The 57671-nt window shown below is 68.3% G+C and carries 47 protein-coding genes and 1 tRNA gene (2 of these 48 running past the window's edge); 27 read left to right on the top strand and 21 right to left on the bottom strand.

The features are described 5' to 3' along the window. Nucleotides 1-160, bottom strand: the 5' end (the start) of a protein-coding gene (locus tag KCG34_RS14070; protein ID WP_211936278.1) for a hypothetical protein. It extends 194 nt beyond the left edge of the window; the window shows 160 of its 354 coding nt (coding positions 1-160); it begins with the start codon at nucleotides 158-160; its stop codon lies off the left edge, out of view. Nucleotides 161-392: 232 nt separating this feature from the next. On the opposite strand from KCG34_RS14070, the gene KCG34_RS14075 reads away from it, so the two are divergent. Together KCG34_RS14075 and serA are read left to right on the top strand one after the other, a co-directional pair. Next, nucleotides 393-1565, top strand: a complete 1173-nt coding sequence (locus KCG34_RS14075; RefSeq protein ID WP_211936279.1) for a phosphoserine transaminase — start codon at nucleotides 393-395, stop codon at nucleotides 1563-1565. Between the two features lie 180 nt (nucleotides 1566-1745). Further along, nucleotides 1746-3323 (top strand): phosphoglycerate dehydrogenase, encoded by a 1578-nt coding sequence (gene serA, locus KCG34_RS14080; protein WP_211936280.1) that lies wholly within the window; start codon nucleotides 1746-1748, stop codon nucleotides 3321-3323. Between the two features lie 25 nt (nucleotides 3324-3348). On the opposite strand, the gene KCG34_RS14085 is transcribed toward serA, so the two are convergent. Then, the gene (locus KCG34_RS14085) at nucleotides 3349-4440 is read right to left on the bottom strand and encodes a citrate synthase/methylcitrate synthase (protein ID WP_211936281.1); all 1092 of its coding nucleotides are present in this window, start codon (nucleotides 4438-4440) and stop codon (nucleotides 3349-3351) included. An 88-nt stretch (nucleotides 4441-4528) separates the two neighbouring features. On the opposite strand from KCG34_RS14085, the gene KCG34_RS14090 reads away from it, so the two are divergent. After that, nucleotides 4529-5674, top strand: a complete 1146-nt coding sequence (locus KCG34_RS14090) for a citrate synthase family protein (protein ID WP_211940826.1) — start codon at nucleotides 4529-4531, stop codon at nucleotides 5672-5674. 12 nt (nucleotides 5675-5686) lie between these two features. On the opposite strand, the gene KCG34_RS14095 is transcribed toward KCG34_RS14090, so the two are convergent. Beyond that, nucleotides 5687-8284 carry an AIDA repeat-containing protein gene (locus KCG34_RS14095; RefSeq protein ID WP_211936282.1) on the bottom strand — a complete coding sequence of 866 codons (2598 nt, stop codon included), beginning with the start codon at nucleotides 8282-8284 and terminating at the stop codon, nucleotides 5687-5689. Nucleotides 8285-8843: 559 nt separating this feature from the next. Here KCG34_RS14095 and KCG34_RS14100 point away from each other — a divergent pair. Next, complete coding sequence (locus KCG34_RS14100; protein WP_211936283.1) at nucleotides 8844-9665, top strand: undecaprenyl-diphosphate phosphatase; 822 nt, start codon at nucleotides 8844-8846, stop codon at nucleotides 9663-9665. A 16-nt stretch (nucleotides 9666-9681) separates the two neighbouring features. On the opposite strand, the gene KCG34_RS14105 is transcribed toward KCG34_RS14100, so the two are convergent. Continuing rightward, nucleotides 9682-10650 carry a complex I NDUFA9 subunit family protein gene (locus KCG34_RS14105; RefSeq protein WP_211936284.1) on the bottom strand — a complete coding sequence of 323 codons (969 nt, stop codon included), beginning with the start codon at nucleotides 10648-10650 and terminating at the stop codon, nucleotides 9682-9684. Between the two features lie 173 nt (nucleotides 10651-10823). On the opposite strand from KCG34_RS14105, the gene KCG34_RS14110 reads away from it, so the two are divergent. The 7 genes from KCG34_RS14110 to KCG34_RS14140 all read left to right on the top strand — a co-directional run bounded on the left by KCG34_RS14110 (nucleotide 10824) and on the right by KCG34_RS14140 (nucleotide 21126). Next, a tRNA-Leu gene (locus KCG34_RS14110) sits at nucleotides 10824-10910 on the top strand. An 89-nt stretch (nucleotides 10911-10999) separates the two neighbouring features. Further along, nucleotides 11000-12700 (top strand): site-specific integrase, encoded by a 1701-nt coding sequence (locus KCG34_RS14115; RefSeq protein ID WP_211936285.1) that lies wholly within the window; start codon nucleotides 11000-11002, stop codon nucleotides 12698-12700. 156 nt (nucleotides 12701-12856) lie between these two features. Beyond that, the gene (locus KCG34_RS14120; RefSeq protein ID WP_211936286.1) at nucleotides 12857-15514 is read left to right on the top strand and encodes a type I restriction endonuclease subunit R; all 2658 of its coding nucleotides are present in this window, start codon (nucleotides 12857-12859) and stop codon (nucleotides 15512-15514) included. 98 nt (nucleotides 15515-15612) lie between these two features. Beyond that, entirely contained in the window at nucleotides 15613-16980 is a 1368-nt protein-coding gene (locus tag KCG34_RS14125; protein WP_211936287.1) for a restriction endonuclease subunit S, read from the top strand. Further along, nucleotides 16977-18443, top strand: a complete 1467-nt coding sequence (locus KCG34_RS14130) for a class I SAM-dependent DNA methyltransferase (RefSeq protein WP_211936288.1) — start codon at nucleotides 16977-16979, stop codon at nucleotides 18441-18443. Before KCG34_RS14125 ends, KCG34_RS14130 begins: the two co-directional genes overlap by 4 nt. After that, a complete protein-coding gene (locus tag KCG34_RS14135) occupies nucleotides 18443-19672 on the top strand; it encodes an HNH endonuclease (protein ID WP_211936289.1) in 1230 nt (409 codons plus the stop codon). The genes KCG34_RS14130 and KCG34_RS14135 overlap by 1 nt, the downstream gene beginning before the upstream one ends. Nucleotides 19673-19803: 131 nt before the next feature. After that, nucleotides 19804-21126, top strand: a complete 1323-nt coding sequence (locus tag KCG34_RS14140) for a hypothetical protein (RefSeq protein ID WP_211936290.1) — start codon at nucleotides 19804-19806, stop codon at nucleotides 21124-21126. 109 nt (nucleotides 21127-21235) lie between these two features. Here KCG34_RS14140 and KCG34_RS14145 read toward each other — a convergent pair whose 3' ends face one another. From KCG34_RS14145 to KCG34_RS14160, 4 genes are all read right to left on the bottom strand, one after another. Next, the gene (locus tag KCG34_RS14145) at nucleotides 21236-21820 is read right to left on the bottom strand and encodes a hypothetical protein (protein WP_211936291.1); all 585 of its coding nucleotides are present in this window, start codon (nucleotides 21818-21820) and stop codon (nucleotides 21236-21238) included. A 317-nt stretch (nucleotides 21821-22137) separates the two neighbouring features. Next, complete coding sequence (locus KCG34_RS14150; protein WP_211936292.1) at nucleotides 22138-22695, bottom strand: recombinase family protein; 558 nt, start codon at nucleotides 22693-22695, stop codon at nucleotides 22138-22140. 363 nt (nucleotides 22696-23058) lie between these two features. Further along, nucleotides 23059-23745, bottom strand: a complete 687-nt coding sequence (locus KCG34_RS14155; RefSeq protein ID WP_211936293.1) for a hypothetical protein — start codon at nucleotides 23743-23745, stop codon at nucleotides 23059-23061. After that, nucleotides 23742-23888: a hypothetical protein gene (locus KCG34_RS14160; RefSeq protein ID WP_211936294.1), complete on the bottom strand. Its 147-nt coding sequence runs from the start codon at nucleotides 23886-23888 to the stop codon at nucleotides 23742-23744. The genes KCG34_RS14155 and KCG34_RS14160 overlap by 4 nt, the downstream gene beginning before the upstream one ends. A gap of 491 nt (nucleotides 23889-24379) precedes the next feature. Between KCG34_RS14160 and KCG34_RS14165 the strand changes: the two genes are divergently transcribed. From KCG34_RS14165 to KCG34_RS14215, 11 genes are all read left to right on the top strand, one after another. Next, nucleotides 24380-24934: a hypothetical protein gene (locus tag KCG34_RS14165; RefSeq protein ID WP_211936295.1), complete on the top strand. Its 555-nt coding sequence runs from the start codon at nucleotides 24380-24382 to the stop codon at nucleotides 24932-24934. A 173-nt stretch (nucleotides 24935-25107) separates the two neighbouring features. Continuing rightward, nucleotides 25108-25722, top strand: coding sequence for a ribonuclease D (locus KCG34_RS14170; protein WP_211936296.1), 615 nt, complete (start codon nucleotides 25108-25110; stop codon nucleotides 25720-25722). 10 nt (nucleotides 25723-25732) lie between these two features. Beyond that, nucleotides 25733-26377 (top strand): LPS export ABC transporter periplasmic protein LptC, encoded by a 645-nt coding sequence (lptC, locus tag KCG34_RS14175; RefSeq protein ID WP_211936297.1) that lies wholly within the window; start codon nucleotides 25733-25735, stop codon nucleotides 26375-26377. Between the two features lie 101 nt (nucleotides 26378-26478). Next, a complete protein-coding gene (locus tag KCG34_RS14180) occupies nucleotides 26479-27081 on the top strand; it encodes an LptA/OstA family protein (protein ID WP_211936298.1) in 603 nt (200 codons plus the stop codon). Nucleotides 27082-27095: 14 nt separating this feature from the next. Beyond that, on the top strand, nucleotides 27096-27854 hold the full coding sequence (gene lptB, locus KCG34_RS14185; RefSeq protein ID WP_211936299.1) for an LPS export ABC transporter ATP-binding protein: 759 nt from the start codon (nucleotides 27096-27098) through the stop codon (nucleotides 27852-27854). Nucleotides 27855-27955: 101 nt separating this feature from the next. After that, a complete protein-coding gene (gene rpoN / locus KCG34_RS14190) occupies nucleotides 27956-29491 on the top strand; it encodes an RNA polymerase factor sigma-54 (protein ID WP_211936300.1) in 1536 nt (511 codons plus the stop codon). A gap of 65 nt (nucleotides 29492-29556) precedes the next feature. Then, complete coding sequence (hpf, locus tag KCG34_RS14195) at nucleotides 29557-30174, top strand: ribosome hibernation-promoting factor, HPF/YfiA family (protein ID WP_211936301.1); 618 nt, start codon at nucleotides 29557-29559, stop codon at nucleotides 30172-30174. Nucleotides 30175-30257: 83 nt separating this feature from the next. Then, complete coding sequence (gene ptsN, locus KCG34_RS14200) at nucleotides 30258-30722, top strand: PTS IIA-like nitrogen regulatory protein PtsN (RefSeq protein ID WP_211936302.1); 465 nt, start codon at nucleotides 30258-30260, stop codon at nucleotides 30720-30722. Between the two features lie 312 nt (nucleotides 30723-31034). Continuing rightward, complete coding sequence (locus KCG34_RS14205) at nucleotides 31035-32534, top strand: VanW family protein (protein ID WP_211936303.1); 1500 nt, start codon at nucleotides 31035-31037, stop codon at nucleotides 32532-32534. After that, nucleotides 32531-32806, top strand: coding sequence for an ASCH domain-containing protein (locus tag KCG34_RS14210; protein ID WP_211936304.1), 276 nt, complete (start codon nucleotides 32531-32533; stop codon nucleotides 32804-32806). The genes KCG34_RS14205 and KCG34_RS14210 overlap by 4 nt, the downstream gene beginning before the upstream one ends. Next, nucleotides 32757-33689, top strand: a complete 933-nt coding sequence (locus KCG34_RS14215) for a hypothetical protein (protein WP_211936305.1) — start codon at nucleotides 32757-32759, stop codon at nucleotides 33687-33689. Before KCG34_RS14210 ends, KCG34_RS14215 begins: the two co-directional genes overlap by 50 nt. Before the next feature lie 7 nt (nucleotides 33690-33696). Here the strand turns inward: KCG34_RS14215 and KCG34_RS14220 are convergent, their stop codons facing one another. Both KCG34_RS14220 and KCG34_RS14225 read right to left on the bottom strand, forming a co-directional pair. Then, the gene (locus tag KCG34_RS14220; protein WP_211936306.1) at nucleotides 33697-35874 is read right to left on the bottom strand and encodes a xanthine dehydrogenase family protein molybdopterin-binding subunit; all 2178 of its coding nucleotides are present in this window, start codon (nucleotides 35872-35874) and stop codon (nucleotides 33697-33699) included. A gap of 14 nt (nucleotides 35875-35888) precedes the next feature. Beyond that, nucleotides 35889-36341, bottom strand: coding sequence for a (2Fe-2S)-binding protein (locus tag KCG34_RS14225; protein ID WP_211936307.1), 453 nt, complete (start codon nucleotides 36339-36341; stop codon nucleotides 35889-35891). A gap of 129 nt (nucleotides 36342-36470) precedes the next feature. On the opposite strand from KCG34_RS14225, the gene KCG34_RS14230 reads away from it, so the two are divergent. The 5 genes from KCG34_RS14230 to KCG34_RS14250 all read left to right on the top strand — a co-directional run bounded on the left by KCG34_RS14230 (nucleotide 36471) and on the right by KCG34_RS14250 (nucleotide 40997). Then, nucleotides 36471-37370 (top strand): siroheme synthase domain-containing protein, encoded by a 900-nt coding sequence (locus KCG34_RS14230; protein WP_211936308.1) that lies wholly within the window; start codon nucleotides 36471-36473, stop codon nucleotides 37368-37370. 60 nt (nucleotides 37371-37430) lie between these two features. Continuing rightward, entirely contained in the window at nucleotides 37431-38069 is a 639-nt protein-coding gene (locus tag KCG34_RS14235) for a hypothetical protein (protein WP_211936309.1), read from the top strand. Nucleotides 38070-38154: 85 nt separating this feature from the next. Then, entirely contained in the window at nucleotides 38155-39231 is a 1077-nt protein-coding gene (locus KCG34_RS14240) for a GNAT family N-acetyltransferase (RefSeq protein ID WP_211936310.1), read from the top strand. Between the two features lie 37 nt (nucleotides 39232-39268). After that, nucleotides 39269-40471, top strand: a complete 1203-nt coding sequence (locus tag KCG34_RS14245) for a threonine ammonia-lyase (RefSeq protein WP_211936311.1) — start codon at nucleotides 39269-39271, stop codon at nucleotides 40469-40471. 25 nt (nucleotides 40472-40496) lie between these two features. Then, nucleotides 40497-40997, top strand: coding sequence for an FKBP-type peptidyl-prolyl cis-trans isomerase (locus KCG34_RS14250; RefSeq protein WP_249138028.1), 501 nt, complete (start codon nucleotides 40497-40499; stop codon nucleotides 40995-40997). A gap of 165 nt (nucleotides 40998-41162) precedes the next feature. Here the strand turns inward: KCG34_RS14250 and trxA are convergent, their stop codons facing one another. The 11 genes from trxA to KCG34_RS14305 form a co-directional block, all read right to left on the bottom strand. Continuing rightward, nucleotides 41163-41498 carry a thioredoxin gene (gene trxA, locus KCG34_RS14255; RefSeq protein WP_211936312.1) on the bottom strand — a complete coding sequence of 112 codons (336 nt, stop codon included), beginning with the start codon at nucleotides 41496-41498 and terminating at the stop codon, nucleotides 41163-41165. Nucleotides 41499-41576: 78 nt separating this feature from the next. Then, nucleotides 41577-45011: a double-strand break repair helicase AddA gene (gene addA / locus KCG34_RS14260; RefSeq protein WP_211936313.1), complete on the bottom strand. Its 3435-nt coding sequence runs from the start codon at nucleotides 45009-45011 to the stop codon at nucleotides 41577-41579. Next, nucleotides 45008-48076: a double-strand break repair protein AddB gene (addB, locus tag KCG34_RS14265; RefSeq protein WP_211936314.1), complete on the bottom strand. Its 3069-nt coding sequence runs from the start codon at nucleotides 48074-48076 to the stop codon at nucleotides 45008-45010. The genes addA and addB overlap by 4 nt, the downstream gene beginning before the upstream one ends. Nucleotides 48077-48127: 51 nt before the next feature. Continuing rightward, complete coding sequence (locus KCG34_RS14270; protein ID WP_211936315.1) at nucleotides 48128-48877, bottom strand: nucleotidyltransferase family protein; 750 nt, start codon at nucleotides 48875-48877, stop codon at nucleotides 48128-48130. Then, the gene (gene amgK, locus KCG34_RS14275; protein WP_211936316.1) at nucleotides 48874-49965 is read right to left on the bottom strand and encodes an N-acetylmuramate/N-acetylglucosamine kinase AmgK; all 1092 of its coding nucleotides are present in this window, start codon (nucleotides 49963-49965) and stop codon (nucleotides 48874-48876) included. Before amgK ends, KCG34_RS14270 begins: the two co-directional genes overlap by 4 nt. Next, complete coding sequence (gene tsaE / locus KCG34_RS14280) at nucleotides 49955-50428, bottom strand: tRNA (adenosine(37)-N6)-threonylcarbamoyltransferase complex ATPase subunit type 1 TsaE (protein WP_211936317.1); 474 nt, start codon at nucleotides 50426-50428, stop codon at nucleotides 49955-49957. The genes amgK and tsaE overlap by 11 nt, the downstream gene beginning before the upstream one ends. 70 nt (nucleotides 50429-50498) lie before the next feature. Beyond that, entirely contained in the window at nucleotides 50499-51677 is a 1179-nt protein-coding gene (locus KCG34_RS14285) for a BaiN/RdsA family NAD(P)/FAD-dependent oxidoreductase (protein WP_211936318.1), read from the bottom strand. Nucleotides 51678-51731: 54 nt separating this feature from the next. Next, nucleotides 51732-53135: a serine hydrolase domain-containing protein gene (locus KCG34_RS14290; protein ID WP_211936319.1), complete on the bottom strand. Its 1404-nt coding sequence runs from the start codon at nucleotides 53133-53135 to the stop codon at nucleotides 51732-51734. Between the two features lie 58 nt (nucleotides 53136-53193). After that, nucleotides 53194-54330 (bottom strand): helix-turn-helix domain-containing protein, encoded by a 1137-nt coding sequence (locus KCG34_RS14295; protein WP_211936320.1) that lies wholly within the window; start codon nucleotides 54328-54330, stop codon nucleotides 53194-53196. A 43-nt stretch (nucleotides 54331-54373) separates the two neighbouring features. Then, a complete protein-coding gene (locus KCG34_RS14300) occupies nucleotides 54374-57511 on the bottom strand; it encodes a glycoside hydrolase family 2 TIM barrel-domain containing protein (protein WP_211936321.1) in 3138 nt (1045 codons plus the stop codon). 55 nt (nucleotides 57512-57566) lie between these two features. Next, nucleotides 57567-57671 carry the 3' end of a superoxide dismutase gene (locus tag KCG34_RS14305; RefSeq protein ID WP_211936322.1) on the bottom strand. The gene runs 531 nt beyond the window's last position, so 105 of the gene's 636 nt are visible here — the last part of the coding sequence; its start codon lies off the right edge, out of view; the stop codon is at nucleotides 57567-57569.

Genomic DNA, 57671 nt, shown 5'->3' on the forward strand with positions numbered 1-57671 from the left:
GGCCGCCGCCGGAGGCGTGGTGATGCCGGTGATGGCCGCTGGCCTTGGGCGCCTCGCCCGCAGAGTGCCAATGCTTGTGGTGGTGCATCGGCTCGGCCGCGGCGGGCATGGCGATGGCGAGGGCCCCCGTGGCCGCCAGCGCCAGCAGAATTCGCTTCATGGGTCACTTCCTAGAGAGAGCTTTCGGCCGAATCGCCGGGCCGAAACCGGCCGCCACAGCGCCCGGCCCGCGCATCAAGCCTCGGCTCGCTCGATTTGTCACACCCCATTTTTCGCGGCGTTTGACGGGGCTCGCCAGAATTAACTGGCGCTGCACGAAGTTTCCTGTATTCGACGCGGCGGGCCACACCCTCCCAACGGGGTGCTGCTCATCTGCAAGGATGGGAGACATCATGACGACTACCCCCGCCAAGCCGGCGATGCGTCCGGCTCGTCCCGAGTTTTCGTCCGGACCGTGCGCCAAGCACCCGGGCTGGAACGTGGCCAATCTGCAGGGGGCGGCCGTCGGCCGGTCCCACCGCAGCAAGATCGGCAAGGCTCGCCTGAAAGAGGCGATCGACCGCACCCGCGAAATTCTCGAGGTTCCCGCCGACTACCTGATCGGCATCGTCCCTGCGTCCGACACCGGCGCGGTGGAGATGGCCCTGTGGTCGCTGCTGGGTCCGCGCAAGGTCCAGCTGCTGGCCTGGGAATCCTTCTCCAAAGACTGGGTCACGGACGTCACCAAGCAGCTGAAGCTGGACGCCGAGGCGCTCAATGCGCCCTATGGCCAGCTGCCCGACACCTCGAAGGTTCGCCCCGACTGCGATCTGGTGTTCGCCTGGAATGGCACCACCTCGGGCGTGCGCGTGCCCAATGCCGACTTCATCGCCGCCGACCGCGAGGGCGTGGTGATCTGCGACGCGACCAGCGCCGTGTTCGCGCAGGCGCTCGACTGGGACAAGCTCGATGTGGTCACCTTCTCCTGGCAGAAGGTGCTGGGCGGCGAGGGCGCGCACGGCGTCCTGATCCTGTCGCCCCGCGCGGTGGCCCGGCTGGAAAGCTACCGCCCGCCCTGGCCCATGCCCAAGCTGTTCCGCATGACCAAGAACGGCAAGGTCAATCTCGAGATCTTCGAGGGCTCGACCATCAACACCCCATCCATGCTGTGCGTCGAGGACTATCTCGACGCCCTGAAGTGGGCGGCGCAGGTCGGCGGCCTCCAGGGCCTGCACGCCCGCGCCGACGCCAATTTCGACGCGCTGGACCAGTGGGTGGCCAAGACCCCCTGGATCGACTTCCTGGCCGAGGTTCCGGCCACCCGGTCGAACACCAGCGTCTGCCTCAAGATCGTCGATCCGCGCGTCACCGCCCTTCCTGCCGACGGCCAGGCCGACTTCGCCAAGAAGCTGACCAGCCTCTTGGAAAAGGAAGGCGTGGCCCTGGACGCCGGCGCCTATCGCGATGCGCCTCCCGGCCTTCGCATCTGGTGCGGCGCCACGGTCGACACCGCCGATCTCGAGGCCCTGACGCCCTGGCTCGACTGGGCCTTCGCCACCGTCGCGGCCGAGCTTCTCTCGGCCTGAAACCATCCGCTCATCCCGGCGAATGCCGGGACCCAGATCATAGGGCGCGCGTGGCCGGCCTTGGATCTCCAAGATCCTGATCAAAGGCTACAGCCATACGATCTGGGTCCCGGCATTCGCCGGGATGAGCGGGATTGCTTGCACCCAATTTCCCGAAATTCCGTACAGCGAGACTCCACCATGGCTCCCCGCGTTCTCATCGCCGACAAGCTGTCCCCCGCCGCCATCGAGATCTTCAAGGCCCGCGGCGTCCAGGCGGACGTCAAGACCGGCCTGTCGAAAGACGAACTGCTCCAGATCATCGGCGACTATGACGGCCTGGCCGTCCGCTCCGCCACCAAGGCCGACAAGGATGTCCTGGCCGCCGCCAAGAACATGAAGGTGATCGGCCGCGCCGGCATCGGGGTCGACAATGTCGACATCCCCGCCGCCACCGCCGCCGGCATCGTGGTGATGAACACCCCGTTCGGCAACTCGATCACCACCGCCGAGCACGCCATCGCCATGATGTTCGCCCTGGCCCGCCAGCTGCCCCAGGCGGACCTGTCGACCCAGGCCGGCAAGTGGGAGAAGAACCGCTTCATGGGGGTCGAGCTCTACGCCAAGACCCTGGGCCTGATCGGCGCCGGCAATATCGGCTCCATCGTCGCCGACCGCGCCAACGGCCTGAAGATGAAGGTGATCGCCTACGACCCCTTCCTGTCGCCCGAGCGCGCGGTCGAGATCGGCGTCGAGAAGGTCGAGCTCGACGAGCTTCTGGCCCGGGCCGAGATCATCACCCTGCACACTCCCCTGACCGACAAGACCCGCAACATTCTCAGCCGCGAGAACCTGGCCAAGACCAAGAAGGGCGTCCTGATCATCAACTGCGCCCGCGGCGGCCTGGTCGACGAGCAGGCCCTGCGCGAGGGCCTCGACTCGGGCGCCATCGGCGGGGCGGCCTTCGACGTGTTCGTCGAGGAGCCGGCGAAGCAAAACGTCCTCTTTGGCGCGCCCAACTTCATCGCCACCCCGCACCTCGGCGCCTCGACCAACGAGGCCCAGGAGAACGTGGCCCTGCAGGTGGCCGAGCAGATGAGCGACTATCTCCTGACCGGCGCAGTCACCAACGCCCTCAACAGCCCCTCGGTCACCGCCGACGAGGCGCCCAAGCTGAAGCCGTTCGTGGTGTTGGCCGCCGACCTCGGAGCCTTCGCCGGCCAGATGGTCGATTTTGGCATCAAGTCGATCGACCTCGCCTATGAGGGCGAGGTCGCGGGCCTGAACGTCAAGCCGCTGACCGCCGCGGCTCTGGCGGGCGTGCTCAAGCCCATGCTGGCCACGGTCAATATGGTCTCGGCCCCCGCCATGGCCAAGGAGCGCGGCATCGTGCTCAGCGAGAGCCGCCAGGACAACTCGCCCATCTATGACAGCCTGATCCGCATCACCATCACCACCGAGCTCGGCAAGCGCAGCTTCGCCGGGACCCTGATCGGCGGCGCCCCCCGCGTGGTCGAGGTCAAGGGCATGGAGCTGGAGACCCCGATCATGCCGGCCATGCTCTACGTCAACAACGAGGACAAGCCAGGCTTCATCGGCGCCCTGGGCGTGCTCCTGGCCGAGGCGGGGATCAACATCGCCACCTTCAACCTCGGCCGCGTTTCCGCCGGCGAGGACGCCATCGCCATGGTCGGCGTGGACCAGGCCCCCAGCGAGGCGGTGCTCGCCAAGGTCAAAGCCCTGCCGCATGTGAAGGAAGCCCGCGCCCTGGTGTTCTGAGCGGCCCCGGCCCCGGCGCGCTCGCTCAAGCCGCTATCCGCGGCTCCGGGCCGACATAGCGCGACTGGGGCCGGATCAGGCGGCCGCCGGCCAGCTGCTCGCGGGCGTGGGCGATCCAGCCCGCGACCCGGCCCATGGCGAAGACGCAGGTGAAAGCCTCGGGCGGGAAGGCCAGGGCCTCGAGCAGCAGCGCGGTGTAGAACTCGACATTGGTCTGCAGCGAGCGGTCGGGCTTGCGTTCCTTCAGGATCGCCAGGGCCGCGCTCTCCACCGCCTCGGCGAAGGCCAGCCGGCCCGGCAGGGCGTTGGAGCCCTCGCCCATCACCCTGACCGCCTGCTTCAGCGCATCGGCCCTGGGGTCGCGCACGCGATAGACCCGGTGGCCGAAGCCCATCAGCCGATCGCCGCGGTCCAGCGCCGCCTCGATCCAGGCGCGGGCGTTCTGCGGCTCGCCGATCTGGTCCAGCATCTCGATCACCGGCCCGGGCGCGCCGCCGTGCAGCGGCCCCTTCAGCGCGCTGATCCCGCCCAGCACCGCCGAGGTCAGGCCGGCGCGGGTGGAGGCGATCACCCGGGCGGCGAAGGTCGAGGCATTGAGGCCGTGGTCCGAAACTGTGACCAGATAGGCGTCCAGGCCCGCCGCCTCGGCCGCGCTCGCCGGCCGCCCCTTGACCATGCGCAGGATGTCGGCGGCGTGGCTCAGCGAGGGATCGGGGGCGATGGGCGCCAGGCCCTGTCGGGCGCGAACCACGGCGGGGGTGAACACCGCCGGCGCGGCCACCAGCCGCAAGGCTACAGCCAGGTCGTCGCCATCGTGCAGCCGGGCAGTCAGGGCGCGTACCGCCTCGATCGGGCCGAGCGCCTTAAGCCCCGCGTCAAGGGCGGCGGTTTCGCGGAACACCTCGGCGCGAGCACGGCCCAAAGCCTCGCTCAGGCCCGCCTCGTCGGGCAAGCCGTCGAAGAAGCCGGCGAAAAGCAGCGCCATCACCTCTTCGAACCGGGCCTGGCCCGACAGGTCGTCGAGCGAGCGGCCGCGGATCACCAGACGGCCAGCCTCGCCGTCGACTTCGGACAGGATGGTGTCGGCGGCGATCACGCCTTCAAGGCCATCGGACATGGAACAGCTCCTTGCATATTTCGCAGCTGTTCTCTCGCCAGAACCGTGATACCGTCAATCTTGATCAATATAATCAACGTTGATGATAATGCTTGAATGGTTGACCTCGACGGAAGCTCAGGAGCGTCTCGGCGTGCGCGCCCAGACCCTCTACGCCTATGTCAGCCGTGGCCGCATCGAGGCGCGCACGGACGAGGACGACCCCCGCAAGAGCCTCTACCGGGCCGAGGACATCGACCGCCTGTCCCGCAGCAAGGCCAAGAGCCGCAAGGCCGAGCAGGTCGCTCAGGACGCTATCGCCTGGGGCGAGCCGGTGCTGCCCTCGGCCATCACCACCATCCACCGCGGCCGGCTGTTCTATCGCGGCCGCGACGCCGCCCTCTTGGCTGAGCATGAGACGCTCGAGGCCGTGGCGCGCCTGCTGCGTGGCGGCGACGGCGTGGCGCTGAAACGCCGTCAGGCCGATCCGCCGCCGCCAGGAACCACAGGCACGGCGCGGGCTTTCGCAGCCCTAGCGGCGCGCGCAGGCGCGGACGCTCCGGCGCGCGGCCGCGCGCCCTTGGCCCTGGCGGCCGAGGCGGTCAGCCTGCTGCACCTCTTCGCCGATGCGGTGGCCGGCGAGACCGGCGAAGGCCTGATCCACGAGCGACTCGCCGCAGCCTGGGGGCAGGATACCGCCGGCGCGGACCTGATCCGCCGCGCCCTGGTGCTGCTGGCCGACCACGAACTCAACCCCTCGACCTTCGCCGCGCGGGTGACGGCGTCCACCGGCGCCTCTCTGGCGGCCGCGGCCCTGGCCGGCCTCGCCGCCCTGTCGGGGCCGCTGCATGGCGGCATGGCGCCGAGGGTCCAGGCCTTCCTGCTGGAGGCGGAGCGACTGGGGCCAGGCGCAGCGGTGGCCGGCCGCCTCTCCCTCGGCCAGCCGATCCCGGGCTTCGGCCACCCGCTCTATCCAGCCGGAGACCCAAGGGCGCGCTGCCTGCTCGAAGCCTTCGAGCCCCCGCCCCTGTTCGACGAGGTGCGCCGCACGGCCGAAGCCGCCACCGGCCATCTGGCCAATGTCGACTTTGCCCTGACCGGCCTCGCGGTCACGCGCAAGCTGCCGGCTGACGCCGCCTTCCTGCTCTTCGCCACCGCCCGCTGCGCCGGCTGGCTGGCCCACGCCCTGGAGCAGGTCCAGACCGGCCACCTCATCCGCCCGCGGGCGCGCTATGTGGGGCCGGCGCTGGACTGAGCGGAAGCCGGATCAGACGCTTCCGGACGTGCCCCCGCTGGGGACTAGGGCGCTGGTGACTGCGGCTCCCCAGTTGGAGGTCGTGGAGTTGGTGGGCGCAAAGCCGCCGCCATGCCCGCCCATCGCCGCCGCGTTCTGGGCGAACAGGGTCGTCGTGGCCGCCCCGCCCACCGGCGGATCGTGGATCGCCGTGCCGCCGGCGCCGTCGTTGGCCAGCTTGAAGTTGCTGGTGACGTAGGTCCCGATCAGGGTCAGTTGCTCGACCAGCGCGCCGTCGGTGATCGTCAGCGTTCCGCTGGTCCCGTTCTGGGTCCAGCTCGCCGTCTCGCTGGCGTTGTAGGCGAAGGTGTCCAGATCGATGGTGTCGCCGAGGACGAAGCCGGAGATCTTCGCCGCGAACCCGCCGGTGTTGAAGATCTTGATGTCGCCGCCGGTACCCAAGAAGCCGACCGTCTGGCCCGCGCCGATGATCCCGGAATCGATGACCAGGCCGCCGTTGATGGTCAGGCCGGCGGCGATATTGCCGCCGGACGAGACGGTGACGATGCCGCCGCTGTTGACCGTCGTGCCGCTGGCGACGCCGCCGGAGAACACGTACTGGTGCCCGCCCGAGAGCACCAGGGTATTGACCGCGACTGAGCCGGACTCGACGTTCTCGGCCCCGCCGCTGGAGAGGGTGGTGTTCACCGCCTTGCCGCTGAGCAGCAGGCTGTCATGGCCGCCGCTGAGCACGATCGTCGAACTCGCCACCCCGCCGGAGATCGCATAGAGCACCCCGCCGGACGACACCACATTGGCGATGCCGACCCCGCCGGACAGGCTCTGGAAGCCGCCGCTGGAGATCTGGGTGCCGCTGGCCACCCCCCCACCGCTGATGTGGGTGTGGGCGCCGGCCAGGATGATGGTGCCGTTGGCCGTGGCCCCCGGCCCGACATACTGCACCGCGCCGGCGGTCAGGGTCGTGCCGCTGGCGATGCCGGTCGAGCTGACCACCTCGAAGGCGCCCGTCCCGCTGACGACCGTCCCGAACGCCTTGCCATAGATCGTGTCATGGCCGCCGGCGCTCACCTGAGCGTTGCTGACCACGCCGCCGGACGAGACGTATTCGAAGCCGCCGCTGGAGATGAACGGGTTGTAGGCGATCGCGCCTGAACTGGTGGTCTCGAAACCGCCGGCAGAGATGATCGTATCGGTCGAGGCCCCGCCCGCAAGGACCGAGTCATGGCCGCCATTGCGAATGGTCGCCGAGAGCAGGTCCGCCCCCGAATGGACATAGGCGACGCCGCCGCTGCTGACCACGGCGTTGTAGTCGATACCGCCGGACAGGGTCTGCAGCACCCCGCCGCTCAGCACCGTGGCGCTGACAATGTCGACAATCCCGCCCGCCTTGACCGCGACGCCGCTGACCGTCTTCGCCGCCGTATAGAGGCCGGCCGACAGGGTGACACCCGCCGAGAGTACGGGAATGAGGAGTTCGAGCACGCCGCCGCTGTTGACATTAGCCCCGACGGCGAGGGCGCCAGGATACAAGGCCAGTACGCCGCCGCTCTGGACCGATGTCCCGCTGACCTTGCCGCCAGCATAGACAAACTCGACCCCGCCGCTGCCGACGGTGGCGCTGGTGTCGACGCCGCCGCTCGATACGTAGGTGTAGCCTGCGCCGCTGATCAGGTCGCCGAACGCGGCGCCGCCGCTCTCGATGTACTGATAGGAATAGGCGCCGACGATAGTGTCGAACTGCGCCGACCCGTAGTCGTATTGCGTGCCCGATATCAGGCTGTATTCATCCAGGCCGCCCGCCAGGATCGTCTGCGAGCCCACGCCCGCCACGGTTTGGGAGAAGGTCAGGCCGCCGGATTGGACGGTCTCGACCCCGCCCGAGGCGATGATGTCGTACTCGGCGAGGCCGTAGACGGTCTGAGCGCCGCCGGACGAGATGGTCGAATATTCGTCCTGGCCGCCGAGGTAGACGACTTGGGAGCCCGACGCCAACACGGTCGTGCTGATCGCGAGGCCGCCCTGCTCTACGTTCTGGATGCCCCCGCTGCCGACCGTCGCCGCGGCGGCTTCCCCGCCGACGAGAATGAACTCGACCCCGCCGCTGCCGATGGCGGCGCCGCTGTCCAGCCCCCCGCTCATAACCGAGACGTAGCCCTGGTTGCTGATGGCGTCGCCGAAGGCCACGCCGCCGCTCTCTATATACTGGTAGGCGTAGAAGCCCTCGATCGTGTCGTAGTTGACCGTGCCGTAGTTGGATTGCGTGCCGGAGATGAGGCTGTATTGGTCCAGCCCGCCGGTGAAGATCGTCTGGATCGCGGAAGCCGAGACGGTTTCCGATTCGGACTCGCCCGACGAAAAGACGTACAGATTGCCGCCCGAGCCGACGCTGCCGTAGGCGGTGACGCCGCCGCTCTCGACGAAGTCGACACCGGCGTTCGAGGCGCCGAATTCAAGGCCGTAGTTGTCGACGAACCCGCCCGACGAGACGGTGGCGTAGTCGGCCTCGCCCCCGCTGTAGACGAATTGCTCGCCCCCGCTCAGCACGGTGGTGCTTTGAATGACTTGGCCGGATAGCACGTACTGAATCTGGCCCGAACTGACGATGGTCATCGTGGTGTCCCCAGGAATGTCGGATACGCCAAAAACGCGCACTCGTGCGAGCGCCGCCACCCCGGAGCATCGCAGCGCGAGTTCGCCTTTGGGGACAGCGTGGCTTTACCACGACCTTCTAATACCGCCCCAAGCGTAGCGGAAGACCTGAAATCGAAAAAAGAGAACAACGTTACATCTTTTTAAGCCGGGTAACGCAGGCGCGAACCCAGAGTGACGAAGGTCACTAGTCTCTAATCTGACGAATTAGACCTTGATCGACACGGGCCTTCGGGAGCAGCGCCGATGCGCGACCTGTGCGGCTGCTGCAATCTATTGCGTTTTCCGTCGCACCCCCTCCCCCCAACGCCTCCGTTGGCGAAGCGGCGAGACGCGCTGTGGTATTGCGAAAATCTGACGACAACGCCCTTTGGTTGAATGACGCCCGCACAGCTCGCCTCCGGGCCGTCAGGTCCCGGTCAGCCGAGCGTGGCCATGCTCCCTTGCGACGAATTGTTGAGACCGGCCGAGCCCGCCCGGCTATATGCGAATCGATCACGACCTTGGCCCTGGGGGTTTCATGACGCACGACGGCTTGACCGCAATCCTGCTCGGACTTGTGGAGGGGATCACCGAATTCATCCCTGTCTCGTCGACCGCCCACCTGCTCCTGACCAAGATGCTGATGGGCCTGCCCGACGGCTTCTGGGACACCTTCATCGTGCTGATCCAGATGGGCGCGATCCTGGCGGTGGTGGCGCTCTACTTCAACCGGCTGCTGCACGTGGCCCTGCGGCTGCCCTCCGATCCGGCGGCTCGGCGGTTCGTGGCCAGCCTGGCCATAGCCCTGGTCCCGGCCTTCATCCTGGGCTTCGGCCTGCACGACGTGATCAAGAAGGTGCTGTTCGAGAGCCCCCGGCTGATCTGCTGGTCGCTCTTGATCGGCGGGATCGTGCTGTGGCTGCTGGACCATTTCCGCCCGGCGCCGGTGATCGACAGCTCGGAGAAGATTCCGTTCGTAAAGTCGCTGCTGATCGGCGTCTCCCAGTGCCTGGCCCTGATCCCTGGCGTGTCGCGCTCGGGCGCCACCATCGCCGGCTCGCTGCTCCTGGGCGTCGAGCGGCGCGCGGCGGCCGAGTTCTCGTTCTTCCTGGCCATACCGACCATGGCCGGCGCCTTCGCCCTCGACGCCTGGAAGAGCCGCCACGACATCGACATGAGCCACGCCGGCATCATCGCCATCGGCTTCGTGGTCTCGTTCGCCGCCGGCCTCCTGGCGATCAAGACCTTCATCGACTTCCTGGCGCGGCACGGCTTCGCCGTCTTCGCCATCTGGCGGATTCTGGTCGGCGGCGGCGGCCTGATCTGGCTCTACTTCTTCGCCCACGCGGCGGCGGGATAGGCCGTCGCAGGAGGCCTTACGCCCCGCTGGCCAGGGCCTCGGCGTACTGGCCGCCCTTGCGGTAGCGGAACAGGTAGGCGGGGATCACCACCTCGACCGCGGTCGGGCTGATCCCCAGGTCGCCGAGGCCCAGGGCGCCCTTGGCCACCACATTGTCGACCTTCAGCAGTTCGACCTGGTCGGCGGTCAGCGGCGGCGGGAAGGGCGAGACGGCGGCCACGGCGTCGCCGACCGTCCCGATCAGCTTGGCCAGCGGGAAGGGAATCGGCGCCAGGAACGGATGGCGGCCGATCACCTGCAGCATCAGCTGCATCAGCGCCTTGAAGCTGTAGGTGGCGGGGCCGCCTAGCTCATAGGTTTTGCCCGCGGTCGACGGGTCAGCGACGCAGGCGGCGACCGCCGAGGCCACATCGCCCACGAACACCGGCTGGAACAGGGTCTCGCCGCCGCCGATCAGCGGCAGCACCGGCGACAGGGCGGCCATCTGGCCGAAGCGGTTAAAGAAGTGGTCGCCCGGGCCGAACACGATCGAGGGGCGCAGGATCACCGCCCCTGGGAAGGCCTTGCGCGCCTCGGCCTCGCCCAGCGCCTTGGTGCGGGCATATTTGGCCGGGCTCGACGCATCGGCGCCGATGGCCGAGACCTGCACCAGGCTGGCCACCCCCGCCGCGGCGGCGGCCTCGGCGATGTTGTGCGCGCCCATGGCGTGCAGGCTCTGGAACTTCTGCCGGCCGGCCTCGTACAGGACGCCCACGAGGTTGACGCAAGCCTGGGCGCCCTCGAGGGCGCGCGCCACCGACGCCGGGGCGCGGACATTGGCCTGCACCACCTCGATCTGGCCGACGTCGCCCAGCATGCGCATCTTGTAGGCCAGGCCCGGCCGGCGCACGGCCACCCGCACGCGATAGCCGCGCTTGGCCAGGGCGCGAACCACCTGCGCGCCGATGAAGCCCGAGCCGCCGAAAACCGTCACCAGTCCTTGCATTCGTCCCGCCTCGAAAGTCGCGGCCTGAGCCGTCCGGCAGGGGATAGCGGAGCGGCCCGCCGCACGCAATGCACGGTGTTCGGCCGCATTTGACGAAATGTCGCCGACTTGGCCATTGACTGTCGATTTCTCCCCGTCTATCCGTCGCGCCCTTCGATCGGTCTTGCGATCGGGCCCAGGTGGCGGAATTGGTAGACGCGCTGGCTTCAGGTGCCAGTGGCTTAACGGCCGTGGAGGTTCGAGTCCTCTCCTGGGCACCACCCCTTCTCAAGGGGTTGATGCTGTTGGTTTTCTTCAGGTTTTAGGCGTCCCTGGGACACAAAACCGGGACACACGGACCTGAGGGACCATGAGAAACACACAGTATCTGCACCAGCGGAATGGTCGCTGGTATTGCCGCATCCGCTGGCCAAAAGAGGTCTGGAGCACGCTCGGCAACGGCTCCTTCAAGAAGGCGCTCGGCACCAGTTCGCGGGAAGAGGCGGTAATTCTCCTCACCGCCGCCCAGCAAGAGTTTCACGCGGCCGTCGCCCAGGCGAAGGGCAAACAACTTGAGGGCAAACCCCGACCCCTGGGCGAAGGCGAGATTACCTTGGTGGTCGCCCGGTGGTTCCGCGACGCGCAGGGCGCGTTCAAGGTGGATGCGCGGCCCAAGCAGTTCGACCCACAAGCCATCGCGCAGCGGCGGGACCATCTGGCCCGAGTTGAGCAGAGGCTGGCGGCCCAGCGCGAACGTCTGGGCCTAGGCGACTACACGACGCTCTACCCCATCGTTGAGGGCGTTCTCGAACGCGCCGGCCTCAATGTTGACCGCGACGACCCGAGCTTCGGGCTCCTCTGCCAGACCCTGATGCGCGCCTGGATCGCCATGGAGGAACGCGCGCTGGCCCACATGCGCGGCGAGTTCGGTTTCAAGCCGGCTGATACGGTCCTCGACGATCTGGCGAGCTATGAGCCCCCGACCGGCGGCGCGAAGATCAGGACCCTCGACGAGTTGATCACCGCCAGCACGGCCGATAGGTCCGACAAGCTGTCGCTTTCGACAAAGCAGGCCCAGAAGCCGGTCTACAAGCTCCTGCGCGACTGCATAGGGTCAAACCGCGACGTGCGCTCGGTAGACCGAGAGGAAGCCCGCAAGTTGCTCGACGTGGTCAAGCAGTTGCCGAAGGGGCTCGGCAACGATCCCGAGCTGTCGAAGCTGCCGATACCGGCCGCCATCGCCACGGCGCAGTCTCTGGGTCGGCCGACGATCTCGGCGAAAACCATGAACGACAGCTACATGGCGCACACGAAGGCGCTGTTCGAATGGGCTAAGGACGAGCAGTGGATCACGTCGAACCCGTTCATCGGCCTCCGCGTGGTCGATGACGTCGCGCCGGAGGACAAGCGGGACCCATTCACCGACGACCAACTGGCCCTGATCTTCAATGGCGCGCCTTGGTCGACGCGAGAGACGGCCCCGAACGACAAGCCGTCGCTCTACTGGGGGCCGCTCATTTGCCTTTATCACGGCCTCCGCATCGGCGAGCCATGCGGGCTGCTTACAAGTGAGGTCGAGGAACGTGACGGCGTCCCGGTGATCAACCTCCGGCCCAACAAGCTTCGGCCACTGAAAAACGGGCCTAGCAAGCGCTACCTGCCGATCCACCCTGAACTGATCCAGCTCGGCTTTCTCGACTACGTCGCCGAGCGCAGGGCCAGCGGCGACGAGCAGTTGTTCCCCGAGGCGCAGGCGAACGCGAAGGGCCACTTCGGCGACCATGTTTCCGACTGGTTCGGCCGGCTGCTCGACAAGCGCGGTCTCACGGACAGCAAGCTGACGCTGCACTCCTTCCGACACACCTTCGAAGACGCCCTTCGCGACGCGGAGATCTTCGGCACACTGGAGGGTGCCGTCCTGTCGGGCCGCAAGCGCGGCAATGACGCTTCAGCCGCCGCATACGGCAACGGCTACAAGATGAAGAAGCTGCTGGGGAAGTTGGAACTGGTGCGCTTCGACACGGTGAGAGTGCCCGGCGGCAAGGACGGCGACGGCGCGCGTGCTGCATAGAGCGCGTGCTGGCGGCCAACGGCCTAAGCCGTAGTTGCTCTCAGCCAGGTTCGCAGGCCATAGTTGTTTTCGATGGCCACGCCAGAGGAAAGAGCACGCCAGCTCATTGACGCCCAGCTACAGGCCGCTGGGTGGGTCATACAGGACCGCGCCGAAATGAACATCGGTGCGGGGCTGGGCGTCGCTGTGCGGGAATACCCGCTCTCGACGGGTCCTTGCGACTACCTGCTCATCGTTGACCGCAAAGCCTGCGGCGTCATTGAGGCGAAGCCCGAGGGCACGACCTTGTCCGGCGTGGCGGAGCAGGCGAAGGGCTACCAGCAGCAGCTTCCCGGCCACCTCGCCAACTGGGGCGATCCCCTGCGCTTCGACTACGAGGCCAGCGGCTCGGAAATCCTGTTCAGCGACCGCGCCGATCCCGAGCAGCGGTCACGCAAGGTCTTCAGCTTCCATCGGCCGGAAACGCTGTTGGAGCGCCTTCTGGACGGCTCGTCGCTGCGTCGGCGGCTGACCCACATGCCCGCCCTGGTGACCGAGGGTCTGCGCGACTGCCAGATCGAAGCCATCACCGGCCTGGAGACCTCGCTCGCCCAGGGCAGGCCCAAGGCGCTCATCCAGATGACCATGGGGGCGGGCAAGACCTTCACCGCCGCCACCACCGCCTATCGCCTGCTGGCCCATGCCAACGCCAAGCGCGTCCTGTTCCTGGTGGATCGCAATAACCTGGGCCGACAGACACTCAAGGAGTTCCAGGCCTATCGTCCGCCGGGCACGGGGCGGCTGTTCACCGAACTCTACAACGTCCAGCGGCTCGGGCTGGCGGGGCTCGACCCGGACGCCAAGGTCGTCATCTCCACCATCCAGCGGGTCTATTCGCAACTGGTTGGCTCCGAGCTGTCGGAGGAGGATGAGGAAGCCAGCGCCTTCGAAGCCGATGACCGCGCGCCGGCCCAAGAGGTTGCCTACAGCCAAAACATGCCGCCCGAGACCTTCGACGTGGTGGTGATCGACGAGTGCCACCGCTCGATCTATGGCCGCTGGCGGCAGGTGCTGGATTACTTCGACGCCTTCCAGATCGGCCTGACCGCCACTCCATCGGTCCACACCCTGGGCTACTTCCAGAAGAACCTGGTGGCCGAGTATCCCTACGAGCGCTCGGTGATCGACGGCGTCAACGTGCCGTTCGAGGTGTTCCGCATCCGCACCGAGATCGGCGAGCGCGGCGGCAAGGTGCCGTCTGGCTTCACCGTGCCCAAACGAGATCGCCACACCCGCCGGCAGCGCTATGAGGAACTGGCCGACGATCTGGTCTATTCGCCGACCGAGCTGGACCGGTCGGTGATCGCGCCGAACCAGATCCGCACGGTGCTGGAGACCTACCGCGACACCCTGCCGACCGAGCTGTTCCCCGGCCGCACCGAGGTCCCCAAGACCCTGATCTTCGCCAAGGATGACCATCACGCCGAGGAGATCGTCCACATCGCCCGCGAGGTTTTCGGCAAGGGCAACGAGTTCGCCAAGAAGATCACCTACCGGGTGACCGGCGTGTCGCCTGAGGAGCTGATCGCCGCCTTCCGCAACCAATACAATCCGCGCATCGCCGTGACGGTCGACATGATCGCCACCGGCACCGATATCAAGCCGGTCGAGGTGCTGATCTTCATGCGCGACGTGAAGTCAGCCCTTTATTTCGAGCAGATGAAGGGGCGGGGCGTCCGCACGATCAACACGGCGGACCTGATCAACGTCACCCCCGACGCAAAGGGCAAGGACCGCTTCATCCTGATCGACGCGGTGGGCGTCAGCGAGAGCGCCAAAACCATCTCGCCGCCCCTGGAGCAGAAGCCGAAGGTCAGCTTCGACAAGTTGCTGGAGCATGTCGCCAGTGGCCGCAATGATCCCGAGGTGGTCTCGTCCCTGGCCGTGCGGCTGGCGGCGCTGGCCAGAAAGCTCGCGTCCCAGGACCAGGATCTCGTCGCCGAGCGGGCAGGCGGGCGGAGCCTGACCGAGATCGCTGCCGGGCTGATGGACAGCATGGACAACGACCGCATCACCGAGGCTGCCGAGCGGGAACACGCGCCGCCCATCAGCGACGCCAAGTTCGACGCCACGGCCAAGCGGCTGCGCGACGAGGCCCTGCGCCCGCTCAGCGACAATCCCGCCCTGCGCAAGCTGCTGGTGGAACTGAAGACCCAGAGCGAGGTCGTGATCGACGTCTTCAGCCCGGACGCGGTGGTCTCCACCGGGTTCGACGAGAAGGCGGCGCGCGAGCTGACACTGAAGTTCGAGGCGTTCCTGGAAGAAAACCAGGACGAGCTGGCCGCCTTGTCGATCCTCTATGGCAAGCCCTACGCCCAGAAGCGGCTGACCTATGAGAGCCTGGAGGACCTGCGAAGGGCGCTCGCTCGGCCGCCCTGGCTGCTGGAGCCAATGGGCGTCTGGTCAGCCTACAAGCGGCTGTCCAAGGGGGCGATCAAAAGCGATCCGGCCAGGGTGCTCACCGACATGGTCGCCCTGGTTCGCTTCGCCCTGCATCAACAGGACACGCTCGCGCCGCTGTCGGTGGACATGGTCGCGAGGTTCAATCTCTGGCTCGGCCGCGAGGCCAAGGCGGGGCGAACCTATACCGCTGAGCAGGCGTCCTGGCTGGAAGCGATCCGTGATCACCTCGCCGCCAACATTGACCTTTCCCTCCGCGACCTTCAGGACCAGCCCACGTTTTCCAGCAAGGGCGGCGTCGTCGCGGCCAGGGCCGCGTTCGGGACGCGGTTGCCTGAGCTGATTGAAGATCTGACCGGCGCGCTGGTGGCTTGAGGGGGTAGTGGGTGGCTAGGGGTAAGCGCGCGGTTCAGGCGTCGGCGGAGCCTGTCGAACCCCTGTGGGACATACCCGTGGGATGGCGATGGGAGCGTTTGGGTGATGTCGCCGAGATCAATCCACGAACCGACTTCACCCACCTCGATGCGGACCAGCCAATCACGTTCCTGCCGATGGCGGCCGTTGCGGAGGAAAGCGGCGCAATCCGGCTAACCGAAACGCGCACGGCGTCTGATGTGTCGAAAGGCTTCACTCGGTTCCAGACCGGCGATGTCCTCTTCGCGAAGATCACGCCGTGCATGGAAAACGGCAAGATCGCGATTGTCCCGGCGGTGCCCGGCGGCGTTGCTGCGGGATCAACCGAGTTCCACGTCATTCGACCTGACGTGCTCCGCCCACACTTTGTCTTTTTCTATCTCGTGCGCCGCGCGCTACGTGAGGACGCCCGCAGGAACATGTCGGGGAGCGCCGGTCAGCTTCGCGTTCCAACTGATTATCTCAGAACGCTACCGATCCCCGTTCCGCCGCTGGAGGTGCAGGATCAGTTAGTGGGTCGCGTTGAAGAGCTGTTCGTCGAGATTGATGACGGCGAAGCGGCTCTGGCAGACGCCCGCGCCGGCGTCGAGACCTACCGAAAAGCGCTCCTGAAGTCGGCCGTCACTGGCGAACTGACCGCCGATTGGCGGCGCGAAAACCCACCAACGGAAACCGGCGGAGACCTCCTCCACCGCATCCTAACTGACCGGCGCGCGACGTGGAGTCGCGATCCACAGCGAAGGGGGAAGGCCTACGTTGAGCCGAAACGCCCCACAATTGATCAACCCCCAGACCTTCCTGAAGGTTGGGCGTGGTTAAGCTTGGCTGAGATTGTGTCGACGCAGGAGCGTTCCTTCCAAAGCGGGCCATTCGGAAGCAGCTTGCTGCACTCCGAGTTCCAGGCCTCCGGGAAGCTGGTTATCGGTATCGACAACGTGCGGGACGGTTTCTTTTCGCTTGGGTCAAACCATCGCATTAGTCCAGAAAAATTTGACCAATTGATCAAGTATAAAGCAAGGCCGAGGGATATTGTTATAACAGTAATGGCGACAATTGGCAGGACCTGCGTCATTCCGGATGATATAGAAGACGCAATAATAACGAAACATCTATATAGAATGTCCCCTTCGACGAACGTGGTACTGCCGATGTTCGTTAACTTGTGCCTGCGCGGGCACCCCGTAACGCTCGCCGAAATATTTGGAAACACCCAAGGCCAAACCCGCCCCGGGCTCAACAAGGAAATCCTTGAAGGCATCCCGATACCAGTGCCGCCGCTCCTCGAACAGGAGATGATCATTAGACGGCACCAATTGTCAGCGCAGGACGCTGACGAGGGAACTGCGATCATTGAAAGCCAATCTGCAGCTACAGCTGCGCTTCGCCAATCCATCCTTTCCGCCGCCTTCCGAGGTGAACTCGTATGAACGAAGCCACCCTCATCTCGAAGGTTTGGAACTATGCCCATGTCCTGCGCGACCAGGGCATCAGCTACGGCGACTATGTCGGCCAGATCAGCTTCCTACTGTTCCTGAAGATGGACGAGGAGCGCACCACGCTCCTGGGTGAGCCTTCGATGATCCCGGCGGAATACCAGTGGTCGACCCTGCGCACGCGCTCAGGAGAGGCGCTGGAAGCCCACTACAAGGCCGCCCTGGTCGCGCTTTCGAAGCGCACCGACATCGTCGGCACCCTGTTCCTGAAGGCCGAGAGCAAGATCAACGACCCGGCCAAGCTGCAGCGGCTGGTCAGCCTGATCGACGGCGAGACCTGGATGGGGATCAACGTCGACACCAAGGGGGCCATCTATGAAGGCCTGCTGGAGCGCAACGCGGGCGAGGTGAAGAGCGGGGCCGGCCAGTATTTCACCCCGCGCGTCCTGATCCACGCCATGGTGGAAGTTGTAGATCCCGAGCCCGGCGAGACCGTGTGCGATCCCGCCTGCGGCACGGGCGGGTTCCTGCTGGCGGCCTATGAGCACATGAAGGCCAAGCCCGCCGCCCAGGACCGGCGTGTCTCCCAGAAGATGCGCGACGGGGCCTTCAAGGGCTATGACATCGTCGCCGAGGTCGTGCGGCTGTGCGCCATGAACCTCTATCTGCATGGTATCGGCGGCGCGGCCTCACCTGTCGAGAACCGCGACGCCCTCCTCTCCGACACGGGGGAGCGCTTTGACCTGGTGCTGGCCAATCCGCCGTTCGGCAAACGCCAGTCGTTCCGCATCGTCAACCAGGAAGGGGACATCGAGACCGAGCGGGAGGACTACGTCCGCGAGGACTTCACCGTCACCACCGGCAACAAGCAGCTCAATTTCCTGCAGCACATCATGACCATCCTGAAGCCCGGCGGGACGGCTGCGGTGGTGCTGCCCGACAATGTGCTGTTCGAGGGCGGCGCGGGCGAGGTGTTGCGTCGGCGGCTGCTGCGCGACTTCAACTTCCACACCCTGCTGCGCCTGCCGACAGGGATTTTCTACAAGCAGGGCGTCAAGGCGAACGCGCTGTTCTTCGAAAAGGTGGCCGGTGGAGAGCGGATCGCCACCCAGGCGCTATGGGTCTACGACCTGCGCACCAATCAGCGCTTTACCCTGCGCGAGCGGCCGCTGACGCGCGCCGACCTCGACGACTTCGTCGCCTGCTACCAGCCCCACCACCGCCGCCACCTGCGCGAGGAGACCGAGCGGTTCCGCCGGTTCGCTTACGAGGAGCTGGACGCCCGCGACAAGCTGAACCTGGATATCTTCTGGCTGAAGGACGACGGCCACATCGACCCCGACAGCCTGCCGCCGCCGGACGAGGTCGCGGCCGAGATCGTGGAGAACTTGGAAACGGCGCTGGAGAAGTTCCGCAAGGTGGCGCTGGAGCTGGCCAAGGTGACCGAGGGCGTTTGATGGCGGACACAATCAGACGACGGCCGAGGCAGAACTTCTTCGAGATGGGCCTCAAGCCGGGTGACAGGGTCGTCCTCGAACAACATCCCGACGAGTTGGTAGTCGTCGAGAACGACCGGCAGCTGCGTTGGCGGGGCCGATTGATCTCCCTAACAGCACTTCGTCAGGCGATTGGCCAGCGGCGCGGGCTGACAACGTACAGCGGGCGGATCACGGCGAACGGGATCGACCTCGATCAGCTCTATGACGAAACATATGGTCCCGCGCGCATTGCGGAGGATCTCCCTGAGGAACTTCGTCCGAAGGGGGCTTGGCTGACCTTTGCTGAGGTCGTCGGCTCGCCTGATAATCTGATGGGAGTCAAGGCTGTCTGGGGGAAATCCAGCGCGCCCGTCATGTGCTTCGGGTCCAGAGGCGACCCGTCGGCCAAAGACACGCTTCATTTTTCGCTCGCCCACAACGTAGCCAAGAAGTCGATCTCCCAGCCTTTCATGGTGACGATAGGTGGAGGCGAACAAGTTACAGCGGACCTCAGAGGCCGAGTGCTGGAGTTGGTCCGGGTCTCTGGCGCGTATGGCGAGACGGCGGCGTTCGTGTCCGATCCGGAGCTTTCTGAGCGACTAGCGCAATGGCCGGTCGCGGTCGTGCTCACAGAGGTTTACGCCATAGAGGACGATCCAGACCTCATTGAAGACCTCGGCTTCCCGGACCGGCGCATTTTGGCGAACGCCTACGATGGCGTGAAGCGCAACGACGCGGACATAGATCGACTGTGGGCGGCGTTGAAGGACAGGAGGCTTGCCCTCCGACACGATGTGCCGGCACTTCCAGGGTTTGCCGATCCGGGAAAGGTCGTCCAAGTCAGCACCTTGTTCCCCAAGGTGAAGGCCACTGAAGGTGAACGTCGTTATAAAGCGGCGCTACAAATTGAACGCAGCGGAGACCTAGCTCGCGAGGCCAAGAGGGCGAACCGCGAGCGCAACGGCGGTGTTCTGGTCTGCGAAGCGTGCGATTTTTCAGACGAGAAAAGCGCTCTATTTGATGCCCACCACGTCGAGCCGCTGGCGCTGGGGGTGCGCGAAACAACCATTTCTCACTTGGCGATCCTGTGCCCGACCTGTCATCGCTGGGCTCACCACAAAGCACTGCATGTGACCGCGCCACTCACCGTGAGCGAGGTACGGGCGGCGCGGTTCCTTGAGCCGACCTCTGCCGCAGGCGACCAGTAGATTTCATGGCAGATGATGCACCCAAGCGCCCGGCGGAGGGCGTAGCCGAGGCCTTTCCGGATCGTCCTCACCTTCGCGACAGCCGCCAGCTGAATTGGTGCCGCATCACGCGGTCTCTAGCGGCCGCCAGGGTGATCGACGGGCTTGTCGCCGAGGTCGACGCCCAGGCCACTCGCCAGCGCGCCCGCAAGGCCGACGATCAGCGGCGATTGGCGGAAACGCTCGCGGCCATGGTCCTGGACCTTTTCGTGGCCGCCGAGAGTCCGCGCAGCCCCTGGCTGGCCTATTCCCGCCGCCGTGAGGACTACAGCACGGCCCTGACGCGCTACATGCGCCCTGAGGTGACCTATACGGCTGCCGTCGAGGTGGCCGACTTCCTGGCCGCCAACGGCTACGCCGAGGCCAAGCTGGGCAGCTACTCAAGGTTCAGCGCGGAGGACTGGACAGGGGGCCGGGGATATCGCTCGCGGCTTCGGGCGACTGAAAAGCTTGTCGACCGCTTCCGCCGCGATGGCGTCACCAGGGCGGACATCGAGGACTCTGACACAACCGAACTCATCCGGCTGAAGGGTGCGCCTGAAGGCAACCGAGGCCGAAAGCCGCTGATCCCCTACGAGGACACCAGCGAAACCCGCCGGATGCGCGATGGCCTGCGCGCCTGGGCCAAGCTGGTGAACCAGTTCGAGATCAAGGCGGCCGACTTCGATCCTATGGCCCCTGCAGAAGACGATGACCTGGATAACGAAGAGGCCGGTGAGTACGTCGATCCGACGGAGGCTGCGCTCTATCGGGTCTTCAATGACGGCGAATGGAGCCGAGGCGGCCGGTTTTACGGGGGCTGGTGGCAATCAATGCCCAAGCTCGCGCGCGCGACCATCACCATCGACGGTGAGGCCACGGTCGAGCTGGACTTCAAGTCCTTCCATCCCAGGATGCTCTACCATCTCTGTTCTCGGCCGCTCGATCCTGACAACGACCCCTATCGCCTCGGCGGTCTCTGGCGTGACGTCGACCGTGACGTCGTCAAGGTCGCCTTCAATCAACTGCTCGCCATCAACGGCGACGGCCGGCCGAAGAAGCCCGCGAAGGCCAAGCTGCCGCCAGGGGTCAGCTACAAGTCGCTCGTCGAGGGGCTGGAGACACGCCATCTGGCCATAGCGGGATGGCTCCGTCAGGGCCTCGCGGTTCGGCTGCAGAACATCGACAGCATGATCGCCGAGGCCGTGCTGGAAAGGTTCACCCGGTCCCTGCGACGCCCTGTTTTGCCGGTCCATGACTCGTTTATCGTCGCCTCCCGCGATGAGTTCGACCTGGGCTATGCCATGAGCGTGGCTTATCGCGCGGTGCTCACGAAGCTGACAGGGATCGACGCCTACCCCGTCATTGCCGGGTGGACATCGCCCGAGGTCGAACGCGCGGTACAGGCGGCCCTGGCTGACGACGACGACCTCTGAGGGGTCACTGCTCCCTATCCTCACAGGCCATATCCATGGGGATATAGGACCATAGGAGGAGGGACCTGGTGGCCCACTTGCTGTGCATACTGGGCTTCATAAGAAGGGTTCAGCGCAGAGCCATCAGCGCGTCGTTCAACTCGGCCCGTTCCTCGTCCCTGAGCCGGCGCTCTTCCTCCTCCAGCCGAGCCAGTCGGTGGCCGAGGACGCCGAGGGTTTCGCGTAGCCAGTCGCTCATCACGGTGGCGGCCCTGGGCGGCAGCTCGTGATAGGTGCGCCGGGTTCTGCCCGTCTTGGGATCGATGTAGCTGGTGGAGTTCGCAGCGGCGAGCCCGCGCACCCGCCGGACAAGCTGGACGTCGAAGGCGCGGTCCGACTTGAACCTGTGCGGCTCCGCCGTCAGCATCATGAACATCGCGGAAACGGCCACGACCACGCGCCGGGGATCGACCTCGCCGGCCAGCGTTACGATTTCCCTGGCCGCCTGGACGTTCTGGCGCGGGCTTGCGAAGCCGCCCTCGTAGTTGGCGATCCGACTCCGAGCATCGCGCACGAGCGCCGCCCATCGCGCGTCCATCTTCTCCCAGACCGGGCTGTCTGCGTTCTGGACGATCCGCCGCTCGACCATATCGACGTAGGGCTTCAGGTCGGCCTTGGTGATGCCCCGCTGGTTGGCGTCGCCGTTCCGCCGCATCCGGGAACGATGGTGATTGCAGTGACGGGAATAGGTCGAACTGGTTGGCCGGCCACATCCGGCGACTTGGCAAGTCTGCATCAACACCAATCCTGACGGTCGTCATTTTCGCACCCGTGGGTGCGCGGACGAGCGCGAGAAACAACAGGGCGCTGGACATAGCAGGCAGGCACCGGCCGGCAAGGCCCTGGCAGGCAAACAAGCGCGGCCACGTAGCGGCCTTCAGAGCACCCGAGGGGCGCGGGGCGGGCGCGCTGCACCCACCAGCCGGAAAGCCCTGCATTAGCCTGTGGCGAGTCCCCAAGCGCCGTCCCGAGCTATGCCATAGTGGCGGTTTCGCCGATGGCGCGGTAGACGCTGGCCCGGCCGATCCCCAACCGCTTCGCGATCTCGGTAGGGCTGACACCTTCACCATGGAGAGCCCGGACCGCGTCCACCGGCACGCTCGGCTTGCGGCCCTTGTAAACGCCCTCGGCCTTGGCCTTGGCTATCCCTTCGAGCTGACGCTCCTTACGGATGGCGGTTTCGAACTGAGCGAACACGCCCAGCATCTGCAGGAAGGCCGTCCCGGCCGCTGTGGAGGTGTCGATGGGCTGCTCTGTCGCCCGGAGGCTCGCGCCCTTGGCGGTGATCTCCTGGACGATCTTTTCCAGGTCCATCAGCGAGCGCGCCAACCGGTCGATCCGTGTGACCACCAGGGTGTCGCCGGGGCGCAGGAACTCCAACACCGTGGCCAGCTCGGCCCGCCCCTTGGTGGTTGTGCCGCTCTTCCGCTCCGACCTGATCACATCGCACCCGGCGGCGCGCAGCGTCTCCTCCTGGATGGCGCAGTCCTGGTCTGTGGTGCTGACGCGGGCGTAACCGATGGCCGTCATGGCATGTCCTCAAGTGTCCAATAGGGTCTAGAGGTTAGACGGGTAGTGTCCCAGAAATCAGAAGTCAACCCTATTGGGCGGCCAAGACTGTCTCATGACGGTGTTCCGCTGGCGTATACCCTTGTGGACATGCAGCTTGGCGAGGCGCTGGCCCGCACTCCGGCACACCGAGGCGACCGCTCTCTTCGATCCGAGTGCTGGCCCATCTCTACGGTCAAATTGTTGGCTCGACCCCCTATGGGGGGAGCGTCGAAAACAGCACAGTGCGCCAGGCGCTTCGCGCGGCTGACCCCAAAAACGATCAGTCCATTGACGATGTCGTTAACTGACGAGCGCCGCGTTCAGGACGAAGGCCGCCCATCGTCAAACGAAGTCTTCAGCCTCAAGCGTGCGCCCACGGGTCCCCATGTGAACGTAGGGGTCGAGGTGGGCGATCCGATACCCGTTGGCGACGGCGTATTCATTTTCGGCGCTGGGGATGCGCTCAACGTGAACTAGGCCGGCGACGGCCAGGATGGTCAGCGCCTGCTTGATCCGATTTCGCTCGACCCCGGTCTGCTCAGCGATCTTGTCATAGCTGATGTTAGCCATGTTGGTGTCACGTCCGCGCCCGGCAACGAACAACAGATACAGCTTGAGAGCGTTCAGCTCGGCTGGCCGGCGCAACTTGAAGTCCCGAAACGCAGTGATTGAGTCAGACTGATAAAGGAGTCGCGCTGGAAGTTTTGCCCAGCCGCGCGTGAGGTCGAAGCCGTTGAGTGCATATGTGCTGCGCCCTTCGACGCCGCGCGCGATGACGCGATGATCCTCTAGCACCGACAAACCTGCCGACACTTTGGCCCGGCTAAGTTGGGTGGCGCAGGTGAGGGTGTCGTAGGTCACCATCGAGACGCCGTGTTGCTGATCTGCTCGATGAGCGAGCGCAACTAGGGTCATGAGTGCGGCGGCGTTGTCTGAGCCGAAGCCGCCCGCCCAACGGAACTCGGCGAGTCCGCGGTTTTGGATCCAATCTGTTGGCAGGCGAACCCAGTCCTGCATCCGCGCAGTCATTTGCGAAGCCGCTCCTTCGCAATGGAATGGACGACATGGATCGTGAAGCCGGCGAGTGCGAACGCAGCAAGCGCCAGCCCAACCAACAATCCGTCGGTGGGCATATGAGCCAACACCTCCGCAAAACTCGAAACGTCACGCATCGGCAAACTCCTCAATTCGGCCGGTTAGTCGACAAAAAACCTAGCCGACTTAAAAACCTTTCTCTAGAGACAGTTGCCAGGCGTTTCGAGACCGCGTGTTCATTATCCCCTTATAAAACAAGTAGTTATATGTGACAGTGGCCGTTCATATAAGGTTCTAAAACAGTTCACGAACGGGCCATTCATGAACCAACCGCTTCTGTGGCCACTGAACGGCGGCAGCGTCCGATCTCCGACGAACCTGCATCCGGCCGTTCGATCCACGTTCAGCCGATACAAGCTGCTCACGCCGGCGGTGGTCAATGCCTCAGCAAATTTCCCAGAGTTGAGGCGCTCGGCAGCTTCGGTTTGTATGCTGAGAGTGTCCCTCGTGGGCAGCAGCCCTGGTCACAGATGCAATGACTTCCGCCGAGCGCGTCGCCCTATCTCGGGCCTTGGATCGCCACCCCGACATACGCAAGCACGTCGGTCAGCCGTGGCGGATGAAGCGCATGAGCGTCAAGGAACTGCTCCAGCTCGCGAGAACGCTCGGGATCGACTCGCAGCGCATCCAGGGTGAGGTTCAAAAGCAGCTGACACCCGGCCCAATGGTTGCCATCGCACCCGCACCGGCCAGGACGGCAGAGCCTGAGTTTTCATTCGAGGGCACGCTGAAATTCCCGATGCAGTTTGAGCTGCTTGGGCGGCGCGTCAGTCGGAAGGCGAGGATCCGATGGGAATACACTCCCGAGTGGCGACACCTGAACCGGAAGGGGGAAGTCGTCACCAGGCAGAATGAGTGCTTCGCGTTCAGGCCCGAGCTACTTGCCGAGGTCGATGACGACCGGGAAGTTTGGGAGACTGGCCCCGATGGTGAGGACCAGCTGCGCATGTGGCGCACCAAGTGGATTCCGTTCGATTTCCTGGAGGACGGTTTCCTCACGGAGGAACTGAACGAGCACATCGTGCAGATCATCGACGAGGACGCCCGCAGATTGAACGCCGAGCGTAAGGCCAAGCAGTCCAAGAAGGCCGCCGACGACTCAGACGAAACGGAATCTTGCTGACGGAACCGGCTGCGGTTAGAAGGGCGCACATCCTTGGGACACATCGGGACACACGCCCCGAAAAATCCTGAATAGAATCAATTCCCTGGAGCGCGGACCGCCAATCCTCTCCTGGGCACCACCCCCTCTCTCATTCTAAGAAGGGGGTCCAAGCTGGAGCTTAAGTCAAAGGCGTGACCGTTCATCTGCATGAGGGGGACCTGCCGGACTCGGTCGATTTCGGCGCTTCTGTCGCGGTGGATTCGGAGACCATGGGCCTGCGCCTGGGGCGCGACCCGCTGTGCGTGGTGCAGCTCTCGGCCGGCGACGGCGACGCCCATGTGGTCCAGTTGCGCCGACCCGACTACGACGCGCCCAATCTCAAGCGGGTGCTGACCGACCCGGGCGTGCTGAAGATCTTCCACTTCGGCCGCTTCGACATCGCCATGTTCGCCCTGCACCTGGGCGTGACCACGACGCCGGTCTATTGCACCAAGATCGCCTCCAAGCTGGCCCGCACCTATACCGACCGCCATGGCCTGAAGGACGTGACCCGCGAGCTTCTCAGCGTCGACATGTCCAAGGCGCAGCAGAGCTCGGACTGGGGTTCGGCCAAGCTTTCGCCGGAGCAGCTGGCCTACGCCGCCAGCGACGTCCTGAACCTGCATGCGCTGAAGGCCCGGCTCGACGCGATGCTGGTGCGCGAGGGGCGCATGGAGCTGGCCCAGGCCTGTTTCGAGTTCCTGCCCTGGCGGGCCAAGCTGGACCTGGCCGGCTGGGAAGACGCCGACCTGTTCGCCCACAGCTGAGGCCGGGGCCATGACGGCGCCCGCCACGCACGACTTCGACATGCTGGACCCGGCGCGCTGGGCCGAGCGGCGCAAGCGACAGCTTCGGGCCTGGAAGCGGCGCTCGCAGCTGATCCACCGGATGCGGCGCATCCTGCCGATGACCATCGCCGGGGTCCTGGTTTTCCTGACCGGCTGGGTGCTGGTCAAGGGCTGGCTGACCCGGTTCGGCGAGGCCCACGGCGGGGCGGCGATCCATATGACCAACGCCCATTTCTACGGCCGCGACGGCCAGGGCCGCGCCTTTGTGCTGGGGGCCGCGCAGGCTTCGCGCAACAACAGCGACATTCAGCTGATCACGCTCGACCTGCCGCTGCTGGAATTCAACGCCGACCAGATCAACCCCAGCCGCATCACCGCTCGCCACGGCGCCTATCGCGAGGACACCCACTTCCTCAGCCTGTGGGACCGGGTGGTGCTGGTGGACGGCCAGGGCGACACCTTCAACACCGACCGCGCGGTGGTCGACACCACCCATGCCGTGGTCACCGGCTGGAGCAAGGTGCGCGGCGTCGGGCCTCGCGGGACCATCACCGCCGATTCCTATGGGATTTACGACCGCGGCCAGAGGATTGTCTTCAGCGGCAATGTTCACTCCATCATCAATCCGGACTAGACCGTAAGGCCATAGTCGCGCCAAAGAAGCGCCGTCTGCGTCGTCTAGCCTGACGGCGCAGGTCCGGCCCGCTCTCGAGCCAAGGACGAGGAAGTCGATCGATGAACCGCCTGACGGCCCTTTTCGCGCTCACGGTGCTTGCGGCCCCGCTGGCCGCCGCCGCGCCCAGCGCCGCCTGGGCCCAGCTCGCCGCCGGCAGCAAGGCGCCGGTCGATGTCACCGCCGACCAGCTGGTGGTCGAGCAGCAGCAGTGCCGCGCCAGCTACAAAGGCGCCGCCGAGGCGCTGCAGGACACCAGCCGTCTGCGCGCCGACACCATCGACATCTTCAACAAGATGCAGGCGGCCAAGGGCGGCGGCAGCGGGACCAGCTGCGGCCAGCTGGACCGCATGGAGGCCGACGGCTCGGTCTATTACGTGACCCCCGATCGCGTGGTGAAAGGTGATCACGCCATCTACAACGCCGACTCCAAGACCATCGTGGTCACCGGCCAGGTGGTGGTGGCCCAGGGCAAGAACGTCTCGGCCGGCGCCCGGCTGGTGATCAACACCGACCTCGGCCAGGCGACCATGGAATCCGGCGTCAAGGGCCGCGGCAATCCGGGTCGCGTCCGCACTGTGCTCTATCCCAACGAGGCCCAGGGGACCTCGCCGAGCGGCCTGGCTCCGCCCGTCCCGCCGCCGCCGCGCAAGCACGGCGGCTGAGCGGCGAGCCGCCCATGAGCCAGCCCAACGCCAGCGAGGCGGCGCCGCAGCCCGGCGACGGCCTCTACGCCGAGTCGATCGGCAAGGCCTTTCGCGGACGCAAGGTGGTCGATCAGGTCTCCCTGCGCCTACGCCGCGGGGAGGTGGCGGGCCTTCTAGGCCCCAACGGCGCCGGCAAGACCACCTGCTTCTACATGATCACCGGGCTGATCGCGGTCGACTATGGCCAGATCTGGCTCGACGGCGACGACATCACCGGCCAGCCCATGTACCAGCGAGCGCGCATGGGGGTGGGCTATCTGCCGCAGGAGGCCTCGATCTTCCGCGGCATGAGCGTCGAACAGAACGTGATGGCCGTGGCCGAGATGCGCGAGCCGGACCGTCGCAAGGCCAAGGCGCTGGTGACCGAGCTCCTGGAGGAACTGCGCATCTCGCACCTGCGCGCTTCGCCGGCGGTGTCGCTGTCGGGCGGCGAGCGGCGACGCGTCGAGATCGCCCGCGCCCTGGCCAGCGAGCCCGACTTCATGCTGCTGGACGAGCCCTTCGCCGGCATCGACCCCCTGGCCATCTCGGACATCCGCGAGGTGATCGCCTATCTGAAGAACCGCGGCATCGGCATCCTGATCACCGACCACAATGTGCGCGAGACCCTGGAGATCATCGACCGGGCCTCGATCATCCACGCCGGCCGGGTGCTGTTCGAAGGCCCGCCCGAGGCGATCCTGAGCGATCCGGAAGTGCGGCGCGTCTATCTGGGCGACAGCTTCGGCTGAGCCAAGCGCCAGGGCGGAGAACCAATCTCCGCCGGTGTTAACTAATCAGTGGGACCGATTCCCTAAGCTTCCCAGGCAAGATTCACGCCAGGGGGCGTTTGGTGTCGCTCAGTCCACGCTTGGAGATCCGGCAGGGCCAAGGCCTTGTCATCACGCCGCAACTGCAACAGGCCATCAAGCTGTTGCAGCTGTCGAGCGTCGAGCTGGAGGCCTATGTCGAGGGCGAACTCGAGCGCAATCCGCTGCTGCAACGCGACGAGGGCGAGCACGGCGGCGAAACCGAAGCGCCAGAGCGCCAGGCCGAGACCGGCGAGGTCGCCCTGGACCGCATGACCACCGAGCGTGGCGCCGCCGACATGGACGCCGCCTCCGCCGATAGCTACGAGGCCAGCCCGGGCGAGCGCGATTGCGGAGACCGGCCCGTAGCCGAGGCCTCGGAGGCCGCGGGCGACGGCTACCAGACCGGCGGGGCGATCGACTGGTCCGGCGCCAACAAGGGCGGCTCGTTCGACCGCGACGACAACGGCCTGGAAGGCGCGTTGCAGAGCGCCGACACCCTGGCCGAGCACCTGGAGAAACAGGCCTCCCTGGCCGGCTTCTCCACCACCGAGCGCGCCATAGCCCAGGTCCTGATCGACGGGGTGGACGAGGCCGGCTACCTGCGCGCCGACCTGGACGATGTGGCCGAGCGCCTGGGCTGCGGCCTGGAGCTGGTCGAGGCCGTGCTGGCCCGCCTGCAGGGCTTCGAGCCCACCGGGGTGTTCGCCCGCGACGTGCGCGAGTGCCTGACCCTGCAGCTGAAGGAGCAGAACCGCTTCGACCCGGCCATGGCCGCCCTGATCGAAAACCTGGACCTGTTGGCCAAGCGGGACTTGCCGGCCCTGCGCAAGGTCTGCGGCGTCGACGCCGACGACCTGAAGGACATGATCGCCGAGGTCCGCGGCCTGACGCCCAAGCCTGGCGCAGCCTTCGGCGGCGAGCCCAGCGCCCCGGTGATCCCCGACGCCATGGTCCGCGAGGGGCCGGGCGGCTTGTGGCTGGTGGAGCTGAACAGTGACGCTTTGCCGCGCCTGCTGGTCGACCAGCGCTATCACGCCCGTGTCTCGGCCGGCGCCCGGGGCGAGGCGGACAAGACCTTCGTCGCCGACTGCCTGGCCTCGGCCAACTGGCTGGTGCGCAGCCTGGACCAGCGGGCCAGGACCATCCTGAAGGTGGCCAGCGAGATCGTGCGCCAGCAGGACGGCTTCTTGGCCTTCGGCGTCGAGCACCTTCGCCCCCTGAATCTGAAGACCGTGGCCGAAGCCATCGGCATGCACGAATCCACCGTCAGCCGGGTGACCTCGAACAAGTACCTGGCCACCCCGCGCGGGGTGTTCGAGATGAAGTTCTTCTTCACTGCCGCCATCTCGGCCTCCAACGGCGGCGCCGACCACTCGGCCGAGAGCGTGCGTCACCGCATCAAGCAGCTGATCGACGGCGAGCGCGACCCGGAAGGGGTGCTGTCCGACGATCGCATCGTCGAGATCCTCAATTCGGCCGGCGTCGACGTGGCCCGCCGGACGGTCGCCAAGTACCGCGAGGCGATGCGGATTCCCTCCTCCGTCGAGCGCCGGCGGGTGCTCAAGGAAGCGTGCTGAACTGACGTTAGTTCACCTGTCCAACGGCGCTTGACTCCGCCGCCGGACGGGTCTGCACTGGCCCCATGCAAGTCCAAGTCTCCGGCAAACATGTCGCCGTCGGTGAGGCCCTGCGGACGCGGGTCGCCGACGAAATCCTCGCAAGCATCGGCAAATACTTCGACCGCGGCGGTGACGCCGATGTCGTCGTGAGCAAGGAGGGATTCAGTTTCCGTGTGGACTGCAGCGTGACCCTGGCCTCTGGCCAGCAGTTGCAGAGCCATGCGCTGGGCGGGGACGCGCACAGCGCCTTCGACGCCTGCCTGCACAAGATCGAGACGCGCATCCGCCGCTACAAGAACAAGCTCAAGAGCCATTCCACCGCCGCCAGCGCCAAGGCGGCCGAGACGGCGGCCCTCTATGTGCTGAAGTCGCCGGACGAGACCGATGTCGATGAGGACTGGGCCGAATCGGACGGCCACGCCCCGCCCTCGGCCATGGTCATCGCCGAGACCCTGGCCCCGCTGCGCACCCTGACCGTCTCTATGGCGGTGATGCAGCTGGACTTGACTGAATCTCAAACAATCGTGTTTAGAAACGCCGCCCACGGGGGGCTGTCAGTGGTATATCGCCGGCCCGACGGGAATATCGGGTGGATCGATCCGGAGCGTACAGCCAGCCTCAATGGCGAAGCGGCCCCCTGAAACCCAGGGCCCGCCTTTCGCGTTGAAGGGCGGGACCAGGCGCCGGGCGGTCGAAGGGGCTATAGGATTCAGGCGTCGCGTTCATGAACATCGAAAGCTTGCTTGACCGCCGGGCGATCACGCCCAAGGTCAGCGCGTCCTCGAAACGCCAGGCCCTGTCCCTGGTGGCGGAATTGGCTGCGCGCCGGTTCGACCTCGATGCGGGCGAAGTGCTCGACGCCCTGATGGCGCGCGAGGTCGTGGGCTCGACCGGCGTCGGCTCGGGCGTCGCGGTGCCGCACGCTCGGCTGAAGACCCTGGACAAGATGCGCGGGGTGTTCGTTCGGCTGGAGACCCCGGTCGATTTCGACGCCGTCGACGACCAGCCGGTCGACCTGATCTTCGCGCTTCTGGCCCCGGAGGCCGCCGGCTCGGAGCATCTGCAGGCCCTGGCCCGCGTCGCCCGCCTGCTGCGCCGCGCCGACTTGCGCGAACAACTGCGCCAGGCCCACGGCGCCGACGCCGTCTACGCCCTCCTGGCCCAGCCCGCGAGCCCTTCGGCCGCCTGACTAGACAGGCCGCGCCTGCAACCTATGATCGGCTCTGCTGGGAGGGGTGCATGGCGGATGTTGCGCCAATCGATCAGCGGCCCGGGCCGGCGTCCGTCGTTCGGCCTGACCGTCTTTCAACCGCCATTTTCGCCACGAAGGTAGTGGGCCTGCGCCTTCGCCGGGCGCTGTACCGATGCCGCCGCCCCGCCGCCGCGGCTGAAGTCTGATAGCGCCGGCGCTGATCTCCAGTCGATCGCCGAGTCGCGCACGGCGCTGTGGTCGGACGAGGGGGCGGCGGAATACGACTACCAACTGGGCAAGGTGCAGAACTTGCGGGTCGCCTGCCGCGCGCTCGACGGCCTGTGCCTGTCAGCCGGGCAGGTGTTCAGCTTCTGGCGTCATATCGGACCGCCGGTTTCCTGGCGCGGCTTTGCGCGCGGGCGGATGCTGCAGCAGGGCTGCCTGGTCCCGGTCGTCGGCGGCGGCCTGTGCCAGCTGTCCAACGCCCTCTACGACGTCGCCCTGCGGGCCGGCTGCGAGATCGTCGAGCGCCACGCCCATTCCCGCATCGTGCCGGGATCGACGGCGGCCGAGGGGCGGGACGCCACGGTGGCCTGGAACTATGTCGACCTGCGCTTCGCCGCGCCGCATGACCTGAAACTGACGGCGCGCCTGGACCGGGGCGAGCTCATCGTCGGCCTCGCTGGGCGGACTGGGATCGCAGCGAAGGTAGTCGGGCGGCGCGCGCCCCTTGGGGCAGGAAACGAAGGCCTGATCGCGCGCGGTTGCGGCGCGTGCGGCGAAACCGCCTGCTTCCGTCATGAGGGGCGCCGTACGCAGCTTGTCGGGCGCAGCGCCTTTCTGGTCGACGAGGCCTGGCCCGAATTCACCGCACATGTCGCCCAGGCCAAGAGCGATGGCGACCTCCTGGCTCGCCTGTTCAACAGCAGCACCGGGCGCTACGCCTGGCCGGCGGAGGGCTTCGGTGTGGCCGCTGACGCCAACCTGGAAACCGCCTTGCGCTCGCTGGTGCTCCGTCGCGCCGCGAACGGCGCCCAACGCAGGGCTGCGGAACTGGATGGCGCCCGACGCATCGCCGGGCGCCTGGCGCGCAGCCTGACCTACGACATGGCACGGTTGACCGTCGCTCAATCCTACCTGCCTTTCCTGTGGCGACAGGGCATGCTCGGCGGCCGGGAGGTGACCGTGCTCATGACCCGCCCACCCATGGCCGTGTTGCAGGCGCGGCTGGATGAGGCCGCCGCCCGCCGTCCGGATCGCGCCACCCTATCCGACTTCCGCGCCCCGGCCTGGCTGGTCGAGGCCGAAACGGCGGCCTTGGCCGAGGCGGTGCGGATCGTGACGCCGCACGCCGACGTCGCCGCCCTGTTCCCTGGCCGCGCCGAGCTGCTGGCCTGGCGCTCGCCTCGCGGCGCCGCGACCCGACGCGGGCCGATTGGCCGGATCGCCTTTCCGGGCCCCACAGCGGCGCGCAAGGGCGCCTGCGCGGTCCGAGAGGCGGCCCTGGCGCTGGGCCTGGAATTGATCCCGCTTGGCCGTGATCTCGAGGGTGGCGACTTCTGGCAAGGCGTGCGGATCGCCCCCGACGCCGACTGGCGGAACGCCGACGCTGTCGTACAGCCTGCCCTGGTCGAAGAGCAGCCGCGCCTTCTGCTCGCCGCCTTGGCCGCTGGCCTGCCGGTGATCGCTTCGCCGGCCTGCGGCCTGCCGCCCCAGGCCGGCCTGACGCTCGTCCCCGCCGACGACCCGCGCGCCCTGATTGAGGCGATCAGCATCTTGAGCGCCCCTTGCCCAAGGAGCGCCCAATGACCTTCACCAAGCGGCTACGCAAGCCCGTCATGCGGGGCGAGGTCACCTGCAGCGTGCGCATCTGGCGAAGCCCGCGCGTGAAGGTCGGCGGGCGCTATCCGCTGGGGCCGGGCGCGATCTGCGTGACCGGCATTCGCGAGATCGGCTTTGACGATATCACCCCGGCCCTGGCCCGGCGCTCGGGCTTCCAGGGCGTGGTGGATCTGCTGAAGGTCGCCAAGCATGGCGCCGGCGAGAAGGTCTATCTGGTGGAGTTCGAGTACGAGGAGTGAGGCGAGGAAGCTGGACCTCAGGCGTCGCCAGGAAAGCCCGAAACGGACGGGCCGACGCCATCCGAGGTTGACCTCGTCCATGCTGACGCTATCCCTGGCCGAAAGGCGGGACGGCGGCGTGACGGACGAACTCATTTCAGATGTTGCGGACGCTCCCTCAGCCGACGGGTCGGGGGATTCGATGCACGTTCACAGGCCCAAGCCGCTTCACGGTCTTCGCGAATTCGCCGTGGAGATCAGCGTCATCGTCGTCGGCATCATCATCGCGCTGGCGCTGGAACAGGCCGTTGAATGGTCGCATTGGCGCGAAAAGGTCGAGGCCGGCCGCCGTGAAATCCACGCGGAGATCGCAACGGACGCCGGCTTCTACAGTTTCCGGGCGGCCACTGAGCCTTGCGTCGTCCGACGGCTGAACCAATTGGCCGAAATCACCGAAGCGCGCGCAGCGGGCGGCAAGGTGGCGCCGGTCCACTTGGCGGGGATCCATCTCGGCTTCCTGATCAGCGACAACACCTGGCAGGCGGAGCGGGCCGACCAGACCCTGACGCATCTGCCTCGCGACGAATTGGACGGCCTCAGCCAGTTCTACGCCCAGGCGGACGACATGAGGGTGTGGGTGGAAAAAGAGGAAGAGTCCTGGGCGACGCTGAGGATCCTCGAAGGTGATCCCAACCGGCTCGGACCAGGCGACATCGCCTTGCTGCGCAACGCCCTGCAGCAGTCGCGCAACTTCGCCTACCAGATCGCACTGAACTCGAAGGAGCAGATCGCATTGGCCCGCAAGCTCGGCGTGGCCGTCCCGGCCGCGGACGCAAAAGCGGTGGCGCTGACCTGCGCCCCGCTCGAGCGATCTCCGAACAGCGACCCGATGGGCGCTCTCTAAGGCGCGCTTAAGCCTTCACCAACGGCAAGCTCTCGGTCACCGTCCCGTTCAGGGCCAAGAGCGCATTGGCCACAGCCGGGGCGATCACCGGGGTGCCGGGCTCTCCGACGCCGGTAGGGTGGGCGGTGGACGGCAGAATGTAGGTCTCCACGTGCGGGGCCTCGTCCATTCTCAGCACCTGGTAGGTGTCGAAATTGGTCTCCTGCGCCACGCCGTCCTTCAGGGTGATCTTGCCGTAGAGCGCGGCTGACAGGCCATAGCAGACCCCGCCCTCCATCTGGGCGGCGATCTGGTTCGGCGAGATGGCGGTGCCGCAGTCCACGGCGGCGACCACCCGGCCGACCCGCGGCTTGCCGTCCTTCAGGGAGACCTCGGCCACCTGGGCCACCACGCTGCCGAAGCTCTCGTGGACCGCCAAGCCGCGCGCCGTCCCCGCCGGCAGGGGCTGGCCCCAGCCGGCCTTTTCCAGGGCCAGCTCCATCACCTTCAGGTGCCGGTCGGCGCCGGCCTTCTTGTAGAGGGCGCGGCGATAGTCGGCCGGGTCCTTGCCCGCCTTCTTCGCCAGCCGGTCGATGGTGTGCTCCATCACCAGGGCCGCATGGGTCGCGCCCACGGAGCGCCACCACAGCACCGTCACCGGCGATTCCGGCATATAGACCACCCCGTCGACCACAGGCGTGGCCTTGAGATAGGGCGAGCCCTTGGCCCCCTCGACCGTGCTCTCGTCGAGGCCCTTCTGCATCGGCATGCCCTTGGTGATCGACTGGCTCACCACCCGGTGACGCCAGGCGGCGGGGAAGCCGTCCTTGTCCAGCTTGATCGCCAGGCTGTGATGGGTCAGCGGCCGATAGCGGCCGGCGGTCATGTCGTCCTCGCGGGTCCACACCACCTTGACCGGCCGCTTTCCGCCCACGTGCTTGGCCAGGCGGGCGGCGTCGACGATATAGTCCGAGGTCTGGTTGGCCCGCCGCCCGAACGAGCCGCCGGCGGACAGGGTCTCGATGTCGACGAAACCGGGCAGGGTGCCGACCGCCTGGGCCACGTTCAGCTGGTCCAGGGTCTGGACCTGCGAGCCCGAGATGATCTTGACGTGCATGCCGTCGACGATCGCCACGGCGTTCATCGGTTCCATGGTCGCATGGGCCAGGTAGGGGAAGTCGTAGGTCGCTTCGAACAGCTCGCCGCCGAAGGCGTTCGAGGCGTCGCCGGCGCTCTGGAACACCTGGGGCTTGATCGCTGCATCGCCCTTACCCTGGGCGATCGTCTTGTAGTCGGCCAGGATCTTGTCCGAGGAGCGCAGCTCGGCCTTGGAGGTGTCCCAGGTGATCTTCAGCGCCTCGCGGCCCTTCTTGGCGGCATAGGTGGTGTCAGCCAGCACGGCGACGCCGGTCGGGATCTGCACCACATCGACCACGCCCGGGACCTTGCGCGCGGCGCTGTCGTCCACCGACTTCACCGTGGCGCCGAAGGGCTGCGGCCGGCTGATCACCGCCACCAGCATGTTCGGCAGGTGGACGTCCTGGGTGTAACGCTGGGTCCCGGTGCTCTTGGCCCGGCTGTCCTTGCGCCGCACCCGGTCGCTGCCGATCAGAGCGAAGTCCTTGTGCTGCTTCAGGGTCGGGCTCTGCGGCGGCGTGACCTTGGCCGCATCGGCGATCAACTCACCGAAATGGGCCGATCGGCCCGAGGCCGCGTGGCTGACCACCCCGTTCTTGACCGTGACCTGGTCGGCCGGGACCGACCACCGGGTCGCCGCCGCCTGCACCAGCATGCCGCGGGCGCTGGCGCCGGCCAGGCGCAGCTGGTCCCAGCTATTGTTGATCGCCGTCGAGCCGCCGGTGCCCTGGATGCCGTTCATCAGGGTGTTGCCGTAGAGCTTGGCGTTGGCCACGGACTGCTCGACCTTGACCTTGTCCCAGTCGGCGTCCAGCTCCTCGGCGACGATGGCCGCCAGGCCGGCGTGGTTGCCCTGGCCCATCTCCTGGTGCTTGTTGACCACCGTGACCGATCCGTCCGCCGCGATGCGAAGGAAGGGGCCGAACGCGCTCTCGGGCTTCTCCGCTCCCATGCTGAGCAGGTCGGTCGGCGAGCAGCCGACCACCAGCGCGCCCCCGGCCAGGGCGGCGCCGACCATCAGGCCGCGGCGGGTGGTGTCGAGGGCGGTTTTCTTGGTGATGGCGTTCATAGCCTTGCCTCCCCTCAAGCCGCCTGCCCGGAGGCGTCTTTGATCGCCGCCCGGATTCGCTGATAGGCGCCGCAGCGGCAGATGTTGCCGCTCATGGCCTGGTCGATGTCGTCGTCGGTGGGCTTGGGCTTGGCGGCCAAGAGGGCCGCGGCCGACATCAGCTGGCCGGACTGGCAATAGCCGCACTGGGGCACGTCGTGCTTGACCCAGGCTTCCTGCAGCGGATGGGCGCCGTTCAGGCCCTCGATGGTGGTGATCTTGGAGGCGCCGACCGAGCCGACCGGGGTCTGGCAGGAGCGCACCGGCTGACCGTCCAGGTGCACGGTGCAGGCGCCGCACTGGGCGATGCCGCAGCCGTACTTCGTGCCCGTCATCGTCAGTTCGTCTCTGAGGACCCACAGCAGCGGGGTGTCGGGATCGGCGGCCACGCTGACCGTGCGGCCGTTGATGTTCAAAGCCAGGCTCATGCGCCGTTCCTCCATGCTCGAGAGCCGGAACGGCGCACGCCGTTCAGCGAATGCATCTTAACAGCGTTTAGTAGGCAGGCGTCCAGCGAAATTAATGACCGCGAAGGCCGCCGGGTCTAGCCTGCAAACATGGACGCTTTTCCTGCCTTCTTCCCCCTCGCCGGCCGTCTGGTGGTGATCGCCGGCGATGGCGAGGCCGCCGAGGCCAAGGCCCGGCTGTTCGAGACCTCGCCCGCCCAGGTCGTGCGGCTGACCCAGGCCGCCGCGATCACCCCAGAGGCCTTCCGCGGGGCCTGTCTCGCCTTCGTCGCCAGCGCCGACGAGACGTTCCGCAACGCCGCCGCAGCCGCGGCCCGCACGGCCGGGGTCCCGGTCAATGTGGTCGACCATCCGGCGCTCTGCGATTTCACCACCCCCGCCGTGATCGACCGCGGCGAGGTGGTGGCCGCCGTCGGCACCGGCGGCGCGGCCCCCATGCTGGCCACCCTGCTGCGCCAGGACATCGAGGCGAAGGTGCCAGAGGGCGCCGGCCGCGTCGCCGCCCTCCTCGGCGCGAGCCAGGAACGGGTGCGCAAGGCCCTGCCGGAGCTTCCCCGCCGCCGCGCCTTCCTGCGCGCCACCCTGACCGGGCCGGCGGCCGAGGCGGCCATGGCCGGCGACATGGCCCGCGCCCACCGGCTGCTGGACGAGGCGCTGGAAGCGGCCTCCACCGGCGGCAAGTCCCCGGGCAAGGTCGCCTTCCTGGCCGCCGCCGGACCGGCCGAGCGCCTGAGCCTGAAGGCTGCGCGCGCCCTCGGCCAGGCCGACGCCCTGGTGATCCACACCGGCTGCGACCCGCACGTGATCGAACTCGCCCGACGCGATGCGCGCCGGCTGAACGCCGCCGAGGCCAGCCGTGAGGCCCTGGCCGCCCTGGCCGGCGAAGGCCTGTTCGTCGTCAGCCTCGCCCCCAAGGCCCCCGGCAAGCGCGAACTGGAGGCCCTGGCCGAGGCCGGCGTGGCCGTCGAGGTGCTTCCCGTCGCGGTTTGATCTGGCGCCGGTTTCGCGCTTGATAGCGCCCAGCAAGCGCCAACCTCTGCGAGCCGGTCCATGAAGACGATCCGTAATCTGTTTGTGGCCCTGGTGGTCCTGGGCCTGATCGGCGGCGGCCTCTATGGCTGGTGGGCGCTGGACCTGCGCTGGCGGCCGCACGTGATCACGAAGAACCAGGCCGAAATCGGCAAGCTGTTGCAAGGCGCCGGCTGGGTCTCGCCTGGCCTCAGCGGGCCCAAGCTCTACCTGATCACCTATCGCGACAGCTTCGACGGGACCCGCTACCAGGAGAGCGAATTCGCCAGGCTGCAGGCCAAGGGCGTCGACACCCGGGTGATCGTGGTCGCCCGCCCGGACCTGAACGGCCAGCCGAAGTCGACCCCGGCCGAGCGCTCGACGGTGGCCGAAATCTGGGTCAACCGGGGCTGGGACCTCTATCAGAAATGGAACGCCGCCCCGACCGACAGCTGGCCGGCCAAGGGCATCCCCGCCGCCGACGGCGACGTGGCCCGAAGCGCCGTGGTCGAGGTCGGCCGCGACCTGGTCGAACGCCTGACCCCGCTCCTGAAGCGCAGCGGCGTCCGTTTCGACTACCCGACCCTGGTCTGGTGGGCCAAGGACGGGACCATGAAGGCCGTATCCGGGGCCAAGCCTCAGACCTATGGCGCGATCCGCAAGGACCTGGGCGCCGAATAGCAGGCGCAAGTTCTAACTAGGCTAAACCTCGCCGAAAGGATCGACGCCTAGTCTGGCGCGCGTGTCCAGACGACGGAAACGGCGTGTGATCCTCGAATCCCTCCCGCCCAGCCGGCTTGCGCCCGACGAGGCGGCGCGCTGGCGCGCGCTCGTGGCCGCCGACCCGGCGCTGCAGAGCCCCTTCCTGACCCCGGACTGGGCGCTGGCGGTCCAGCGCGCGCAAGGCGGCGAGCGCTCGGGCGTGCGCGTGCTGCGCATCGAAGGACCGGACGGCGCTCGGGGTTATTTCAGCGCGCGCAGGCGTGGGCCCGTGGCCATGCCGGCCGGCGCGCCCATGTGCGACTACCAGGGCCTGGCCATCGAGCCTGGGCTCGAGGTCACCGCGCGGGAGATCCTCTCCGCGCTCAAGGTCGATCGGCTCGACTTCTCCCACATGCTGGCCGACCAGCCGGCCTTCGCCCCTTACCTGCGCGGCGACGACATCTCGCACGGCGTCGACCTTTCCGCCGGCCACGCCGCCTATCTGGCCGAGCGCCGGCGGGCCACCGGCCTGTTCAAGGACCTGGACAAGCGCCGCCGCAAGGCCGAGCGCGAGCTCGGCCCGGTTCGCTTCGAAGCCTTCTGCCGCTCCGCCGCCGCCTTCGACAAGCTGATCGCCTGGAAGCGCGAGCTGATGAGCGCCACCGGCCAGACCGACCTGTTCGACGCCGGCTGGCCGCTGCGCCTGTTGTCCGACCTGCTCCAGAGCCGCGACCCCGCGTTCGGCGGCGTGCTGTTCACCCTCAGCCTGGGCGACCGGCTGGCGGCGGCGCATCTGCACCTGCGCGGCGGGCGTACAATCCACGCCTGGATCATCGGCCACGACCGCGAGCTGGACCGCTATTCGCCGGGCCTGCTCCTGTTCCAGGACATCCTGGCCTGGATGGACGGCGACTATGCCTATCTCGACTTCGGGCCGGGCGATTACCGGTTCAAGCATCAGTTCGCCAACGCCGGCCGCGCGGTCGGCCACGGCTTCGTCGGCCGCCCATCGCCGGCCATGATCGTTCGTGCGGCCCAATACCAGGTCCGCGCCGTGGCCGAGCGGCTGGAGCTGGGCGAAGTCTCGGCTCTACCGGGCAAGGCCATGCGCCGGCTGGATATGTGGCGCGGACTGAAATAGAAAGCCCGGCCTACTTAGCCGTATTTCAAAGCATCCCATGACCCTGACCTTCGCCCAGATCGAAGCCGCCGCCGCAAGGCTCGCCGGCCAGATCGAACGCACGCCCTGCCGCCACTCCAAGACCCTGTCCAAGATCACGGGGGCCGAGGTGTGGGTGAAGTTCGAGAACCTGCAGTTCACCGCCGCCTACAAGGAACGCGGCGCGCTGAACAAGCTTTTGCAGCTCGACGAGGACCAGAAGAAGCGCGGCGTGATCGCCGCCTCGGCCGGCAACCACAGCCAGGGCCTGGCCTATCACGCCCAGCGGCTGGGCGTGCCGGTGACCATCGTCATGCCCAAGGCCACCCCCTTCGTGAAGGTGCAGCAGACCCGCGACTTCGGGGCCGAGGTGGTGATCGACGGCGAGGGCTATGACGAGGCGCAAGCCCTGGCCCAGCGGCTATGCGCCGAGCGCGATCTGACCTTCGTCCATCCGTTCAACGACATCGACGTCATGGCCGGCCAGGGCACCATCGCCCTGGAGATGCTGGAGGACGCGCCGGACCTCGAGATCCTCCCCGTTCCGATCGGCGGCGGCGGCCTGATCGCGGGCGTCGCCACAGCGGCCAAGCACCTCAAGCCCGACATCCGTATCTTCGGCGTCGAGCCCGCGACCTTCCCCTCCTTCACCGCCCGCATCCGCGGCATGGCCACGCCCAACGCCGGCCAGACCATCGCCGAGGGCATCGCCGTGCGCCAGGTGGGGGATCTGACCTACGCCATCGCCCGGCCGATGATCGAGGACGTGCTGCTGATCGAGGAGCCCTATTTCGAGCGGGGCGTGGCGCTCTACTGCAACATCGAAAAGACCGTGTCCGAAGGCGCCGGGGCGGCGTCCCTGGCCTCGCTGCTAGCCTATCCCAACCTGTTCAAGGGCAAGAAGGTCGGGCTGATCCTGACCGGCGGCAACATCGACACGCGCCTTCTGTCCTCGGTCCTGACACGTGAGCTGGTGCGCGAGCAGCGGATCTGCTCGCTGCGCATCATCGGCGACGACCGGCCGGGCTTTTTGGCCGCGGTCTCCTCGGTGATCGGCTCGATGGGCGGCAACATCATCGAGGTGGCGCACAACCGCCTGGCCCTGGACGTGCCGGCCAAGGGCGCCGAGTTCGACGTGATGATCGAAACCCGCGACTCGCGCCACACCGACGAAATCGTCGAGGCCCTGCGCGAACGCGGCTATCCGCCCCGCCGCATCTGACCTTTCAGCTTTCCGGAGCCCAACAGTGAAACGCCAACTCGCCGTGCTCGGCCTCGCCCTGGCGCTCGTCGCCTGCGGCCCCAAATCCAAGGCCGCCCAGGACAATGCGGCCGCCGCCGACGCCTTCATGGCCGCCAACGCCAAGGCGCCGGGCGTGGTCACACTGCCCGACGGGCTGCAATACAAGATCGTCGCCTCCGGCCCGGCCGGCGGCCCCTCGCCCAAGGCCGAGGACGAGGTCAAGGTGCACTATGAGGGCCGCCTCGTCGGTCCCCCTGGCAAGCCGATGGAAGGCCAGGTGTTCGACTCGTCCTTCCAGCGCAACGCGCCGGCCGACTTCCCGCGCCTGGGCGACCTGGTCCCGGCCTGGGTCGAGGCGCTGCAGAAGATGCATCCGGGCGACGAGTGGATCCTGTTCGTGCCGCCCAAGCTCGGCTACGGCGAAGACGGCGCCGGCCCGATCCCGCCCAACAGCGTGCTGATCTTCAGGGTCCGGCTGATCGGGGTGATGCCCCACGCGGGATGAGCCCCCAAAGCCTTCCCCCCTTGCGGGGGAAGGTGGCCCGCGCAGCGGGTCGGATGGGGGGTAAAGCTCCGCCGGCGAAGGGCGGGGCTACGGACACTCGGGCGTATCACCCCTCATCCGTCGGCTCCGCCGACACCTTTTCCCGCAAGGGGAGAAGGAAGATTCTCAAGCCGTCGCAGAGACGCCCGTCTCGCTCAGCCACTCCAGGATCTTCTGCTTGGGCATGGCGCCGACCTTCATCGCCGCCATCTGGCCGCCGCGGAACAGCATCATGGTCGGGATGCCGCGCACGCCGTAGCGCGAGGGGGTGGTCGGGCTTTCCTCGATGTTCAGCTTGGCCACGGTGACGTGGTCGGCCAGCTCCTCGGCGATGGCTTCCAGGGCAGGCGCGATCTGCTTGCACGGGCCGCACCATTCGGCCCAGAAGTCGACCAGAACCGGCTTTTCAGCCTTCAGCACGTCCTGCTCGAAGGATTCGTCGGTTACCTTGACGGTGCTCATGGGAGCTTCAGTCCTTTGATTTCAAATCACCCCGATCGGGGATGTCAGGGCCGCATCTAAGCAGACCGGCCCTCTGGTTCAACCGTTGGCGCGAAGCTCGGCCAGGGTCTCGGTGATCATCTTTCCTGGAACCGGCATCAGCTTTGGTCCATCGGTCCAGACCAGAGCAGCCTCGATCAAGCGACCGGGGAAGACCTCGGCCAGCACGGCGGCGTAGAGCGCCATCTGCACCCGATAGGCCCGGTCGGCCTCCTCGATCCGGCGCGGGGCGGGACGGTTGGTCTTGTAGTCCACCACCAGCACCCGGTCCTTCTCTACCACCAGCCGGTCGATGCGGCCGGATATGGCCAGGCCCTCCGGGAGACCAGGGGCCGCGCCCGCCACCGCCACTTCGGCGCGCGAGCCCGGGCCGAACACGGCGGCGAAGCGGGCGTCCTCCAGCACGGCCAGGGCGGCGCTAGCCATCTCCTCGCGCTGGTCGGGGGTCAGGTCCGGCTCGCGCAGCAGGAGCATGGCCGCCGCCTCCGCCCGCTCGTCCAGCGGCAGGTCGGGCAGGAGTTGCAGCAGGCGGTGGACCAGAAGACCACGGCGATAGCGACCCAGCCCCTGGCGGGCGGCCAGAGGCGAGCTCGACGGCCCGCGCTCCTCCTCGGCCAGGGTCGAGGGCGAGGCGTAGCGGCGGCTGGCCGGCTCGGCCGGGGCGAAGCGGTAGACCCAGGCGGGCAAGACGGCGGCGACCCGGGCGGCGGTTGCGTCAGCGGCCATCAGCACGGGATCGAAGCCGAAGCGGGTCACCTGGGCCTCGCCCTCGCCCACGAGGCGGGTGTGCTCGGCGATCTCCGGCCGCTCGAAGGCGCGGGCGGCCACATCGCACCAGCTGCCCTTATAGAAGGTATCGCGCGTGCTGGTCCCGCAGATCACCAGCCGGTCGCGGGCCCGGGTCAGGGCGACGTAGAGCAGGCGCAGGCTCTCCCCCGCCGCCGAGGCCTCACGCGCAGCCCGCGCCCGGGCCGAGGCTTCGCAGTCCTCGGCCTTGCGCGGCGCCCAGAGGAACCCGCCGCCCTCGGCGTCCAGCAGCGGGCCGCCCTGGGCGGTGGCCCGGGTGGTGGTGTCGGGCAGGAAAACGATCGGCGCCTCCAGCCCCTTGGCGCCGTGGGTGGTCATCACCCGGACCTCGCCCTCCTCCCGGCCTGAGGTGTCCTCCTGCTCGCGCTTGACCTCGATATCGGCGGCGGCCATCGCGTCTAGGAACCGCTCCAGGTCGCGCAGGCCCCGTTGCTCCAGGCTGAGCGCCTGGCCCATGAAGGCGTCTATGGCGTCCTCGGCCTCGCGCCCCAGGCGGGTCAGCATCCGCTGGCGCATGGACCGGCCCTCGGCGTCCAGGCGGCTCAAGACTCGGCCGAAGAAATCGAACGGTGACCGCAACTGCGCCTCGGCCAGGGCCCAGGCGAAGAAGTCCCGCGCCCGCTCCCACTCGGCCCGTTCGGTCGCGCGGGCGTTCAGCGTGGTCCAGAGGTCCGTCTCGCGGCGATGGGCCAGGGCGAACAGGCTGTCCTCGTCCACCTCGCAGAACGGGCTGCGCAAGAGGGCCGCCAGGGTCAGGTCGTCGGGGGTGAAACGGCAGAAGCGACCCAGCGCCATCAGGTCCTGGAACACGATGTGCTCGGACAGCTGCAGCCGGTCGGCGCCGCCAACGGGCACGCCCTCGCGCTTCAGGGCGCGGATGATCTCGTGGAACAGGACCTTGCGGCGCCGAACCAGGATCAGGAAGTCGCCGGCGCGGGCCGGGCGCCATTCGCGGCTTTCACGGTCCAGCACCGCCTCGCCGCGCTCGATCGAGGCTTTGATGGACCGGGCGATGCGGCGGGCCAGCTTCTTGTTGGCGCTCTCCTTGGGCTCCAGGTCCACCGGCAGCCAGGGATCGCGCTCCTCCTCCGGCTCGGCCTCCTCCAGCGGCCAGAGGTCGACCGCGCCCCGGCCGGCCGGACGCTTGGCGGTGTGGCGGATCGCGCCGGCGCCCACGTCTTCGCCTGGCTGCAAGCCGACTGCAGTCTCTGGAGCCGCGAACACCGCGTCGACGAAGGCCAGCACCTCGGGGGTCGAACGCCAGCTGACCTCCAGCGGCACGCCGCGGAACAGCCGACCCGCGTCGCCAACCCGTTGTTCATAGGCGCCGTATTCGGCCGCCAGCCGCTCGGGCGCGGCGCCCTGGAAGGAATAGATCGACTGCTTCTTGTCGCCCACCGCGAACAGGGTCCGCTCGCGAAGGCCCCCGACCCCGGAGCCGGCGAAGAACTCCTCGGTCAGGGCCGAGAGGATCTCCCACTGCTCAGGTGCGGTGTCCTGGGCTTCGTCCAGCAGGATGTGGTCGATTCCGCCGTCAAGCTTGTAGAGCACCCAGGCCGCGTCGGCGCGACGGGTCAGAAGCTCCTCGGTGCGGGCGATCAGGTCGCCGAAATCGAGCCCGCCGGCGGCCTGCTTCTGGCCGTCATAAACCTCGGCATAGGCGAGGGCCAGGGACAGGGCATGGACCGTGTCGCGGGCGATGCGCGCCGCCTTCAGCCGGCCGATGACGGCGTGCAGCCGGTCCTGCTCAGCCTTCAGCCAGTCTCGGATCGCCGGGTCGACAGCGTTGGTCCCGAGCTTGGCCCTCGGCTCGCCCGCCGCGGTGGCGAAGGCCGCCCACACCACGGCGAAGGCGGATTTCGGCCCCGCCGCGCGCATCTTCTCGGCGATCCCGCCGTCGGTCGCCGCGCCGGTGGCGGCGAGCGCCTCGGCCGCGCGGCGCCAGGCCGGCCAGGCGATCCCCGCGACCGCCTCGGCCTCCAGCCGCTCAGGCTCGGTCGGCAGGTCGAAGCCGCAGCGGCCCCAGACATCGGCGCCATAGGCGCCGCCGGGGCAGGCCTCGATGTAGCCGCGGATCGCCGCGCGCTTGGCCTCGAAGGTGGTGAACATGGCCAAAAAGCCGCGCCAGTCCAGCTCGACCGAGAAGTGGCGATAGGCGCGGCCGACCGGCCCGTTCGGGTCCGCCTTGGCCAGCTCGGCCACCGCGTCGCGGGCGTAGTCCGAGACCTGGGCGGCGACCGCGTCCTCCAGCACCTGGAAGCCCGGCGAGACCCCGGCCTCCAGCGGAAAGCGCCTGAGCAGCTTTTCGCAAAAGGCGTGGATAGTCTGGATCTTCAGGCCACCCGGGGTCTCCAGGGCGCGGGCGAACAGGGCGCGGGCGGCCGAGAGGTCGCTGGGCTGCTCGTCCAATTCGGCCAGCTTGCGCGCCAGGGGCTCGTCCTCGGCCACCGCCCAGCCGCCCAGCTCTTCGAACAGGCGCCGCTGCATCTCCGCCGCCGCGGCCTTGGTGTAGGTGACGCAGAGGATCGCCTCGGGCCGGGCTCCCTGCAGCAGCAGCCGCGCCACCCGCTTGACCAGGGTCGAGGTCTTGCCCGAGCCCGCATTGGCGGTGACGAACACCGTGGCCTTGGGGTCGGAGGCGAGGACCTGGGGGTCGAGGGTGGTCATTCCCCGCCCCCCTCGGCTTCGCCCTCGCCGATCACGTGCCATTCCCACAGGCGCGCCAGGTGGTCGAAGTCGCCGCCGTGGCTATCGATGAACTGCGGCGCGGCCCAGGAGACGTAGGGCGTGGCCTCGTCCTCGAAGCGTTCGACCCGTTTTCTCAGGCCCTCATAGGCGGCGAGGGCCAGGTTCAGGCTCTCGTCCAGCCTGGCGCGGATCTCCTCGCGGCCCGGCGTGCGGCCACCGCTGACGGCGACATAGACCAGTTCGCCCGGCAGGGTCTCGCCCATGCCCTGGAAGCCGCCGAAATGCAGGATGGCGGCGGTCAGGGTCAGCTGGGGCGAGAGGCCGCTCTCCATCTGCTTCTTCGAGGGCGGGGCGCCGGTCTTGAAGTCGAGGATGTCGGCGCAATGGCCGCGGTGCTCGATGCGGTCGGCCTTGGCGGTGACGGTGAACTCGCCCCGGCCGGTCTTGAAGCTGTGACGCCCCTGCTGCTCGATCAGCAGCTTGGCGCCCGGCCGGCGGCGGCGTTCGAATTCGATCACCCAGGGCGCGACATTGGCCGCCAGGGCCGCCTCCCGCGGCAAGCGGCCTTCCGGCGCCCCGGCCTCGACCAGGGCCTCGACGAGGAGGCCCGCGAACAGGCTCTCGGCCTCGGCCGGCAGCACGTCGGGGTGGGCTTCGGCGAAGGCTTCGAAGGCGGCGTGGATGGCGGTGCCGCGGATGCGGGCGTCCACGGGCTCGCCCGGCCGCTCCAGGGTGCGGAACTTGAGGATCCGCCCGGCATAGACGGCGTAGGGATCGCGCACCCAGCGCTCGACTCCCGTGACCGGCAGCTCCACCGGCCGGGCCGAGAGCGGCGGGGTGGGCCGCGGCCGGGGCGCGGCGCGAAGGTGTTGCGGCGGCGAGGCGATCGGGGCGTCGAGTGCGCGCGCCCAGGCCAGGAGGTCCTCGCGCCCCGGAATGGCCACGCCGGCGCCGCGGGCCAGGGTCTGCAGCCGCCAGAGCCAGCGCGAGGCCACCGCCGGCGCACCGCCGCGTCGCTCGCAGGTCAAGAGCAGCACCTCGCCGGCCGAGGCGGCCTGGGCGAAGTCGTGGGCGGAGAGGCCGATGCGCCGCTCGGGCGGCGGCAGGCCGGCGGCGGCGCGCATGGGGCGCGACAGGAACGGGTCGGTGGGCGCCGGGGCGGGCCAGACGCCTTCCTCGAGGCCGGCCAGGACCAGCAGGTCGGCGCGCACCATGCGGGCCTCCAGGGTCCCGAGGATCTTCAGCCGAGGATGGGCGCCCGCGCCCCCACGCACCGTTTCGCCGTCCAGCAACGTCTCGACCAGTTCGGCGAATTGAGTGGGCGTGGTCTCCGGCAGGCCGTCGCTCTCGTCGATCAGGGCGGCCATCAGGCTCGCCGCCGCCTCGCCGGCCGGGCCGGACCACAGCGCGCCGAGATCGCCGTCCTCCGGCCCCTCGGCCAGGGCCTCGACCGCCTGGACCAGGGCGCGGGCCGCCTCGCCGGGGGTGGCGTCGCCGCCGGTGTAGGCCTCGCCGGCCTGGGCCAGAATGCGCTGCAGGCGCGCGAGCAGCCGGTCGGCGTCGTCCAGCGCCTTGCGCCGCCGGCCCGGCACGCCGTCGCTGTCGACGGGCGACGCCATCCGCCGGGCGATGACGGCGAGGTTGCGCGGGCGGGTTCCCCTGAGGCCATAGCGCTCCAGCACCAGCACCCGCGCCGCCAGGGCCTCGGGCTCCAGCCCCAGGCGGGTCAGGGGGTGCTTCAGCAGCGCCAGCATCAGCACCGGGTCCAAGGGATCGACCACCGCCCGGGTCATCAGGCCCAGCAGCGCCCCGACCGGCTGGCCGGCCAGTGGCGAGCCGGCCGAGCTGTCGGCGGTCACGCCCCAGCGGGCCAGGCGGGCCGAGATCCGGCGCGCCAGGTCCTGGTCCGGGCAGATCAGGGCGGCGGTGCGGCCGGGCGTTTCCAGCGCCTCGCGCAGGGCCAGGGCGGCGACGGCGGCGGCCTCCTCCTCGGCCCGGGCGCGCACGAGGCACAGGCCGTCCAGCCCCGCCACGATCGGATCGACCCCGGCCGCCGCGCCCTCGCTCTTCAGCTGGCGAATCTGGTCCAGCCAGTCGGCGGTGGCCTCGGCCGGGCGCAGGGCCTCGTTGACGATCCGCCGGCGCCAGCGGCCGCGGGCGTCGCCCGGCGCGGGGGCCGAGAACGAGCGCACCGCCCGCCGGTCGATCCCGGCGCGCGCCAGGAGGCGCTTCATCGCCCCCTGCGGATGCTGTTCGTCGACCTTGTCCCAGGCCTTGTCCGCCAGGTCCTGGTCCAGGCCTGGCAGGACCACGCAGCCCTTGGGCGCGGCGGCGATCACCCGCAGGAGGTCGGCGGTGGCGGGGGCCGTGCCGGTCGAGCCGGCGGCGACCAGAACCCCCTCGGGCGGCGTATCCCGCCAGCGTTCGGCCAGCAGGCGCAGCAGCGCCACCCGCCGCGCCGTCAGGTCGATCAGGCCCAACTCTTCCAGCCGCTCGGGCCAGGCCTGAGTGGCCAGGCGCAGGAAATCGGCCGAGATCTTCCAGTGCCGCGCCAACTCGCTCTCGACCCAGCCGTCCAGCCGGTCGAGGTCGCCAGCCTCCTCGATCTGTACGCTGTCGAGGAAGGCGGCCAGGGCGTCGGCCAGCTCCAGGGCCTGGACGGCGTCCAGGCTGCGGCCAAGCGCGGGGGCGTGATCGGCCGCCAGCCGGGCCAGCTCGAAACGCCGCCGCCAGGGGCTGATCGCCGGCGGCAGGTCCAGGGCCAGGTCGCCTGGCTCGAACGGCGGCTCGCCCTCGTCCAGGTCCCCAAGAGCGCGGATCTGCGGCAGCAGCACCGGGCGCCCGCCCGCGACCTCGACGAAGGCCTCGCTGAGCGCCCGCGCGGCGCGGCGGGTGGGGGTGAGGACGATGGCGTCGGACAGAGCCTCCGGGCCGCCGGGAGCCAGGGCGTCATAAAGGCCCTTCGCCAGGTCGGTGACGAAGGGGCGGTGGGCGGGAATCGTGAACCACCGCGGCGGCGGGGCCGCGAGGAAGGGCTCGTTCATGTCGCCGCATCCCGGCCTTCCCCCAGGCGGGGAAGAGCGCCAAGCGCGAAGCTATACACCTGCTGACGCGGCCGATGCAGCCCGCAATCGCACCTCGGCCGCTTCGAGCGCAGCCGGGTCGCCGACCTGCATCCAGAAGCCCTCCGGCTCGTAGCCGAACAGCCGGCCGCGAGCTTGCGCAGCCATCCAGACCTTGAACAGCGAGAAGCGGTCTTCAGCCACCTGATAGACCGTGTTCGGATCGATGATCTGCACCCCGAAACAGTGCAGCGGCGCGGTCTCGCGCGCCCCGCGATGGGTCAGGCGGCCAGCCTCGTCGCGGAAGAAGTCGCCGGGAGTCTCGAACCCCTGGGTGCGCGCCTTGGGGACCACGATCACCAGCGAATCCATCTGCGCCGGGTCCCAGAGGGCGGCGAGCCGGGCCAGGGCCGGGGGCCGTCCGTCATGGGTCCAGACATAGTCGCTGTTGGCCACCCAGATCGGCGCCTCGCCGAGGAGGGCGCGGGCCTTCTTGACCCCCCCGCCGGTCTCCAAGAGCGCGCCGCGCTCGTCTGAGACGTGGATCTTCAGCGAAGGGTCGCGCGCGGCGCGGGCGTCCAGGTGGGCGATCAACTGGTCGGCGTGGGCATGGACATTGACGACCGCTGTGGTCACCCCGGCCTCGGCCAGGCGGTCCAAGGTATGGTCGATCAAGGTCTTGCCGCCGACCTCGACCAGGGCCTTGGGCCTGGTGTCGGTCAGGGGTCGCATGCGGGTGCCGAGGCCCGCGGCCAGCACCATGGCGGTGGTGGGTCCGCTCATCGGCGCGTCTCCGGCGGGATCGCGCGGTCGAACCAGGCTTTCAGGGACGCAAATTCCGGCTCGGCCAGGTCGCGCTCCAGGGTGCGCCAGACCCTAGGCATCAGGTCGGCATAGCGGGGGCGGCCGAAGCCGGCCACTTGGCGGGCGAAGATGAACAGGATGCGGGCGGCGTTCAGGGCCGCAAGGCCGCGGTAGTCCTCCAGGAACTCATGCCGGTCCAACTCCGGCCGGGCGGCGAGGTAGCGGTCCAGCATCGCCGCCTCAAGCTCGGGCGCCACATCGCGGCGCGCGTCCTGCAGCAGGGAAAGCAGATCCCAGGCCGGGTGGGCGCGAAGGGCGTCCTGGAAATCCAACAGCCCGACCCGCGCCACGCCTTCGCGGCCGGGCAGCCAGACCAAGTTCTCGGCGTGATAGTCGCGGTGGGTGAAGACGCTCGCGCCGGCCTCGCCGCGCCTGCGGATCGGCGCCCAGAGCGCGTCCCACTCGGCCACGGCGTCCAGCGAAAAGGCCGGCGCGCCCGAATATTTCGGCCACCACTCGATGAACATGTCGAGGCCGGTCTTCAGCGCCAGTTCGTCATAGCTCAGCAGCGGCCAGGTCGAACCGGCCGATTCCAGCACCGCGGGCGGCGCCTCGGCGTGCAGCCGGATCATCAGGTCGATCGCCGCCTCGTAGAACGGCGCCTCGGGCTGGCCGCGCTCGATCAGCCGGGCGTAGAGATCGTCGCCCAGGTCCTCCAGCACCGCCAGGCCTTCCGCCGGCTGAGCGTGGACGACATCGGGCGCCGAGAGCCCGCGCCCTTTCAGATAGCCGGCCACGGCGACGAAGGCGTCGACCCGGCCGGCGGCCAGGCGCGCGCTGGCGTTATAGCCCAGGGCCTGGCGCTCGGCGGGGCTGGCCTGCGGCGGGCAAGGCTTGGTCTCCAGGGCCGGCGGCTGGTCCATGAAGATCAGGCTGGGCGCGCCGGCCCGATGCAGCCGCTCGTAGACCCGGGTCGAGGCGTCTCCGGTCAGGCGCTCGCGGCGCGCGGCGCCGAGACCATGCTGTGCGAGAAAGGCGGCCTTCAGCGCCTCGCGTTCAGAACTCAATCGGCCGTCCTTCCCACTTGCCGTGCGGGGTCAGGCGCGCGAGCCGGGTCTCCCGGCCAGCCTGACCATCGACGGCCAGCTCTATATCGAGTCGATCCCCCGGCAGATGGCCATGCAGGCGGTCTGGCCACTCGATGATCACGGCGCCCGAATCCAGCGCCTCGTCCAGGCCCACCTCCTCCAGTTCCTCGGGCTTGGTCAGGCGATAGAGGTCGAAATGGGCCAGACGCAGGCTCGGGCTGTCGTAGAACTGCACCAGGGTGAAGGTCGGGCTGGGCACGTCCTCGTCCGGCCTGGTCAAGGCCCGGATCAGGCCCCGCGCCAGCGTCGACTTGCCGGCGCCGAGCGGGCCCCACAGGCAGACCGCCTCGCCGGCCTCCAGGGTATGGGCCACCGCCGCGCCCAGGCGGGCCGTGGCCGCATCGTCGGGCAGCCGGAAGTCACCCTCGGCGGGCAGGTGCATGGCGGGGTCTCCGCTGAAAGGCTCGATCGCGGCGGACCATGCGCCGGCCGGGTTGGAGCGACAAGACCCCTCAGACCGCCTGGCCGGCGCACCAGCCGCTGGCCCAGGCCCACTGGAAATTGTAGCCGCCCAGCCAGCCGGTGACATCCACGACCTCGCCGACGAAATAGAGACCTGGGACCGCCGTGACCATCATGCTGCGCTGGTCCAGGGCGCGGGTGTCGACCCCACCGGCGGTGACCTCGGCGGTGCGGTAGCCCTCCGATCCCACCGGCTTGACCCGCCAGGCGTTCACCGCCTCCGCCGCCTGGCGCAGCAGGCGGTCGGGGGTGTCGGCCAGGTTGCCCTGGGCGCCCGTCTGCTCGGCGATCAGCTGGGCCAGGCGGCGCGGCAGATGCTCGCCCAGGACTGTGGCCAGGGCCGCCCGCCCACGCTCGGCCTTGGCCGCCTTCAGCAGCGAGAAGACGTCGATCCCAGGCGCCATGTCGACCACGATCTCCTCGCCCGGTCGCCAGTAGGACGAGACCTGCAGGATCGCCGGGCCGGAGAGGCCGCGGTGAGTGAACAGCATGGCCTCATCGAAACTCGTCCCGCCGCCCATGACCCGAACGTCGACGGCGACGCCGGCCAGGGGCTTCAGCCGCTCCAGAAGGCCGATCTCGAAGGTCAGGGGCACGAGGGCCGGGCGCGGCTCGACCACCGGAACTCCGAACCGGGCGGCGACCTCGTAGCCGAAGCCGGTGGCGCCCATCTTCGGGATCGACTTGCCGCCGGTGGCGATCACCAGGGACTGGCAGGCGATCGCCCGGCCGCCGGCTGTGAGGCGAAAGCCGCCGCCAGCCTGCTGGATCTCGCCGATGGATGTCTCCAGCCGCAGGATCACGCCGTGACGCGCCATCTCGTCCAAGAGCAGCTTGACCACCTGGGTGGCCGGGCCGTCACAGAACAGCTGGCCCAGGGTCTTTTCGTGCCAGGCGATCCCGGCCTTATCGATCAGGGCGATGAAGTCGGCGGGACGATAACGCCTCAGGGCCGAGATGCAGAACTTGGGGTTGGCCGACAGGAAGGCCTTGGGCTCGGTCCGAAGGTTGGTGAAGTTGCAGCGCCCGCCGCCGGAGATGCGGATCTTCTCCCCCGCCGCCTTGGCGTGGTCGAGCACCAGCACCCGCCGCCCGCGCTTCGCCGCCTCGATGGCGCACATCATCCCGGCGGCGCCCGCGCCCGCCACCACCACGTCGAACTGTTCCAATCGAGGCCTCCTGGCCGGGGTATGGCACAGTTCGGCGGATGGATCAGCGCGCGATCAGGTCCCCTTCAGCGCCGCCAGGGTCTCGCGCACCAGCCGGATCTCGGCCGGCATGTCGCCGCGCGGGGTATGGGCATAGCCCATGCGCACGATCACCAGGTGCTGGCTGGGCAGGATGGCGACCTGTTGGCCGTAGCTGCCCTGGGCCATGAAGCTGTCGGCCGGCATGCCCGCGTCGACCCGCCACTGGGCGGCGCCGACCCCGCCGCGGTTGGTCCAGAACCCGGCGCCATAGCCGAAGTTCTCGCTGCCGGGGGTCAGCCGCGCCGAATAGTCGACCCAGCCCTCGGGCAGGATCCGCTGGCCGCCCACCACCCCGTCATTGGCGTAGAGCAGGCCGAACCGCGCCCAGTCCCGCGCCGGCGCCCACAGGTGGCTGGCGCCGATCGGGGTGCCGGTGGCGTCCATCTCCAAGGTGGCGTGGGCCATGCCCAGCTTGTCGAACAGTTCCTGGTGGGCGAACCGGTAGACGGAAGCCGCGTCGCCCCCGACCTTGTCGCGGATGATGCGCGACAGGAGCAGCGTGTCGCCGTTCTTGTACATCCAGTGCTGGCCAGGGGCCCAGCGCACCGGCGCCTGGGCGGCGAAGCCGGCCATGTCGCGCTCGGCGAACACCATGCGCGCGGTGGGATCCCAGCCGTCGCTGAAGCTGGCGGTCAGTGACTGGCCCATGTCGATGCCGCTGGCCATGCGCAGGAGGCTGTCCGGAGTGATGGCGTGGTGCGGGTCGCCGGGATCGGACCAGGCCGGGATCGGCGCAGGGGCGGTCATGTCGAGGCGGCCCTCGCGCACCAGGATACCCAGCAGGGCGTTGGTCACCGACTTGGTCATCGACCAGCCAGCGATCGGCGTCTCGGGGCCATAGCCGGGGGCATAGCGCTCGGCGATGATCCGGCCGTCGCGCACGATCACCACCGCCTTGGTCTGGCGGCGTGGCCCCTTGGCGGGTTCCTCGAAGGCGTGGTCCAGCACCGTCTTCAGGGTTGGGATCTGAGGTTCGACCACATCGGGCCCGGCGATCGGCGGCAGCAGCGGCTGGGCGGCCGGCTCCGCGTCCAGCTTCACCGGCGCCGGCGGCGCGCCGCGCACCACCAAGCAGCCGAGGGGGCCGCGATAGACGGCCGTGGAACTGACCCCGGCGAAGACGGCCGTGACCGCGCCGTGCTCGCGATCGACGAGATAGCGCATCAGGCTGTCGGCGGGGCTGATGGTCTGCTTCACCGCCTGGGCGTAGAAGGCGTCTGGCTCGAGCCCGGCGACGAAGGTCGCCGAGCAGACCTGATGGCTGACCAGGCCCGTGGCTACCTGGCGCACCTGACCCATGCCGGCGCAGCCGGAGAGGGCGGCCGCGCCGACGGCGCAGAGAAGTGAGGACGCGAGGCGCCCGGCGAACTTGCACATGAGGGGATGGCTCCGAAGCGGCGGCTCACCTTCGTCCGCCGGCTTCGATCAGGCCGCTTTAGGCCGGCGAGTTCGCGCCGAGTTTGAAATCCCGCTCGCCGATTTCGAAATCGGCGAGGCCGCCGCCGTGCGCCCGGCGATATTCGGTGGGCGTCACGCCGGTCTCCGCCTTGAAGGCGCGGTTGAACGGGCCCAGCGAGTTGAAGCCGGCGTCGAGGGCGATGGTCAGGATCGGCACCTCGGCCTGGCTGGGGTCGGACAGGGCCGCCTTGGCGTCGGCGATGCGGTAGCGGTTGAGGAAGGCGTTGAAGTTTCGGTGGCCCAGGCCCTGGTTGATCAGCCGCCGCAACCGGTATTCCGGCAGGCCCTGCATGGTCGCCAGTTGGCCGATGGTCAGGCCCTCGCGGCGATAGGCGCGGTCGTGGGCCATGGCCTGCTCCAGCGCCGCCACATGGGCGAGGTCGGCGGGATCGAGGCTCGCGCTAGGGGCGGCTGGCGCCGGCTCCGAGACGGCCATCCGGGCGCCAAAAAGCTCGGCGACCTCGCCGGTCCGCAGCAGCGAATAGGCCACCGCCCCGCTGACGACGGCGAGACCCGCTGCGCCCACCAAGCTGCCGGTCGCCCCGCCGGCGCCGTGGCCGCTGGAGAGGCGGGCTATGGCGGTCAGGCCGGTATAGAGGGCCGAGCCCGCGACGACCACGACCCTCAGGCGCCGGCGCTGCTCGACCAGGTCGGCGCGCCAGGAGGCCAGGGTCTGGGCCGCGGCCAGGAGCGAGAAGCCCAGGGCGTTCCAGGTCAGGGCGGTGTCCAGCAAAGGGCCGAGCGGCGAGCGGCTGGGCCAGAGCCAGAGGCAGCCGATCAGGCTCGCCGCCAGCACCACGCCGCAGACCGCGCCGTGCCAGGTGCGCAAGCGAAAGCCGTCGTCGAACAGCGACAGGGCCAGCAGCCACAGGATCGGATTGTTGACGTTGGAGAGGGCGATCAGCGGCGGCGCCCACCAGCCGAGTTCGGGCCGGAAACCTGCGGCCGAGGCTATGGCGTGGGCCGCGCCGCCGAGGGCGAACAGGGCGCCCAGCCGCGCGGTCCGCTCCCGCCCATAGTCGCGCAGCAGCACCGCTGCGATCAGCAGGAGCAGCGCGCAGACCGCTCCGCGCAGCGCGAGATCCAGCACCAGGGTCGGGGCGGCAGAGGCCATGGCCTGAGCTAACACTGCTCGGCGAGCCTGATCCAGGCCTCGTTCAGCCGGCTTCGACCTCGATCTCGAAGTCCAGCGCATAGGCCCCCGGCGGGATCAGGTAGCGCTCCAGCGTGTCCGGCCCACAGCTCGCTGTGCCGAGGCCGCGCTGGGCCACGTCCAGATTGACCAGCACCTCCTGGCGCGGAACCAAGTCCGTGGTGTGGGTGGCCGCGAACAGGTCCTCGGGCGCGAAATGGCTGGCCGAACCCTCGCAGGCGCGGCCGGGCGTGAAGCGGATCGCCGCCCCCGGCGCCGACAGGGTCAGTTCGCGCAGGTCAGTCTTGTTGCCGTGCTCCTGGGGCATGACATAGGGCACATACTGGCCGGTGACCGTGCCGGAGAAGCGGCCGATCCAGGCGGCGCGCATGCGGTCGCTGTAGCTCTCCAGCGGGCCGCGGCCGAACCACTCCATCTGCTCGAAGGCGTCCGGCAGGGTCATGGTCACGCCCAGGCGCGGCAGGTCCGGCAGGGCGCCGGAGACCTCGAACCGGTTTTCGACCCGGATGCGCCCGTCGGGCCGGACGCGGTAGCGGTGCCGGTGGGTCACGGCGTCCGGCGCCGCGGCGCAGGCGGCCAGCTGAACGATCTCGAGCAGCAGGTCCTCATCGTCGCGGCCGACCTCGATCTGCGGCGCTGCAAAGGTCAGGGCGTCCAGCCCCGCCTGCAGCCAGCGGCCCAGGGGCTTCTTTTTCTGGCCGCTCCAGCCCTTGATGCCGTCGTTGTCGGTGGCCCCGCGCCAGACCTGCAGCCGCGGCCCGGCGGTCATGACGAGCCGTTTGCCAAAGGTGAGTAGCACGATGCGGCCCTGGGCGCGGTCGAAGGCGAGACTGAAGCCGTCGCCGGCGATGCTGACCGCAAGGTCATCCTCGATGACCGAAAGCGGCGGAGAGACGCGAGCGGGCTTCGGCTTGGCCGGCTGAACCGGAAGCTCGACGGGCAACTGCTCCCAGGCCACCTCATGGCCCGCCTCGGCCCAGGTCGTAGCCTCGGCCAGGCGAAAGCGCAGCATCAGAAAGGCTTCCTGCCCCGCTTCGATGGCCGGCCTTGGCAGATCGAGGGCGATGCGTTCGGCCTCGCCCGCCGGCGTCGACAGGCGCGGAAGGGCGCCCTCGGCGACCGGTCGGCCGTCGATTTCGAGGGTCCAGTCTCCGAGCAGATCGGAAAGGTCTGTGAAGTCGCGCTTGTTGCGGATCTCGATTTCGCCCCCGGCCCAGCGCGCCGCCAGCGGCTGGGCCAGCGCCTTGAATTCCCACAGCGCCGGGTGCGGCTTGCGGTCGGCGGAGACGATGCCGTCGCAGCAGAAATTCAGGTCGTTGGGCGCGTCGCCGAAGTCGCCGCCGTAGGCGAAGAAGGGGCGGCCCTGGTCGTCGTGCTGCAGGAGGCCGTGGTCGCACCACTCCCAGATGAAGCCGCCCTGCAGGCCGCGATGGGTCTCGAAGGCGTCCCAATAGTCGCTGAGGCTGCCGTTGGAATTGCCCATGGCGTGCGAATACTCGCACAGGATCATCGGCCGCCGGTCGGCCGGGTCGTTCAGCTGAGCCCAGCGCACCAGGGCGTCGATCGGCGGGTACATGGGGCAGATCAGGTCGCTGGCCAGCCGCCCCTGGCCGCCCTTGCCGTGCATGGGATGGCTGGCTTCCGTATCCCAGGCCCAGACCGCGCCCTCATAGTGCAGCACGCGCGAGGGATCGTAGTGGCGGATCCAGCCGGCCATGGCGTCATGGTTTGGGCCATGGCCGCTCTCGTTGCCCAGCGACCAGGCGATGACCGAGGGGTGGTTCTTGTCCCGCTCGACCATTCTCAGGCCGCGTTCCAGGAACTGGGCGGCGTAGCGCGGGTCCTGGCACAGCTGGTGGATATAGGCGTGGGATTCCAGGTCGGCCTCGTCGACCAGGTAGAGGCCGTATTCGTCGCAGAGGTCGTACCAGGCCTCGGCGTTGGGATAGTGCGAGCAGCGCACGGCGTTGACGCCGAACTGCTTCATCAGGCGGATGTCGCGCTCCATGCTTTCGCGCGTGATCGCCTTGCCCCGCACCGGATCGTGCTCGTGCCGGTTCATGCCCTGGATCAGCACCGGCTTGCCGTTGATCAGCAGTTCACGGTCACCCAGCTCGACCCGGCGAAAACCCAGGCGGCAGGCGGTGGCCTCCACCGTCTCGCCGGCCGCGTCGATCAGGCCGACCACCAGGGTATAGAGATACGGCGTCTCGCTGGACCACAGCTTCGGCGCGGCGACCTCGGCCTCCAAGGTCACCTGGCCCAGGGGGCCGCGATAGGGGTTGTGGGTCCAGGCGTCGCCCTTGACCAGGCTGCTCAAGGGCGAGGCCAGCACCGGCCGGCCCTCGGCGTCATAGAGCTGGGCCTCTATCGCCCAGCCGTCTTCGGGGGCGGCGGCGTAGCCGATCTTGGCCGTCACGCTGAGCCGGCCATGCTGAAGCGCGGCATCCGGCCGGGCCTCGGCGAAGACGTCGGCGATGTGGGTCGGATGGGTCGAATAGAGCAGCACGTCGCGATGGATGCCGCCCATCCACCACTGGTCCTGGTCCTCGATGAAGCTGGCGTCGGACCACTTGACCACGGCGCAGGCCAGAAGGTTGGCCTCGCCGGGACGGACGAAATCGGTGACGTCGAACTCCTGCGGCAGGCGCGAGTCCTTGCCCAGGCCGACCGGGAGGCCGTTGACCCAGACGTAGAGCACGCTCTCAGCGCCGCCGACCTGCAGCACGATCCGCCGCCCAGTCCAGTCGGCGGGGACTTCGAAGGGGGTGCGATAGAGGCCGGTGGGGTTGGCGTCCGGCACATTCGGCGGCGGGTTGGCGAATGGCATCACCACGTTGGTGTAATGCGGCCGATCGAAGCCGTGCATGGTCCAGTTCGATGGGACGGGCAGCGTGGCCCAGGCGCTGTCGTCGAAGTCCGGCCGGACGAAGGCCTTGGGGACCGCTTCGGGCCGCTCGGCCAGGCTGAAGCGCCAGTCGCCGTTCAGGAGGCGGACGAAGGGGCTGGCCTCGCGCCGCCAGGCCAGAGCGCTCGCAGCGTCCGGAAACGGCCACAGGGTCGCCCGGGCCGGCAGGCGGCCGACCTGGAAGGTTTCGGGATGGACCCAGCTGCGCACCGCGCCGAAGTGAAAGAGGTCCATCCCCGATTCCTTGCTTTTGATCCCTTCTCCCACACCAAGGGAAGGGATCAAGCGCTTAGGCGGCTTTTGCCGTGGCCGCCGGATAGGTCCAGCCGGCGCCGTCGGCCTTGGCCGCGGCGAACTGGGTGTCGGCGAAGCGCCAGTTGGCCAGCCTGTCGAA

This window comes from Phenylobacterium montanum (assembly GCF_018135625.1).
GTDB classification, from domain to species: Bacteria; Pseudomonadota; Alphaproteobacteria; order Caulobacterales; family Caulobacteraceae; genus Poindextera; species Poindextera montana.

Excerpts from the sequence above, each read along its gene's own strand:
- addB (WP_211936314.1), bottom strand. The coding sequence starts at position 48,076 with ATGAACGAGCCCTTCCTCGCGGCCCCGCCGCCGCGGTGGTTCACGATT.
- lptC (WP_211936297.1), top strand. The coding sequence starts at position 25,733 with ATGACGGCGCCCGCCACGCACGACTTCGACATGCTGGACCCGGCGCGC.
- KCG34_RS14085 (WP_211936281.1), bottom strand. The coding sequence starts at position 4,440 with ATGTCCGATGGCCTTGAAGGCGTGATCGCCGCCGACACCATCCTGTCC.
- KCG34_RS14105 (WP_211936284.1), bottom strand. The coding sequence starts at position 10,650 with ATGCAAGGACTGGTGACGGTTTTCGGCGGCTCGGGCTTCATCGGCGCG.
- KCG34_RS14245 (WP_211936311.1), top strand. The coding sequence starts at position 39,269 with ATGACCCTGACCTTCGCCCAGATCGAAGCCGCCGCCGCAAGGCTCGCC.
- KCG34_RS14180 (WP_211936298.1), top strand. The coding sequence starts at position 26,479 with ATGAACCGCCTGACGGCCCTTTTCGCGCTCACGGTGCTTGCGGCCCCG.
- KCG34_RS14295 (WP_211936320.1), bottom strand. The coding sequence starts at position 54,330 with ATGGCCTCTGCCGCCCCGACCCTGGTGCTGGATCTCGCGCTGCGCGGA.
- tsaE (WP_211936317.1), bottom strand. The coding sequence starts at position 50,428 with ATGCACCTGCCCGCCGAGGGTGACTTCCGGCTGCCCGACGATGCGGCC.
- KCG34_RS14145 (WP_211936291.1), bottom strand. The coding sequence starts at position 21,820 with ATGCGGCGGAACGGCGACGCCAACCAGCGGGGCATCACCAAGGCCGAC.
- serA (WP_211936280.1), top strand. The coding sequence starts at position 1,746 with ATGGCTCCCCGCGTTCTCATCGCCGACAAGCTGTCCCCCGCCGCCATC.
- KCG34_RS14230 (WP_211936308.1), top strand. The coding sequence starts at position 36,471 with ATGGACGCTTTTCCTGCCTTCTTCCCCCTCGCCGGCCGTCTGGTGGTG.
- KCG34_RS14160 (WP_211936294.1), bottom strand. The coding sequence starts at position 23,888 with ATGCGTGACGTTTCGAGTTTTGCGGAGGTGTTGGCTCATATGCCCACC.
- KCG34_RS14300 (WP_211936321.1), bottom strand. The coding sequence starts at position 57,511 with ATGGACCTCTTTCACTTCGGCGCGGTGCGCAGCTGGGTCCATCCCGAA.
- KCG34_RS14270 (WP_211936315.1), bottom strand. The coding sequence starts at position 48,877 with ATGAGCGGACCCACCACCGCCATGGTGCTGGCCGCGGGCCTCGGCACC.
- lptB (WP_211936299.1), top strand. The coding sequence starts at position 27,096 with ATGAGCCAGCCCAACGCCAGCGAGGCGGCGCCGCAGCCCGGCGACGGC.
- KCG34_RS14075 (WP_211936279.1), top strand. The coding sequence starts at position 393 with ATGACGACTACCCCCGCCAAGCCGGCGATGCGTCCGGCTCGTCCCGAG.
- addA (WP_211936313.1), bottom strand. The coding sequence starts at position 45,011 with ATGACCACCCTCGACCCCCAGGTCCTCGCCTCCGACCCCAAGGCCACG.
- KCG34_RS14150 (WP_211936292.1), bottom strand. The coding sequence starts at position 22,695 with ATGACGGCCATCGGTTACGCCCGCGTCAGCACCACAGACCAGGACTGC.
- KCG34_RS14115 (WP_211936285.1), top strand. The coding sequence starts at position 11,000 with ATGAGAAACACACAGTATCTGCACCAGCGGAATGGTCGCTGGTATTGC.
- ptsN (WP_211936302.1), top strand. The coding sequence starts at position 30,258 with ATGAACATCGAAAGCTTGCTTGACCGCCGGGCGATCACGCCCAAGGTC.
- KCG34_RS14135 (WP_211936289.1), top strand. The coding sequence starts at position 18,443 with ATGGCGGACACAATCAGACGACGGCCGAGGCAGAACTTCTTCGAGATG.
- KCG34_RS14155 (WP_211936293.1), bottom strand. The coding sequence starts at position 23,745 with ATGACTGCGCGGATGCAGGACTGGGTTCGCCTGCCAACAGATTGGATC.
- KCG34_RS14215 (WP_211936305.1), top strand. The coding sequence starts at position 32,757 with ATGGCGCCGGCGAGAAGGTCTATCTGGTGGAGTTCGAGTACGAGGAGT.
- KCG34_RS14225 (WP_211936307.1), bottom strand. The coding sequence starts at position 36,341 with ATGAGCCTGGCTTTGAACATCAACGGCCGCACGGTCAGCGTGGCCGCC.
- KCG34_RS14100 (WP_211936283.1), top strand. The coding sequence starts at position 8,844 with ATGACGCACGACGGCTTGACCGCAATCCTGCTCGGACTTGTGGAGGGG.
- KCG34_RS14290 (WP_211936319.1), bottom strand. The coding sequence starts at position 53,135 with ATGTGCAAGTTCGCCGGGCGCCTCGCGTCCTCACTTCTCTGCGCCGTC.
- KCG34_RS14095 (WP_211936282.1), bottom strand. The coding sequence starts at position 8,284 with ATGACCATCGTCAGTTCGGGCCAGATTCAGTACGTGCTATCCGGCCAA.
- KCG34_RS14210 (WP_211936304.1), top strand. The coding sequence starts at position 32,531 with ATGACCTTCACCAAGCGGCTACGCAAGCCCGTCATGCGGGGCGAGGTC.
- KCG34_RS14130 (WP_211936288.1), top strand. The coding sequence starts at position 16,977 with ATGAACGAAGCCACCCTCATCTCGAAGGTTTGGAACTATGCCCATGTC.
- KCG34_RS14220 (WP_211936306.1), bottom strand. The coding sequence starts at position 35,874 with ATGAACGCCATCACCAAGAAAACCGCCCTCGACACCACCCGCCGCGGC.
- trxA (WP_211936312.1), bottom strand. The coding sequence starts at position 41,498 with ATGAGCACCGTCAAGGTAACCGACGAATCCTTCGAGCAGGACGTGCTG.
- KCG34_RS14165 (WP_211936295.1), top strand. The coding sequence starts at position 24,380 with ATGAGCGTCAAGGAACTGCTCCAGCTCGCGAGAACGCTCGGGATCGAC.
- KCG34_RS14120 (WP_211936286.1), top strand. The coding sequence starts at position 12,857 with ATGAACATCGGTGCGGGGCTGGGCGTCGCTGTGCGGGAATACCCGCTC.
- hpf (WP_211936301.1), top strand. The coding sequence starts at position 29,557 with ATGCAAGTCCAAGTCTCCGGCAAACATGTCGCCGTCGGTGAGGCCCTG.
- KCG34_RS14090 (WP_211940826.1), top strand. The coding sequence starts at position 4,529 with ATGCTTGAATGGTTGACCTCGACGGAAGCTCAGGAGCGTCTCGGCGTG.
- KCG34_RS14235 (WP_211936309.1), top strand. The coding sequence starts at position 37,431 with ATGAAGACGATCCGTAATCTGTTTGTGGCCCTGGTGGTCCTGGGCCTG.